We start from the raw sequence: 44,295 nt of genomic DNA, 5'->3' as shown, positions 1-44,295 counted from the left end.
CATGACCTCAACTTCTCGAACCGCCCGGTGCGGACCCGCATGCCGGGTGGTGTGGCAGGGGCGCAGCCTATAAGGGCTGCCCCCTATGCCGATGTAAGCGCACCGTTGCTTGAAAAATTCCCGAACGGGAAATATCTATTGCGCTCTTCTTCAAACTGGTCGATAATTTCCCGAACGGGAAACTTGACCAATGATCAGCTCCATACGAACCACGGAACAACTCGGTGACGCACTCCGTGCTGCACGCAAGCAACTGGGCCTGACGCAGCCCCAGTTGGCCTTGGCAGCCGGGGTCGGTGTGCGCTTCATCGTCGACCTTGAAGCGGGCAAGCCCACCCTGCGGCTGGAAAACGTGCTGCGCGTGATCGACGCCTTGGGTGGAACGCTCCAAATGATCGGCTTGCCATCCTCCGCCCCTGAAAATCACCCTGAGGGCCACGAGCATGGCGCGTGAGCTGGAAGTCTGGCTGTTCGCTGAGCGGGTTGGCTCCCTGGCCCTGGTCGATGGCCGGCTGAATTTCCGTTACGCCCCGGATTGGCTCTCACGCCCTGACGCCGTGACCCTGTCCAGCTCACTGCCTCTGCAAGCAGAACCATTCGACGATCACCACACTCGGCCCTTCTTTGCTGGACTGTTGCCAGAGGGACAACTCCGGCGCCTCATCGCACAGCAATTTCAGGTGTCGAGCCAGAATGATTTTGCGCTGCTCGATCACATCGGGGGTGAGTGTGCCGGGGCCGTGACCTTGCTGGAGCCAGGGCAGCCGATGCTCAGTCCTGAGCAAGCTGAAGACGTTCAGTGGCTGAGCGAAGAGGAAATCGTCGCCACCCTCGATGAACTGCCGCATCGGCCGATGTTGGCCGGCAAGGATGGCTTGCGCCTCTCACTGGCGGGCGCTCAAGACAAACTGCCGGTGGTCTTCGATGGCGCCCGGATTGGTCTGCCGAGAAATGGAACGCCCAGCTCACATATCTTGAAGCCCGCTATTCGTACCCTGGCGGACACAGTCACCAACGAAGGCTTTTGCTCGGCGCTGGCCGAGGCTATGCAGCTCAAGCCGGCCAAGTCACGGGTGCATTCTGTGCTGGGGCGACAGTTCCTGTTGGTCGAGCGTTATGACCGGGGGGCCGATGCGCAAGGCCGGCGGCAGCGCCTGCATCAAGAGGACTTTTGCCAGGCGCTGGGCGTGGTACCGGAAATGAAATACCAAAATGAAGGTGGCCCGGATCTGGCGCAATGTTTCGACCTGGTTCGGCGCATCACGCGCCCCAGTGCGCCGCAGGTCCTGCGCTTGCTCGACTACGTGATTTTCAATGCCCTGATCGGCAATCACGACGCGCACGCCAAGAACTTTTCGCTGCTGTACTCGAACAGGGCTCCCGTGCTGGCGCCGCTCTACGATGTACTGTCGACGGTGGTCTATCCGAATCTGACGCCCAAGATGGCGATGAAGATCGGCAGCAAGTACAAGTTCAGTGAAGTCCAGGCACGGCACTGGGAGCAGTTCGCTGAAGCAGTCGGCCTCGGCAAGGCTCAGGCCAGAAAACGGATTCTGGCCTTGGCGAAGTCGATGCCGTCTGCCGCGCGTGAACTGCAGTCAGACCCCAGGCGTGGCTTCGCCGGCTACGCCTTGGTTGAGCAGATCCTGACCTTGATTGAGCAACGCTGTGCACTGACTGTGCGAAGGCTCAGCGCCCCTGCAGCTGACATGGAGGATGAGACTGAGCCATCCGCGTGAGCTACGAGGGATTTACTGCGGAATAGACGTCCTTTCAGTGCAACACCCGCGGTATCGCCAGTGTAAACGCCGGAATCTCCGCCTCGAACGCCGTGCCGTCCTCGGCGACCATCTGGTAGCTGCCGCGCATCATCCCGACCGGCGTGTCGAGCTGGCAGCCGCTGGTGTATTCGTATTTCTCGCCCGGCTGAAGGAGGGGTTGCTCGCCCACCACGCCGAGGCCGCGGACCTCCTGCACGTTGGCGTTGCCGTCGGTGATCAGCCAGTGCCGCGAAATCAGTTGCGCGGTCACCGTGCCGACATTCTCCAGAGTGATCGTATAGGCGAACACGTAGCGCTCCGTGTCCGGGGCCGACTGGTCGGCGACGTATTGCGGTCGGGCGGTGACGGTGATCTGGTATTTCTTGCTGTTGGCCATAAGGGAATGTTTGAAGAGGGAACGTGTTGTATCCGTGCCTGAAAAACTGGCGCAAAGCGTGCCTTGGGTGACGTTTTTTGTCAGCGTCTGACGTATCGCGGCGCAATTATGTTCCCGAAGCCAGCCTTTTTGGGCGTTTCGCGGGGTTGCTCAGGCTGGCACGCAATTTGATTGTGTCTTGGCAACGGGCTTCCCGTTGTCCTCAACCAAAGGAGATGCAAATGAAAAAAGTCCAGCAAGGTTTTACCCTGATCGAACTCATGATCGTCGTGGCGATCATTGGTATTTTGGCGGCGGTGGCGATCCCCGCCTATCAGGATTACATCAAAAAAGCCGCTTACACCGAAGTGATCGGTGCAATGGCGCCTTACAAGCTTGCTGTTGAGGAAGGATTCCAAGGCGGAATCGCTTTGGCCGATATGGATGCTGCAACAAATGGTGGCGTGGCGACGAATCTGCCCGTTACTCCTACGGCGTCGACTACTAAAGCATTCAATAGCTTGGCTGTTGCGGATGGAGTAATTACCGCCACGCCAAATGCTTACAAGGGAATTCTGGCTGCAGATACATGCGTCCTTACACCGACAGCTGAAGGCGCGGCGGGTACGCAACGGCTTGTTTGGGCATACTCTGGTGCGTGCCTAACGAAATCATTCGTGAAGAATTGATCAGTAATAATAGGGGACAGACCCCGATTAACAGAACCCCGCCTCGGCGGGGTTCTTCTTTTTGTGTGCCCGGCAGGGCGGGGGGCGGTGTCGGAACGATTAGCCTGGTTGTTTCAAGCCAGCTGCGCGTGCCTGACTCCAACCACCGGTCTATGCTTCTCGGCCTGCCAGAGGTCATGGGCAAGCTGTCCCTTCAGCCAGCTCTCTGCTGTCGGGCCGTCCAGCCATGCTTCAAGGCGCAAGGCCAGGTCGATGCTGATGCCTGCTTTTCCATTCAGTACCCGTGACAGCGTTACCCGATTGATACCCAACTCCTTCGCGGCCTGTGTCACCGTCAAGCCGATCGCTGGCAGCACATCTTCCCTCAAGGTTTCGCCGGGGTGCGGCGGGTTGTACATACGTCCCATGCGATTCTCCTCGGGAAATGCAGAAGAATACGTGACCCCGGCGAAAGCTGGGGGCTATAGCGAGAGTTTTCCTTTGACGGTTCTGGCCAGTTCGGTAACCTTTTCGCCCAGTCTCCCGAGAACTGAGCGATAAACCACGCCGTCTTCGCGTTTGTCGACCGCCATGACCATTACGATGAGCTTGTCGTCTTCGACGCCATAGACCAGACGATACCCTTGTTTCCTGAGCTTGATTTTGTAGTATCCCGCAAGCTCGCCATGAAGCGCTCCGCCAGGAACGTGCGGATTGTCCAGCCGCTTGCGCAGCAGATTCCGTAGCGGTTCCTTTACCGAGCCGTCCAGGGCTTGCCACTCCTTCAGTGCCGACGGGACGAAAAAAAGCCGGAACTTGTACTTCCGTGTTGGCTCAGATTTCGTCAATGTCGACCTCGACTGCGCGCTCCTTCTCTGCCGCTCGCGCCAACACGTTGCGATAGAGATCCTGATCGGCCAGTTCCTCCAGCATTGCCTGGAACAGCTTGGGTTCAACCATGTAAAAGGCCGCCTTGTTGTGGTTAAGGACCGCCACCGGGCGGTTGTCCGCCTCGCGCAATACTGAAGCGGGGTTTTTCTTGAACTCGGACATACTGACTGCGATATCCGCAAGGATTGTTTGCATCGCTTGACTCCTGGCTCTGAAAATGGAGTCAAATTTAGATCTTAATATGGGGCCTGTCAATCGATTCGGAAGTGGAACGGAATGCTGCTTTGGGCTTGTTCATGCCAGTTCCGCCGGCACTACTGCCCGCAACACCGTCTGTGTTTCTCCGCCCCTCGCCCGGTTGGAGAACCACCACACCGATCCCTTCTTGATCGACCAGTCGGCTTCGCTGCCGGCGAGCAGCAAGGCGGCGGTGCGGCCGAGGGTAGGCTGGTGGCCGACGACGAGAATAGCGTGAGTGTTCGCGTCGGGACCGTCGGGCCAGTCGATCGCAGCGAGGAGGTCGGCGGCGCTGTGGCCGGGGGCGAGGTGCGGGTCGGTGTCGAACGGCCGGCTGAGCGCCTGCGCAGAGCTTGGCAGCCATTATTTTCATCACGCTTTTCCCGGTAAAGCGCGATGACCCCTTTATTTCGCGATGCCCAGAAACAGCGCCAGGCAGCGTTCAACTTCCACTATCACGTTTGCGTCAATGCGCCCGAAGGCCGGCCCGATTTTGTCGCGCTTGACGGTCAGTGCCTTGTCGACCATCACCTGAGAGGGTTTCTGCAAGCCGTTTTCCTCGCTAGGCTGAACGGTAATGCGTAGCAGAGGTGCGGCAATCAGGGCGCTGGTGACGGGCAATACCGTGATGGAGGCGTGTTCGTTGAATTGATCGGCCTGAATGACCAGAGCGGGGCGTGGTTTGCCGAAATCGCCTTGCATGGCGATCGTCACGAATTCACCGCGCATCATTCCGCCCAGCCGTCAGCGTCAGCGAGGGCCGCGTCCATGAGTTGCTGAATGTCCTTGTCGATTGTGTCTGCCTGGGCGGCAATACGGCACTGGCGGCGGCATTCCTCGGCGAAGTCGGGCCGCCGGGTGTCAGGTACCCAGATTTGCACCGGGCGCAGACCTGCCATTCGCAATGCGTTGCGGTGCTTTTGAACGCGCGTATTTACGTGTGTGCCGGGCATGTGAAGACTCCTGTTGTCTTGTTACATGCAACATCATAGCCTTGGCTTTCGTTACATGCAACGGGGCGTCGGTTGCCCCCGCCTTTTCTGCACGAATACGAATAACCGGAATAACCGGGGACCCCGGTTTTCGCTTGACTTCCGTGTCACTGCGACGAGCGGGTTGTCGTCCTGGTGGCGATGTATGTTCTCGACTCCGAAAAGCATCATCATCCACATTTCACATTCGCTATAACGACTTCAAGGCCGTGCTGAAAATTCCGGATGGCGAGTTGCTGGAGGGGGATCTGCCAAAGCGGCAAATGAAGCTGGTTGAAGCGTGGGTTGAACTGCATCAGGATGAACTGATGGCCGATTGGCATTTGGCAAGTACCGGTCAAACGCCATTCAAGATTGATCCATTGCGTTGAGGAGTTGGCAATGACCCCTGACGTTGTCAAGGTTGTGGCAGCGCCTGACTATTCTATCGTGGCCGAATTTGATACAGGGGAGGTGCGCCGTTTCGACATGCGTCCCTATCTTGACTTTCCCGCATATGCGGCGCTCAAGGAGCCTGGGTTGTTCATGCGTGCCCATGTCGAGTACGGGACGGTGGTCTGGAGTGATGAAATTGACCTCTCGCCCGATACCCTCTATCTGCGTGGGCAGGCAGATTGTTGATTCGGCGAGGTAGTGTCTGAACTCGTCACCCCGGCGAAGGCCGGAGTCCAGTCGGTGATTGCTCTTCGATACTGGAAAAGCACGGCGTTTCCTTTGAGGAGGCGCAGAGCGTCTTCTACGATGAGTTTGCCGTTCAGTTCTTTGACGAGGGGCATTCCGGAGATGAGGATCGCTTCTTGTTGCTAGACATGAGCACTGGCACTCAACTTCTCCTTGTGTGCCATTGCGAGCGAGATTCAGGACACGTTATCCGGATCATTTCCGCTCGGAATGCGACGTACCAGAGCCTGACAAATCTTTATCTCCCCGACTGTGTCACGCAACACCGGCAGATTCAGATTGCCTGGCCGTCTAAGTCGCAAGGGGCAGAATAAGCGGGGGCTGGCTTAAGCCAGCTCTACCGGCACCACGGCCCGCAAGATCGTCTGCGTTTCTTCCCCGCGTGTCCGGTTGGAGAACCACCACACCGAGCCCTTCTTGATCGACCAGTCGGCTTCGCTGCCGGCGAGCAGCAGGGCGGCGGTTTGGCCGAGCGTGGGCTGGTGGCCGACGACGAGGATCGCGTGACTGTTCGCGTCGGGGCCGTCCGGCCAGTCGATGGCGGCGAGGAGGTCGGCGGCGCTGTGGCCGGGAGCGAGGCGCGGCTCGGTGTCGAACGGCCGGCCGAGTGCCTGGGCGGTTTGCTGGCAGCGCTTGGCGGGGCTGGCGATGATGCGCAGGTTCTCCGGTGCGTGGGTGGCGAGCCAGGCGGCCATTTGCTGTGCCTGCTTTTCGCCACGCGGAGTGAGCTTGCGCTTCATGTCAGGGATGCCGTCTTCGGCTTCGGCGTGGCGCCAGAGGATGAGGTCCATGAGGTGGATCCCTGGTGAAGGGGGGGCTTTCATTCTAGTAGGCAGTCACGATGAATCAAACAAACCTTCCAGAATCGGTCATTCCGGGCTTTGCCCGGGATCCAGTGGTGCACTTCTGGATCCCGGCCTTCGCCGGGATGACGTGGCTGTTTATGAACTGACGAAAATTCGGTCTTCGCCGGGATGACGTGGTTATTTATGAATTGACGAAAATTCGTGCACTGGTTATTGAGCATCGTGCGCTGTTTCTGGAGAAATGGAATGAACACTTTGGCGGTTAAGCTGGATTCTCACGCCGTCGATGTATCTGTCGATGAGTCGGCTTTGCATTTTGTGCTAGCCGACGGCCGCGAGATTTCCGCGCCTCTTGAATGGTTTCCGCGTTTGCGCGATGCCTCGCCGATCCAGCGGGCTAACTGGCGCCTGATCGGCAAAGGCATCGGGGTGCATTGGCCTGATGTTGACGAGGATATTGCTGTCAAGACGCTCATGACGAGCCAGTAGTCTTTTGTAGGTGTCGGATTCCGGCGTTGGCCGGGACGACCGATCGTTGTTGAATCAGGTGCCTCTGGCTGCGTTCACAAGTCGTAGCCGCGCAGCTTCTCCACGTCGGTGATGGTGATCTTCCTTCCTTCGACGACGATCAGGCCGGCCTCGGAGAGTTCGTGCAGGATGCGCGAGAAGTGTTCCTGGGTGAGGTTGAGGCGCGAGGCGATGGTGCCTTTGCTGGTCGGCAGGGTGATGGTGACGGAGCGCGCTTCGCTGTCGTTGTTGTCGCGCAGCAGGTAGCCGATGATGCGCTGCCGGCCGGAGTGCAGGGAATAGGCCTCGACGTCGGTGATCAGGTGATGCAGGCGGACGGAGAGCGAGGCGATCATCTTGCGGGCGAAGTGCGGGTCGCGTTCGAGCTCGGCGAGGATCGTCTGCTTGGCGACGTGCAGCAGGCGCGCGTCGGTGAGCGCCTGGGCGAATACGGGGTAGGGCTTGTCCATGAACATCACGGCTTCGCCGAAGGTCTGCCCTTGCCCCATGATGTCGATGACTTTTTCCGTTCCTTGCGCGGAGGTGAAGCCGAGCTTGACCTGGCCGCTGGCGATCAGGTGGAACCCGGTCGGCTGGTCGCCCTTGTGGAACAGCATCTCGCCCTTGGCGGCGTTGATCTCGCGGGTGTTGCGCGCGATGCGGGCGATTTCCTCCTCGGTCAGGCTGCTGAACAGGGGGATGCGGGCGAGGAGGACGTTGATCGCGGTTTCGGGGGCGGTTGGCATGGCGGGGTGGTCGATGAAGGTGTGTTGGACGCTACGAAGGTGTTGATTTATTGAAAATTCGTCATTCCGGCGAAGGCCGGAATCCAGAAATTCGACGCACTGGGCCCTGGCCTTCGCCGGGGTGACGACCATTTCAGCGGTTCCCTGAATGATATAGCAGCCTGTTCGCTGGGCGTTCAGTCGGTCTTTTGCCTTGCGGGCGCAGGCGGATGCCCGAAGGTGACGGTGTAGAAGAAATCGAGGGCGTTGTCGCTGCCGGCGCGGCCGATGAGGGCGAGTCGGCGGCTGAGGTTGACGGTCAGCTTGACGACGTTTTCGGCGGTGCCGAGCGATTGTTCGTACGAGAGTACGGCGTTGGACGAGAGGCGCTTGCCGACGCTGAGGATCTGGCTGCCGGTGGTGGCCGAGGTGTCGAGGCTGCTGCCGGCGCTGGTGCTAGCGATCCGGCTGGTGGGGCGGTACGCCGTGTCGCTGCCGATGTCGCCCCGGCGGACGCCGAATTCGTCGATGCCGAAGGCGGTCTTCAGTTGCTGCACGACGCCGCCGGACGAGTTGCCGAGCAGGCCGCCGGCCGCGCCGATGAGCACGGTGGCGTCGGCGGCGCTCATCGTCTCCGGGCCGTGCCCGAGGACCAGCCAGGCCAGCTTGTCGGCATCAGGCAGTTCGGGATCGGAGACGAGGCGGACGACGGGGCGCTGGGCGGTGCCGCCGACCTGTACGCCGGGCTCGACCGCAAGTCCCTTGCGCACGGCGAGCACGTCGAGCGCCGGATTGTCGAGCAGCCCCTGGAAGCTCAGGATGCCGCGCTCGATGGCCAGTTGCTGCCCGTAGGCGTCGAAGCGGCCGTCGCGGGTCTGGATCACGCCGCTGGCGCGTGGCAGGTCACGGCCTTTGGCGGTCAGACGGACGTCGCCGGCGAGGCGGGCGGTCAGGCCGGCGCCGTTGAACAGGAAGCGGCGGCCGAGGTCGGCGGTGACGTCGAGGTCGAGGTTCGGCCGCGGCGTGGCGCGCGCGGTGACGCCCGGGCGGACGACGACCACGTCGTCGGACAGGCGCGGCATGCCGGCCGGGGCGAGTTGCCAGTAGCCGGCGTCGACGGCGAGCTTGCCCTGCACGCCCAGGCGCCCGGTTTGCCAGGTCAGTCGGCTCGCGCCGGAGACAGCGATCCATTGGTCCGGCAGCTGCCAGACGCCGACGCGGTCGAGGCGGACGTCGAGCGCGGCGCTGCCGGCCAGTTCATTGCGGTCGATCTGCAGGTCGCCGGCAATGTCGAGGCGGCCGGGCGTCTCGAAGCGCTGCGCGTCCTCGCCCAAGGCGACGCGCAGCGGGCGGGGCGGTGTGGTCAGTTCGCTGGCGAAGGCGAGTTTGTCGATGCGCAGGTGGTTCGCGTCGAGTGTCGCGGCGAGTTCGCCGTCACGCAGATCCAGCCCCTGTTCGGACTGGCGCAGGAGCAGGCGGTCGCCCCGGAAGCGGCCGCTGGCCAGTGGGCGGGATGGCGTTCCCGACAGTGCGAGGTTGCCGGCGAAGCGGCCGCCGGTGCGCCAGCCGTCGCCGAGGAGACTACCCAGCCAGGCAAGGTCGTCTGCGTCGAGGCGCAGTTCGCCGAGCCAGGGCGCGGTGCGGGCGAGGGCCCACGGGCTGTCCATGCCGGCGTCGAGATTGCCGCCGAACTGGACGCCGAAATGGCCGACGTAGGTGCCGCTTCCCGTCAGGTCGACGCGCAGTCGGCGGGTGTCGGCGCTGGCGCGCAGTTCCGCCTGCCAGTCCGGGGCGCTGCCCGCCAGGCGGACCGGGCCGACGGACCAGCCGTTTGCGGCGGCGTCGAGCGGCGTCGGCTCGCTCAGCGCGAGGCGTGGGCCGTCGGTGATGTCGACGCGCAGTTCGCGCAGGGTGCCGCGCCAGTGCCGGTCGGCGCTCATGCCTCCGCTTGCGGCGAGGCGCAGCGTTCGCTCACCGAGTTTTGCGTCGAACGCCAGTCGATGGTCCTGCCGGCTTCCGTCGAGTTGTACGTGCAGGCCGGTTGCCGGTTCGGGCAACGCGGGGCTGGTGAGGCGGCCGACGTTAAGGTTCAGTGCAAGCAGCGCATCGGCCGCCTCGCTCAGACGGGCGCGGAGAGACAGGCCGTCGATGCGGCCCAGGGCGGCATGGCCGAGCCGCGGCGCAGCGAGGTCGAGCGCCAACGTGGGCTGCTCGAACGTGCCGCCGAGGTCGATGTTGCCGCTGAGACTGCCGTCGATTCCGAAGGGTGCCAGGCGCGGGGCGTCGATGCGCAGGGCGAGGTTGTCTTGCGGCCGGCCGAAATTTCCTTTGGCCGCGAGGCGATTCTCGCCGGCGCTGAGCGTCAGGTCGACGCGCGAGAGCACCGGCCAGGCGAGCGTCAGGCGACCTTCTCCGGCAAGGGGTTGGCCCGCGTAGCGGCTGTCGCCCAGTGAAAAATGTCCGTCGATCACGGGGGCCGGGGCGAGTCGTCCCTTGGCGTCGAAGCTGGCATTGAGCCGGGTTGTTTCCTTCGGGGGGCGCTGATTTATTGAAGAGTCGTCATTCCGGCGAAGGCCGGAGTCCAGAAAATTCGACGCGCTGGACCCCGGGCTTCGCCGGGGGGACGAAGATTTCAGTGCCTCCTGCGTTAGCGGCACATCGATGAATCGGGCCGGGTCGAACTGACGCAGTTCGCCGTGGACGGAAAATGGGCGTTCCCGCTGCAGGCCGAGCGTGCCGGCGGCGTGCAGGCGCGCGTCGCCCGAAGAGAGATCGAGGCGGTCGATGGTGAGTGTCCCGCCGGCGTGCTGGATCTGTGCGGCGAGGGCGAGGCGTGTGTCTCGCAAGGCGAGTTCGCCGCGTTGCCGGTTTGCGCTGAGGGCGAACTTGAGCGTTCCGTCCAGCCGCGTCGGAACGGCGGCCGAGGCGATGCGCGCGGCGTCGAGGCGGCGTGCTTCCAGGTCGAGCGTCAGGGTGTCTTCGGCGAAGCGGCCGCTGCCGCGTAGCGCGCCGCCGCCGGGAAGCGTCAGCGCGATGGCGTCGATGCGCAGGGTGTCTTTTTCGGGCGTGAGGCGGAAGCGGGCGTTTTCCAGAGGGAGTCGATTTTTGTCGATGGGGCCGGGCGTGCTGTTGGCAACGGAAACGTCGCCGGACAGTGCGTCTTTTGTCTGTGAGAGCTCGGCGTCGATGGCCAGTCGAGCGTGCGGTCCATCGGCCTGCCACGCGGCCGGGTCGATCTCGCGCAGCGCGATGCGGGCTTCGACGAGCGGTGCGGTGGCGAAGGGGGCGATCACCGCGTGGGCCTCGCCGGCGATGCCTTCCTGCGCAGCGATGGCGACGGCCAGGCGTTCGAGCGCGCCTTGCGCGTCGAGTGTTACAGCGAGCGGGTGCTCGGCGACGAGGCCGCGTACCCGCGCCTGCGCCGAGACAGGGAAGGGGGCTTGCCCGTCGAGCGCGAGGTGGCCCGACAGGGCGGTTGTCGCGACCTGCGCGGCGAACTCGGTGAGCCGGTGCTGGCGGCCGTCGCTATTCAGACGGGCCGAAATGTCGGTGACACTGATGCTGTCGTCCCAGTGCAGCGTTGCCACGGCGAGATGCTCGATGTCGATCGCCAGCGGCAGCGTGAGGTCGTCAGGCAACGCGGCCGGCTCAGGCGACGAAGCCGACGTGATGCGCAGCGTGTCGATACGTAAGGCAGCAACTTGCAGCCGGCGAGAGATGATTGCCGCTGGCGACCAGTCCAGTTCGACGCGGGTGGCGGAAATCTGCAGGTCCGGCGCGCTCCAGCGCACTTCGCCGAATGTCAGTGGTCCGAGCAGGCGGCCTTGCGGGGAGGCGATGTGCAACTGCTCGCCAGCGATCGCGCCGGCCAGTCGGGCCGCCGTGCGCAGGCCGCTCTCCGTCGTCAGCAGCCAGGCTGTTCCGGCGCACAGGGCGACCAGGATCAGGGCGACGGCGGCGAGCAGGCGGCGGGCGGTCATCTTGAAAACGACAAAACAACGGTTAGCCACGTCATCCCGGCGAAGGCCGGGATCCAGCGGAGCACCACTGGATTCCGGGTCAAGCCCGGAATGACGGATGTTTGGGAGTCTTCTCTGCGGTCGCCTGGCGAAAAAACGCTTGTTACGCGCTGGCCTTCGGCTTGTGCGACAGCTTTTCCTTGATGCGCGCCGACTTGCCGGAACGCTCGCGCAGATAGTACAGCTTGGCGCGACGCACATCACCGCGACGCTTCACCTCGATCGAGGCGACCAGCGGCGAGTAAGTCTGGAACGTCCGCTCAACGCCTTCACCAGACGAAATCTTGCGCACGATGAAGCTCGAATTGAGACCACGGTTGCGCTTGGCGATCACCACGCCCTCGTAGGCCTGGAGACGCTCGCGCGAGCCTTCCTTGACCTTCACCTGAACGATGACCGTATCACCCGGGGCGAATTCCGGGATGGTTTTGCCTAGACGGGCAATTTCTTCCTGCTCGAGTTGCGCTATCAGATTCATTGTGAAACTCCTTTTTAGTTTACTGACCGCATTGCTCCTGATACTGCGCCAGGAGTTGCGTTTCCTCTTTCGACAGCTGCCGTCCGTCCAACAGCTCCGGACGCCGCTGCCTCGTCCGCCCCAGCGCCTGCATCAGGCGCCAACGGCGGATTGCTTCGTGATGCCCGGACATCAACACGTCCGGCACCCGCTGGCCTTCGTAAACCTCCGGCCGCGTATAGTGCGGGCAATCCAGCAACCCCGCAACAAACGAATCCTGTGTTGCCGATTCGGCGTCGTTAAGCACGCCGGGCAACTGCCTGACAATGGCGTCCAGCAATGCCATCGCCGGGATTTCACCGCCCGAGAGCACGAAATCCCCGATCGCTATTTCCTCATCGACGCAGCGTTCGATCAACCGCTCGTCAACTCCCTCGTAACGACCGCAGAGAAGCACCAACCCCCAGCCACTCATCACGTCGTCCACCAGCTCCATGACGCGCTCGTGGGTCAGTGGCTTTCCTTGTGGAGAAAGATATACCACCCAACTCCCTGCCACACCATCCGACAACTGACGCGCCTTGGCCGCTTGAATCGCTGCCTCCAGCGGCCCGGGCATCATCACCATTCCCGGTCCGCCACCATAGGGCCGATCGTCGACCGTCCGGTGGTTATCCGTCGAAAAATCGCGCGGATTGGTACAGGCCAGATTCCAGCGACCTTCCTGCTGCGCCCGCCGCGTCACACCCGATTGAGTCAACGCAACGAACATTTCGGGAAACAACGTTACGACATCGGCGACGAAGGCCCTTCCCGCAACGCCGGGCACCTCGCGCCCCTTTACCAATCCTTTTCCCAATCAACACGCATGCGACCGGCCTGAAAATCGACGTCCAGAACAACCGCGGCAACAAACGGAAGAAGTTGCTCCCGTTCCCCTGCCACACCGACACGCACCACATCGTTCGCTGGCGTCTCGATCAGGCCAAGAACCCGTCCCAACACCGTTCCCTGCGTATTGACCACTTCAAGCCCGACCAGATCCACCCAGTAATACTCATCCGGATCCGTTGCAGGCAACTCCGAGCGCGGCGCCCCGACAAACTTCCCGCAAGCGGCTTCGGCTGCGGTGCGGTCGGAATATCCTTCGAGCGAAGCCTGCAAAACGCCGGACTGCACCTTGCATCTGCGGACGTTGACACGCGTCCAGCTTTCCGATGGATCGCTTTCGGCGCCAATCCACCATTGCCGCATTTTTGCGATCCGCGCGGGATCGTCCGCGAAGAGATGAACCTTGACTGCCCCGTGAAGCCCGTACGCATCCACGATTTTTCCGAGAACGATGAACTCGTCCCCGTGCGGCGAAACGACAGGAGCTTCGGTCAACAGATCAGGCAGCAGCTTTGACAGCGGAGGCTTGCTTGACCAGACGGGCAACGGTCGGCGACAGTTGCGCGCCTTGCTGCTGCCAATAGCTCAAACGGTCAGCCGCCACACGCAGCCCCTCTTCGTTGGCGGCAGCCATCGGGTTATAGAAGCCGATGCGCTCGATGAAGCGCCCGTCACGACGCGTACGAGAGTCAGCCACGACCAGGTTGTAGAACGGGCGCTTCTTAGCGCCACCACGAGCAAGACGAATGACTACCATAGGTTTTCTTCCGAATTCAGAAAAAGAGCGAGATTATAACCAGAAAGCAAGAAAAAACAAGCCGATATTCAACAAGACCACCCATCGAATGGCTCCTCCGCCCCTAGCAAATCCCGAAGGACAAACACTTCACGATATACTTTTGCCGCCCTGTCACTCATCGTCACCCCACCCCATGAATGCGTCGGCTCTCGAAACGAACAACGCAAGCCCGGGAACGGCAACCCCTGCCAGGGGCTCTGTTTTTGACAGCATCGCGGCCGAGGTCCTTTCACTGCAACACGACCTGCAGTCGCAGGAAAATCGAAAAGGTGAGTTCACGCAACAACTCACTGCGGCAGAATCGATTTACGCGCGCTGCCGTTCGATTGCCGAGACATCCATTCCGTTGCTGATTTCTCCCTCAACGGCCACGCCGGCCGCGGCCGGTCAATTTACAAGACATCTCCAGTCGCTTCTGGACTCCCTGACTGCCGCTTTTCTCCGGCTTCTCGCTGAGGCGCCTATTGACAATGACACCCCATCGAACTCCCGGAAGCGCATTTTGCTCGGCGTTCTCGACACGACGGCTCAACGTATCCTGGTCGCTTCTTTGACATCAAGCCGCGCCGCAAAAGGACTGTGGAGGCAACTTCATCAAACACACGTATCAATCCGGAACGACACGTCGCCGAAAGACAACCCTGTAGCTCAGGAATCCTCACCTGACACGATTTACGTCAGCACCGTTCTACTGGGTTACGCTCTCTCGGCCAGTTTCTCTCCTGCGGAAATCGCATTTCTCCACGCGTACTTCCGGCGCAATTCCAGCGCAATCGACATTAGCGGTCAAGGGCGCCCACCTGGCACCAGTTGCTTGTGGGCTTCGCCGGAAAGCGATATGCCGGCCAGGTCATGCACCCGCACGCCTCCTCCACCAGGGGCCATTGTTCAGTATTTCTCCGGCAGCGGCCTCGCTGACTTGATCCGACAGCAACTTGCTCGACTTGAGACAGGCACGCTGTCTGGCGAGATGGAACTCCCCGACTTCGCCAACACTCCTGCGGGAAAAAGCGTCCTGAGGCGAACGGCCAACCTCCTGGACACGCATATGAAACGCCGATTCCCCCGGCGACGACAGAACTACCGTGGGGAAATGTGCTTCGGAATAGACAACGTTCACCAGGCCTTCTCAGCACCAGCGGAACACGTCCCGTCATCCCGCTGGATGATCACCAACGAAAGTCCGGACGGCTATGCAGCAATGCACATTTCGGGGAAAACTGCCACAGTTCTCGCTGGCGACGTTGCCGCTTTGCGCATCGAGGGCACCGGGAACTGGCAGCTTTGCATGATCCGCTGGAAGCACTCAGCCAACCCGGAGCACCTCGAACTCGGGCTCCAGATACTCGCCACACACATCATCCCGGCGAGAGTAGCCGCGCCCCGTTCGTGTAACGATCACGCCTTTCAAGAAGCTGCGCTGTATCTCCCGCCGACAGCATCGGTGCAAGAGCACGAAGCTCTAGTGCTGCCTAGCAGCACGCCCGTAGACACGGGAAACACGCTCATCCTGATCGTTGAGCGCGACAATATCTCGCTACGCGACATCCGCATCGGCCAACGTGACGAACAAACAGCCAGGATAGAAGTATTCCGAATCGGCCCGGCATAGACAGACAGCAGATCTGAAAATCCGGACTACGGCGAATATTTTCCGGTGCTCCGGAATTCTGCAAGCGTCGCGGCGACCAATGCACCGACCAGAACCATCGACCACGACAGATACAGCCACAGGAGAAATATCGGCACCGTGGCGAAGGCGCCATAAACCAGGGTGATCGAGGGGAAATAGGACAAGTACAACTCGAACCCCTTTTGCATCAGCAGAAACCCTAGTGAAGCAAACAAGCCCCCCGCAACCGCGTCGACCAGGCGAACACGCCTCGCTGGCACCACGAGATAGAGTCCGGCAAAAAATACCGCTGCAACGAACACTCCTGTTGCTTTCGACAGGAGTTTGTGTAGCCACTGCTGCTCCACAATCAGACCAGACGAGAGGGACACCGCGAGCGAAATGGCGGCGACGACATACGCCACAGCCAGGGGCCACAGGACAATCAACGCGCCATACAAGCCGATGCGGCGCCACCAGGAGCGTTTCTTCGGGGCACGCCAGACGTGATTGAATGCCCGCTCGACAGTCTGCAAGAGCAGGAATGCGGACAACACGAGCACGACAAGACCGGCAACAGTCACGTTCAACGCCTTCTGCGAGAACGCGAGAATGTGCTGGATGATCAGCCCGGCACTGCGCTCCGGCAGCATGTTGCGAACAATGCCTTCCAGCTCATCGACCATCACCAGGAAGGACGGCATCGCCGACATCGCACCGAGCAACACGGCGACGAGCGGAACGAGCGACAAAAGAGTCGTAAAAGCAAGACTGCCACAGACCTGATCAAAGTCCTCGGCAACGAATCGATGCCAGATCCGTGAAACAAAACATCTGAAGCGGGAGACTTGGCGCCTCATGTCCAAAGCGAATTCCCTTGGCCTGCGCCGCCAGCCATTTGCGCTTTGACGCTGGGGATCAAGCCAGCTCGGCGAGGATACTGCTCGACGCGTAAACCTTCTCGCCGATCACCACCTTGACCTGTGAGTCCAGCGGAAGATAGAGATCAACGCGCGAGCCGAAGCGGATAAAGCCAAAACGCTCACCTGCCTCCAGACTCTTCCCCGGGGCGACGTAATTGAGAATACGGCGGGCAATCAGGCCAGCGATCTGTACGCAAGTCACGTCCTGACCACCAGGCGTTTTCAGATGCAGGGCGCAACGCTCGTTTTCCAGAGACGCCTTGTCGAGATCCGCATTCAAAAAACGCCCGGGGTTATACCACTTGTTCTCGACGACACTACTGAGTGGAGCGCGGTTCGAATGGACATTGAAGACGTTCATGAACACGCTGACTTTCAGCGCACGGCGATTCAGATAAGGATCCTGAGTCTCCTCGACGACCACGATCCGGCCATCGGCAGGCGCAAGGACGCTTTTGTCGCCACCGGCAATCACCCGCGCAGGATCACGGAAAAACTGCAGACAGAAAATGAAGATCAACCAGAACGGCATCGACCAAAATCCGGCAGCGGAAGCGATCAATGCAAGGACCAACGAGCCGGCGATGAACGGCCAGCCTTCTCTAGCGATAAACGGATGCGGATAGTTCATTTAAGGCAGCAGGAAGTTGCGGGGATAGACTGAGCCGGACGGGGCCCGGACGGCGTTTGCAAACACCGCCCGCCCCGCAGACTCCTGACTTGACCTGAATCAGTTCTTGGTCTGGTCAACCAATTTGTTTTTCTTGATCCACGGCATCATGTCGCGCAGCTTCTCGCCGACCGTTTCGATCTGGTGAGCAGCCATCAGACGCCGGCGGGCCGTCATCGACGGGTAATTGGTCTTGCCTTCCTCGATGAACATCTTGGCGTAGTCACCGTTCTGAATACGCTTGAGCGCCGCGCGCATGGCCTGACGCGAAGCATCATTGATGACTTCGGGACCGCTCACATACTCACCGTACTCGGCGTTATTCGAGATCGAGTAGTTCATGTTGGCTATGCCGCCCTCGTACATCAGGTCGACAATCAGTTTCAGTTCGTGCAGGCACTCGAAATAGGCCATTTCGGGCGCATAACCGGCTTCCGTCAGCGTTTCGAAGCCCACCTTGACCAGTTCGACGGCGCCACCGCACAGAACGCACTGCTCACCGAACAGGTCGGTTTCGGTCTCCTCGCGGAAGGACGTTTCGATCACGCCGCCCTTCGTTCCGCCATTGGCTGCAGCGTACGACAGCGCGATGTCTCGCGCCTTTTTCGACGTATCCTGATGCACGGCGATCAACGACGGAACGCCGCCACCCTTGAGGTATTCGGAACGAACGGTATGACCAGGCCCTTTCGGAGCGACCATGATCACGTCCAGATCGGCGCGCGGCACGACCTGGTTGTAGTGGATATTGAAACCGTGGGCAAATGCCAGCGCAGCGCCCTTCTTGATGTTCGGCTCGACGTCGTTGTAGTACACGGCCGGGATATTTTCATCCGGCAAGAGCATCATCACGACATCCGCACCCTGCACCGCTTGGGCCACTTCCTCGACCTGCAACCCGGCCTTCTCGACCTTGCTCCACGAGGCGCCGCCCTTGCGCAAACCGACCGTCACCTTGACGCCCGAATCGCTGAGATTCTGGGCGTGCGCGTGGCCTTGCGAGCCGTAACCGATGATGGCGACTTTCTTGCCCTTGATCAGGGAAAGATCCGCATCCTTGTCGTAATAAACCTTCATGCTATTCCTCTCGAGTTAAGAACTTGGTGAATCAGACTTTCAGAACCCGGTCGCCACGGCCGATGCCGCTGACGCCCGTGCGCACTGTCTCAAGGATCAGACCTTCATCGATGGCCTGAATGAAAGAGTCCAGCTTCGAACCGCTCCCCGTCAATTCAATAACGTATGTGGCATCGGTCACGTCGATAATGCGACCGCGGTATATATCCGCCATACGCTTCATCTCCTCGCGATCCTTGCCGGTGGCACGCACTTTGATCAACATCAACTCCCGCTCGATGTGCGCCGCTTCGGAAAGATCCACAACCTTGATGACATCGATCAATTTGTTGAGTTGCTTGGTAATCTGCTCGATGATTTCGTCGCTGCCTGACGTCACGATCGTCAGCCGGGACAGGGACGCGTCCTCGGTCGGCGCCACCGTCAACGTTTCGATATTATAACCGCGCGCCGAAAAAAGCCCGGCGACCCGCGAGAGCGCCCCCGCTTCGTTCTCCAGCAGGATGGAAATGATGTGTCGCATATTGTCGCTCCCTCTTACAGATTCTCGTCAGCCAGGACCATTTCGGCCAACCCCTTGCCGGCAGCCACCATCGGGAAGACATTCGCCTCCCGGGCCGTGCGGATATCGAGGAAAACCAGATCGTCCTTGTGATCAACAAATGCCCGCCTCAGCGCCGACTCCACGTCTTCCGGTTTTTCAACACGGATCCCGACGTGACCATAGGCCTCGGCGAGTTTCACGAAATCCGGGATCGAATCCATGTAAGTCTGCGAGTAGCGCCGGCTGTAGAACATTTCCTGCCACTGGCGAACCATGCCGAGATAGCGGTTGTTCAGGTTGATGATCTTGATCGGCAAGCCGAACTGCTTGGCGGTCGACAATTCCTGAATGCACATCTGGATCGAACCATCGCCGGTCACGCACGCCACCTGCTTGTCCGGGTTGGCAAACGCGGCACCAATCGCGTAAGGCAACCCGACGCCCATCGTCCCGAGCCCGCCGGAGTTCAGCCAGCGGCGCGGCTTGTCGAACTTGTAGTACTGCGCGGCCCACATCTGGTGCTGGCCGACGTCGGAGGTAACGATCGCATCCCCCTTGGTAACCTCCCAGAGCTTCTCGATGACGTACTGCGGCATGATCGCATCCTTCATCCCGTACTTCATGCACTGCCGCGCGCGCCAGCTTTCGATCTCGGCCCACCAGTCGGAAATATCCTTTCGTTCCTGTTCCGCTTCAAGCAGACGAATCATCTCGTCGAGCACGTCGGACACGTTGCCGACGATCGGAACATCAACGCGTACGCGCTTCGAGATCGACGAGGGGTCGATATCGACGTGGATGATCTTGCGCGGGACAGTTGCAAAATTCTCTGGGCTGCCGATTACGCGATCATCAAAACGTGCCCCGATGGCCAGCAGAACGTCACAGTGCTGCATCGCCATATTGGCCTCCAGCGTACCGTGCATTCCAGGCATGCCGAGAAACTGTCGATCGGTTCCCGGGAATCCGCCCAGGCCCATCAAGGTATTGGTGATCGGAAAACCGAGCAGGCGGGTCAGACGGGTCAAATGCTCAGCCGCATTCGCCAGGATCACGCCGCCGCCGGTATAGATCATCGGCCGCTTCGCTCCGAGCAGCAGTTGCACGGCCTTCTTGATCTGCCCGGAATGCCCTTTGATTACCGGGTTATAGGAACGCAGTTTGATTTCCGCCGGATACTCGAATTTGCACTTCGCGGCAGTGATGTCCTTTGGCACGTCGACAACCACCGGCCCGGGGCGTCCGGTATTGGCAATATAGAACGCCTTCTTGATGGTAACTGCCAGATCGCGGACGTCCTTGACCAGAAAGTTATGCTTCACGCACGGGCGCGTAACCCCGATGGTATCGCACTCCTGAAAGGCGTCCTGACCGATATAGGTCGTCGGCACCTGGCCGGAGATGACGACCATCGGAATCGAATCCATGTAGGCGGTGGCGATTCCGGTAACCGCGTTCGTCGCACCCGGCCCGGACGTTACCATCGCCACGCCGACCCGCTGCGTCGAACGGGAATAGGCGTCAGCCGCATGCACCGCGGCCTGCTCGTGCCGGACGAGGATATGCTTGACCTTGTCCTGCTTGAACAGCTCGTCATATATATGCAGAACCGATCCGCCCGGATAACCGAAAACGTAGTCGACCTTTTGTTCCTGGAGGCACCTGATTACAATCTCCGCACCGGTCATCATGGTCATGTTTTTTGCCTTACAAAGAAAACGCTGGAAAAAGCTGGTAACGTTAAGGCCTAGACCTGTTTTGGTCAAGACTCGCGTCATCGACGCCTGCGCTCCAGCGCGCATTTCCTCTCGATCTCCCCTGGGACTCTGATTCTGGCCAGCCAACGCGAATTGTCGGATTTTCTCGTCGCTTCCGAACGGCGCGCCTTCAAGCAGGCCATGTTCGCCGTGCGCAACGAGGAGACGGCGCTCGACCTCGTGCAGGATTCCATGCTGAAACTTGCCGAGAAGTACGGTAACCGCCCGGCAGAGGAACTACCGCTGCTGTTCCAGCGCATCATGCAGAACACCATCCGGGACCACTACCGCCGCAGCAAGATCCGGTCGCTCTGGACAACCCTGCTCTCAGCCTTCAGTTCGGACGAGGAAGACGATCACGATCCGCTGGAAACCATTGAAGTCGAGGCCGGGTCTTTTACCCAGGACACCCCGGACGGCAGATTCCAACAAGCTCAACTTCTTGATATAATTGAAAAAGAAATAAAACAACTACCCGCTCGTCAACGCGAAGCCTTTCTCATGCGTTACTGGGAAGACATGGACGTTGCAGAGACTGCCACGGCAATGGGCTGCTCGGAAGGCAGCGTCAAGACACACTGCTCGCGTGCCACTCACACGCTGGCGAGAGCACTGAAGGCAAAGGGAATCACGCTATGAACGAGCAACATTTCGGCTACAAGGTCAGGCAACACCTGAATCGCGGGGTGCATGACCTTCGTCCGGACACACTGGACCGGCTCGCCGCCGCTCGTGCCATTGCGCTCACCCACCAGAAACACGTCGCAACCTCACCGGTTCTAGCTGCGGTTGGCAATCTTTTCTCGCTCGATGCATTCGGCTCGCGGCTCAGCCAGGTTCTTGTCGGACTGGCCCTTTTGTTGTGCGCTTCCTATTCGACCTACTGGGTTGCCGATCAGCAGGTCAAGGAACTCGGCGACATCGATTCAGCAATCCTTTCAGACGAATTGCCCATTGGCGCATTCACCGACAAAGGCTTTGCCGCATGGCTCAGAAGCACCTCGTCGGAATAATACTGGGCGTCCTCATATCGTTGAATGGCTGGTCGCAAACGACCGGCCCGTCTGTCATTGCCACACCGCCGCAACCCACCTGGAGCGAGTTGTCCGTCCCCCAGAAAGTCGTGCTCGCGCCACTCAGCGATGAATGGGACTCGCTTGAAGCGTTTCGCCAAAAAAAGTGGCTTGGCATCGCCGCCCGCTTCGCATCCATGTCTCCGGACGAGCAGCGCCGAACCCAGAGCCAGATGCAGGAATGGCGAAAGATGACCCCGGAACAGCGGCGCCAGGCCCGAGAGAACTTCAAGAGCACCAGCCAGCTGACGGCGCAGCAACGGCAGGAACTGAAGAAAAAATGGGAGGAGTACTCCAGCCTGCCGGAAGAGGAAAAAGCGAGGCTCAAACAACTGGCTGCCGGCAAAGCCGCGCCAAAACCCTTGCAGCCGCTCGTACCTACCAGAATCGCCCCCGCCACCTCCCCCATCAGGTTGCCAACGCTCAATCTATCGCCCCGGTCTCCGCTTCCTGTTTCCAGCAAAACACAGGAAAAGTGGAAATGAGCGAAAACCAGACAAACAATGGTTCTTTTCCGGGAATCATCCGGCGGCTGGCGTGCATGGCCTACGACGGAATGCTTCTGCTCGGGATACTTGCCGTCGCACTGCTGCTCCCCCACGTTTTGATCGGCCATTGGCTGCATCGCGTGGCAACGCCGTTGCTGCTTTGGGCGCACCTGTTTCTCGTTTTGCTCGTCTATTTCTGCTGGTTCTGGACCCACAACGGGCAGACGCTGGCCATGAAAACGTGGCGGATCCGCATCATCGAACGCGATGGGCGACCGCTCCAGCCACTGCGGGCGCTTTTACGATTCCTTCTTTGCTGGCCGAGCATCGGCCTCTTCGGCATGGGGCTGCTCTGGGCGCTCTTCGACCGGGACGGGCAGTTTCTTCACGACCGCCTTGCCGGCACACGCGTTATCTCCGCCTGAGTTTCTGCCTGACCGCCAGCCCTAACGTCGCTCGAACCACCAGATCATTCCGACGGCCGCGAGCATGAACAGGGCCGACGGCGCGATCGCACTGAGTAACGGCGACCAACTGTTGATCGCCCCCAGGTTCGAGAACAAGCCGTTGAGCATGTGGAAAAGCACGCCGAGCATCACGCCGGTGAATATCTTCAGGCTGACCCCGCTCACGCGGTCGTGCGTGTATCCGAAAGGCAGCGCCAAGGCCACCATGACAAGCGCCGCCAGCGGGTAGATCAACTTCTTCCACATGGCAATGTCGTAACGCTGCGTCTTCTGCTTGTTCTCGGAGAGGTGCCGGGTATACGCCGTGAGGTGCAGCAACGACATCCTCTCCGGCGAAACCATTAGTACAGACAAGATGTCCGGGTTGAGCGCCGAGCGCCATTCCAGATCCGGCAGGCGCACCAGTTCGGCCCGCTCGTCCATGATATTGGTGCGGACGACATTGGACAGCCGCCAACTTGCCGGCGGGATATAGACGCCTTCCTCGGCCTCCGTCACCGAACGCAGCTTGGCGTCCTTGTCAAAATCGTAAATGCGAATGCCCTTGAGCCGCGTATCCGGCAAAACGGTTCGCACGTTGATGAAACTGCGTTCGTCGCGCACCCACAATCCACTGCGCAACTCCTGGCCGACAGCCTTGCCCCGCTCCTGCAGGCGCATCTGCTGCGCCGCGCGCTCCGATGGCGGAGCGACGACTTCTCCGATGATGAAGGTCCCCAGAGCAAACACCGCCGCCACCATCATCAGGCTGGACAGCAGGCTCCGTGTCGACATGCCCGAGGCACGCAGTACGGTGATCTCGGAATGCCGGGCCAACGTCGATAGCGCATACAGTGTGCCGATCAGTACCGCCACCGGCATCAGCTCATAGACCCGGCCGGGCATGCGCAACAGGACGAAGGCAACGGCGTGATGCAACTGGTAGGCGCCCTTGCCGACGCTCTTGACCTCGTTGATCATGTCGAAGAAGCCAAACAGCGCAAGAAACGCCACGAGGACCAGCAGAATCGCCGCGGAAACTTCGCGCGCCAGATAACGGCGGTAAATCTTCATCGGAAGAACCTGGCAAAAGAAAGCACGGCAATGCGCCGGAAAAACAGCAACGGCAACAGGCAGACCATGAAGAGATGGATGCCGACAAGGCCGGCCTCGAACGAGACCCGGCCACTGGCGACCCAAGCCTGCCCGACGGTCATCAGGTTGTTGTAAACGAGATAGGTGAAGAGCGCGAGCAGCATGTTGGCGGAGCGGCCGGCGCGCGGGTTGACGAACGAGAGCGGAATCGCCAGCAATGCCAGGATGATCGCCGACACCGGCATCCCGATGCGCCACAGCAATTCGGCACGATACCGAGGCTCGTCATTGCCCAGCAACTCCAGCGTCGGCGTACTCTTCGGCGTTTTTTCGATCCCGCGCGCTTCCTTGGTCTCCACGCGCACGGCATAACGCCCGTACTCCATGATCCGGAACTCGGCCGATCCCGGTTGCATCTCGTATCGCCGCCCGTTCTCCAGCACGATGAACCGGTCGCCGTTCTCGGCGAACTCCTGATGCCCCCTGGCGGCCATCGTCACCCCGAGTCGCTGGTTCTGCACCGAACTGACGAACACGTTATTGACATGACTCTCGTCGTCGGCGACGCCCTCGACGAAGATCACGCGATCCCCGGATGACGACTCCTGAAAGGCACCCGGTGTCGCCTGGCTGGCATCGCGCCGTGTTTCCAGGTTGCCCCGATACTCGGCGCTTTTCGACAACGCCCAGGGCGACGCGAAGAAGGACAGCGCGCCAATCGCCATAACCAGCGGGAAAACGAACACCATCACCGGCCGTACCCAGGCGGTCAGCGAAACACCGCAGGAAAACCACACGACCATTTCCGAATCGCGGTAGCTGCGGGACAACGCAAGCAGAATGGCGATGAACGTCGACAACGAAAGCAAGGTCGGGATGTAGTTCAGGGCCGAGAACCCGAGCAGGGCCACCACCGCTTCCGGCGCGATCGATCCCTCGGCGGCATCGCCCAGCAAACGGATCAGTTGCGTCGTCAGGAGAATGGCGAACAGCGCGATGAAGACGCCAGCGGCCGATTGGGTGAATTCGCGCCGGATGGCGCGCTGGAAGATCATGTTTTGACTTGGGAGAAATACTGCAGTGATAATCGGCGTCTTCAATCCCGTGCAGGAGAAGCCGGTGGAATTTAGCATAAAACGCCTGGACCCGGCGGAACACAGCGGTTGTTTCGTCGTGGGAGTCTTTGAACCCCGCAAGCTTGCCACCGTTGAAGGTTTCGGCATTGACACCCGCCGTTTTCTCGATGAGGTTCTCGCCACAGGCGACATGGAAGGCAAGGCGGGAACAACGCTGCTGTTGCGCAACATTCCCTCGCTCCCGGGCGAACGCTTGCTTCTCGTCGGCCTCGGCAAGGAAAAGGAATTCCGCGAAAAGGAGTACGGCGCCGCTCTCCGCACCGCCATCAAGGCCCTCCGGGACACCGGGACATCCGACGCAGCCATTCACCTGACCCGGATCTCGGTGAAGAAGCGCAGCGCTGCCTGGCGCATCCGGCAGGCAGCCACCATCGCCAGCGAGACGCTCTACCGTTTCGACCAATTCAAGAGCAAGAAGGAAGAAAAGCGCTCGCTCGCCAGACTGGCTTTCATCGTCGATGACAAGACCAAGGACACCCAGGCCGCGCAGGCTCTTGCCCAAGGGCGTGCCATTGGCGAAGGAGTCGCCCTCGCCCGCACGCTGGGCAACTTGCCCGGCAACATCTGCACACCCGCCTATATAGCCGATTCGGCGCAAAAGATTGCTGAAGAGCACCTGCTGGACTGCCAGATCCTTGAACGGACCGAGATGGAATCTCTCGGTATGCATTCGCTGCTTTCGGTCGCCAAGGGATCGCACCAGCCGCCCAAGTTCATCGTCGTGCATTACCGTGGCGGCAAGGCAGCAGAGAAGCCGGTTGCCCTTGTCGGCAAGGGAATCACCTTCGACACCGGCGGTATTTCGCTCAAGCCCGGCGAAGGCATGGACGAAATGAAGTTCGACATGTGCGGTGCAGCAAGCGTACTCGGGGCGCTCAAGGCCGTAGCCCTGCTGCAACTGCCGATCAATCTGACCGTGATCGTTCCGAGCGTCGAAAACATGCCCGGCGGCGCGGCGAGCAAGCCCGGCGACATCGTCACCTCGCTCTCGGGGCAGACCATCGAGATTCTCAACACCGACGCCGAAGGCCGTCTCATCCTCTGCGATGCGCTAACATACGCCGAACGTTTCCACCCGCAGACGGTCATCGACGTCGCAACGTTGACCGGCGCCTGTGTCATCGCGCTGGGCAACGTCGCCACCGGACTGTTCGCCAACGACAATGCACTGGCGGTCGAGTTGCTGGACGCCGGCACCACCGCCGGCGACCGTGCCTGGCAGTTGCCGTTGTGGGACGACTACCAGGAACAGCTCAAGAGCAATTTCGCCGACATGGCGAACATCGGCGGCCGCCCGGCCGGCAGCGTCACGGCGGCGTGCTTCCTGTCGCGCTTTGCCAAGAAGTTCGCCTGGGCGCATCTCGACATTGCCGGAACGGCATGGAAATCGGGCGCCGAGAAAGGGGCGACCGGCCGTCCGGTGTCGCTGCTCGTTCATTTCCTGCTCGAACGCGCCGGGAAGCTGCATTGACGCAGATTTTCTTCTATCACAACGCCGCGGACCGCATTGCGGCCATCGCGGCGCTGATCGGCAAGGCCTTCCGGCAACGCAAGCCCGTGCTGGTATATGCCCCGGAAGCCCACGTTGCCGGCGCACTCGACCGCCAGTTATGGCTCCAGCCGCCGACGGGGTTCATTCCGCACGTCAGCAACTCATCGCCTCTGGCCAGCGAAACGCCGGTGATCATTACCGGCGCCCCGGACTCGGCGCTGCAGCACGAGCGCCTGATCAACCTGTCCGAGGACGTCCCCCCCGGATTTTCCCGGTTCACCAGCGTCATCGAGGTCGTCGGGCAAGACGAAAGCGAACGTCAGTCGGCACGCGCCCGGGTCAAGTTCTACAAGGACCGCGGCTACGCCATCCAGTATTTCGACCTCGCGGAGAAGACCGCATGAGCGATCAGGACGAATTTTCCGAGAACCCCGTAATCCACGCAGTGCACGGTCGTCGCAGAAGGAGCTTCCTGGCGGTAAAACCCGAAGCGCCGCTCGACATCGATACCGTGCCGGCTGCCCTGGATCTCGAAGAAGACGACATTCCGGTCCTCACCGAGGTGGTTCCACCGGACGCCCCGGTCGAAGCGGAAGCGACCGAACCGGTCGAACCGGTCGAACCGGTCGAACCGGACGAGCCCGCCAGTGTCGACCCGATGATCGCCGTGGAAGCACGCATCGAGGAACTGGCCGCCGACATGGCCCGCGCCATCGCCGAGCAGATGGCCTACGACTTGCCGACCCTGATCGAGGCAACGCTGCTGAATGCCGGAGCCGAACTGCGCAGCGGCATCACCGCGACGATGGAAACCGCGCTGCGCGAATACATCGCGCAGCGCAAACAGCTGAACCTTCCGCTCGAAGACGCCAAAGGCGCCGAAGACATCAAAGACCCCGCCAACGACTGGCGCTGAGTTCGTCGGCACGCAAGTCCGTCCAATCGCGGAAGCGGTCAACGCCATCCGGTATAATCGCGCGTTTTCTCTCACCATCACCGCCTCCGTTGCGCACCGATCCTATGGAACTCGCCAAGAGCTTTGAGCCGGCCGACATCGAACGTCGCTGGTACCCTGACTGGGAGGCCAAGGGCTATTTTGCCGCCGGCCTCGACGCCAACAAATCCGACGCCTTCTGCATCCTGCTGCCACCGCCGAACGTCACCGGCACGCTGCACATGGGGCACGGCTTCAACCAGGCGATCATGGACGCCCTGACGCGCTACCACCGCATGCGCGGCGACAACACGCTATGGCAACCGGGCACCGACCACGCCGGCATCGCCACGCAGATCGTCGTCGAACGGCAACTCGATGGACAGGGCATTTCGCGCCACGACCTCGGTCGCGAGAAGTTCCTCGAAAAGGTCTGGGAGTGGAAGGAGTTCTCCGGCAACACCATCACCCGTCAGATGCGCCGCCTCGGCACTTCGCCGGACTGGACGCGCGAACGCTTCACGATGGATGCGGGACTGTCGAAGATCGTCACGGAAACCTTCGTGCGCCTTTACAACGAAGGCCTGATCTACCGCGGCAAGCGACTGGTGAACTGGGACCCGGTGCTGCACACCGCCGTCTCCGACCTCGAGGTGGTGAGCGAGGAAGAAGACGGCTTCATGTGGCACATCCGCTACCCGCTGGCGGATGGCTCGGGCGAACTGACGGTGGCCACCACGCGTCCGGAAACCATGCTCGGCGATACCGCGGTGATGGTGCACCCGGAAGATGAGCGCTACAAGCACCTGATCGGCAAGATGGTGAAACTGCCGCTCACCGACCGCGAAATCCCGATCATCGCCGACGCCTACGTCGACCTTGAATTCGGCACCGGCTGCGTCAAGGTCACGCCGGCGCACGACTTCAACGACTACGCCGTCGGCCAGCGCCACAAGCTGCCGATCATCTCGATCCTGACGCTCGACGCCAGGATCAACGACAACGCCCCGGAAAAATACCGCGGCATGGACCGCTTCGACGCACGCAAGGCCGTCGTCGCCGACCTCGAAGCGCTCGGCATTCTGGTCAAGACCGACAAGCACAAGCTGAAGGTGCCGCGTGGCGACCGCACCGGCGTCGTTATCGAACCGATGCTCACCGACCAGTGGTTCGTCGCCATGAGCAAGCCGGGTGCCGACGGCACCAGCATCGTCGGCAAGGCGCTTGAATGCGTCGCCTCGGGTGAAATAAAGTTTGTCCCGGAAAACTGGGTCAATACCTACAACCAGTGGCTGAACAACATTCAGGACTGGTGCATCTCGCGGCAACTCTGGTGGGGCCACCAGATTCCGGCCTGGTACGGCGAAAACGGCGAAGTCTTCGTCGCCCACAACGAGCAAGAAGCGCGTGCCCAAGCCGACAAGATCGGCTACGCCGGCCCGCTGATGCGCGACCCGGACGTGCTCGACACCTGGTACTCCTCAGCCCTGTGGCCGTTCTCGACGCTGGACTGGACGCCCGAGTGGCCCGCCCAGTCGAATCCGGCGCTCGACCTGTACCTGCCGTCGACCGTGCTTGTCACCGGCTTCGACATCATCTTCTTCTGGGTGGCGCGCATGGTCATGATGACCAAGCACATCACCGGCAAGATCCCGTTCAAGCACGTCTATGTGCATGGCCTGATCCGCGACGCGGAAGGCCAGAAGATGAGCAAGTCCAAGGGCAACGTGCTCGACCCGATCGACCTGATCGACGGCATCGGCATTGAGGATCTGGTCAAGAAACGCACCACCGGCCTGATGAACCCGAAGCAGGCCGAGCAGATCGAGAAGCGCACGCGCAAGGAGTTCCCGGAAGGCATCCCGTCCTTCGGCACCGACGCGCTGCGTTTCACCTTCCTCTCGCTCGCCAGCCCCGGCCGCGACATCAAGTTCGACCTGCACCGCTGCGAGGGCTACCGCAACTTCTGCAACAAGCTGTGGAACGCCACGCGCTTCGTGCTGATGAACACCGAAGGTCAGGACTGCGGTTTCGATCCGGTCACGCCCGACATCTGCCCCGAAGGCCTGCGCTTCTCGTTCGCCGATCGCTGGATCGTCAGCAAGCTGCAGCGCACCGAAGCGGAAATCGCCCAGCACTTCGCCGATTACCGCTTCGACCTGCTCTCGCGTGCCATCTACGAATTCGTCTGGGACGAATTCTGTGACTGGTATCTGGAACTGGCCAAGGTGCAGATTCAATCCGGCGACGAGGGCGCAGCCCGCGCTACCCGCCGCACGCTGCTACGCGTGCTGGAAACCGTGCTGCGCCTCGCGCATCCGCTGATCCCGTTCATCACCGAGGAACTGTGGCAGGCCGTCGCCCCGCTCGCGTATCGCAAGACGCACGAGTCGATCATGCTCGCCGCCTATCCGAAGGCCGACCCGCTGAAATTCAACGAAGCCAGCGAGACCAAGGTACAGCAACTCAAGGATTTGGCCTACGCCTGCCGCAACCTGCGTGGCGAGATGAACATTTCGCCGGCGCAGAAGGTGCCATTGGTCGCCAGCGGCGATGCCGAGCTACTGAATCGCTGCGTGACTTATCTCAAGGCGCTAGCCAAGCTCTCTGACGTGCAGATTGTCGAACAGATGCCCGAGGACGCCAACGCACCGATCGCGGTCGTCGGCGAAGTCCGCCTGATGCTGAAGATCGAGATCGACGTCGCCGCCGAGATCGAGCGCTTGACCAAGGAAATCGCCCGCCTCGAGGGCGAGATCGCCAAGGCCACGGCGAAGCTCGCCAACGAGGGCTTCGTCGCCCGCGCGCCGGCGCAGGTCGTCGAGCAGGAAAAGAAGCGCCTCGCCGACTTCTCGGCAACGGTCGAGAAGCTCAAACCGCAACTGGCGCGGCTGAAACGCTGACCGGCGACAACTTGCCAAGCCAACGCCCCGGCCGAATCCCGGGGCGTTTTTGTTTCTTCCAGCCAGACAATCCGTCGACTATCCTCAAGTCCATACCGATGACGCGAGGCTCGCCATGTCAGCAGACCCTTTCGATCTCGCACGCTTTGTCGAAGCCCAGGCCCCGATCTACGAAAATGCGCTGGCGGAATTGCGCGCCGGACGCAAACGCGCGCACTGGATGTGGTTCATCTTTCCGCAGATTCGCGGCCTGGGAATCAGCCCGACCGCGCAGTACTTCGCCCTCGGCGGACTGGACGAAGCATGCGCCTACCTCGCGCATCCGTTGCTCGGACCGCGACTGCTGGCCTGCACGGCGGCAGTCAATGCGCATCATGGAAGCACCCTCAGCCGCATTTTCGGCGCGCCGGACGACCTGAAATTCCGCTCCTCGATGACCCTGTTCGAACTCGCCGCGGAAGACCCGTCGGAATTCACCCGGGCGCTTGATACGCTGTGCGCCGGCGAGCGCGACGAAATCACCCGCGCCATCGTTCGCGGCCATCGCTGATCTGGTAGATTGACCGGCTTTCAACGACCGACCAACGCCATGACCACCTCCGCACCCCGCGACGATTTCGACCGGCGCGCCGCCACCTGGGACGACGACCCGATGAAAACCGCGCGTGCGCGCGCCGTCGCCGACGCCATCCGCGCCCACCTTCCCGATCTTTCTTCGATGAGCGGCTTCGAATATGGCTGCGGCACCGGCCTGCTCAGCTTCGCGCTGCAATCGTCGCTATGCGAGATCGTGCTCGCCGACAACTCCGAGGGCATGCTCGACGTGCTGCGGCGCAAGATCGAGAGCGCAGAAATTGCCAACATGACGCCGATCCGCCTCGACCTGTCGACCGACCCGCTCCCGGCACGGCAATTCGACCTTGCCTACTCGCTGATGACCCTGCACCACATCCCGGACAACGACGACACTCTGCGGAAACTGCACGCCATACTGACCGATTCCGGCCACTTGTGCATCGCCGACCTCGACCGAGAGGACGGATCGTTCCACGGCGCGGGATTCGACGGGCACAATGGTTTCGACCGGACAGATCTAACCCGCCGGGCTGAACAAGCCGGGTTCACCAATATCGTGTTCTCGACCGTATTCAGCATTTACAAGGGCACACCGCAACGGGAATACCCCGTTTTCTTGATGACGGCGGAGAAAGTCAGCGGGTAACGCCGAACCCTCAGAGCGTCAAGAATCGTAGCGGCGGGGCTTGCTCTGTCCCCCCCCCGCTCAACAATCGAATCCGTTGTAGCGCCGAAAATATTCGACGTCGGCCGGGTGCATGTACTTGAACAGCACGCAGACGGTGAAGCTGCCGACCTGGCGCCCGTTCCGGACGTAACCCCAGTCGACGATGTCGTCGCCCGAGAAGGCCACCGTCTCGCCGAGGCTGACATTGCTCACGACTTCCGGCGTGTTGGCGATCGTCCCCTCGAAGCCCTCGTCGAGAATCCAGAACGGCTTGACCCAGAAAGTTTCCATGGCTTTGCCGTCACGCACCAAGATCTTGAGCTTGAAGGTCGACGTCTCGAGTTCCGGGTGACGAACGAGTTCGAGAAAACCGTCTAGGCTCGCCCTCGCCTGCTCGATCGCAGCCAGCATCTCGGGATTGGACGTACCGAATTTCGGAGGCGCATCTCTCGTATCTCCTGTTTCTTCCGCCAGCGTCGCGGTCGAAAGGAAAAAACTCGCGGCACACAGGCAGGCGGCAAGCAGGCGCGGCAAAAACATGGAGAGCCTCCGTTCGTTGGGAGGACGAATGGTAAGTCCTTCGTTGCGGATCGCCCAGTCCCGCCTTCGGCATTCCGCAGCGCGCTCCACAGGGGGGCGCTCTTTCGATAAAATGCAACGTTTTCCGCATTCGATTCGCTGCATTTCCATTCCACCCCGTTTCGCACTCCTCATTTTCCGAACGAAAGGATTCCATCATGGATCGCGTATTCAATTTCAGCGCCGGCCCGGCCGCGCTTCCGCTGGACGTGTTGCAACTGGCGCAGCAGGAACTGGTCAACTGGCATGGCAGCGGCATGTCGGTGATGGAGATGTCGCACCGTGGCAAGGAGTACATGAGCATCCAGGCCGAAGCCGAAGCCGACCTGCGCGAGCTGATGGGCATCCCGGCCAACTACAAGGTGCTGTTCCTGCAGGGCGGCGCTTCGCTGCAATTCGCCGCGGTGCCGATGAACCTGCTGCGCGGCAAGGCTTCCGCCGACTACCTGAACACCGGCGAATGGTCGAAGAAGGCGATCAAGGAAGCCAGGAAGTACGGTGCCGTCAATGTCGTCGCCTCGTCCGAGGACAAGAATTTCTCCTACGCTCCGGCCCAGTCGACCTGGACGCTCGACCCGAACGCGGCCTACGTGCACATCACCCAGAACGAGACAATCGGTGGCGTGGAAATCTTCGACGCGATTGATACCGGCGCCGTGCCGCTCGTCTCGGACATGTCCTCGAACATTCTGTCCCGCCCGATCGACGTGTCGAAATGCGGACTGATCTACGCCGGCGCGCAGAAGAACATCGGCCCGGCCGGCCTGACGATCGTCATCGTGCGCGAGGATCTGCTCGGCCAGACCGTCGCCGGCACGCCGACGATGCTCGACTACAAGGTCCAGGCGGACAACGATTCGATGTACAACACGCCGCCGACCTACGCCATCTACATCGCCGGGCTGGTCTTCAAGATGCTCAAGGCCAAGGGCGGCCTCACCGCGATGGAGCAGGTCAACCGCGCCAAGGCCCAGATCCTTTACGACGTGCTTGACGCCTCCAGCTTCTTCCACTCGCCGGTCGCGCGGGAAAACCGCTCGCTGATGAACATCCCGTTCACCCTGAAGAATGCCGAACTCGACGAGGAATTCCTCAAGGGCGCCAAGGCCCGCGGCATGATCCAGCTGAAGGGCCACCGTTCGGTCGGCGGCATGCGCGCCTCGATCTACAACGCGATGCCGGTCGAGGGTGTGCAGGCGCTGGCCGACTACATGAAGGAATTCGAGAAGACCAAGGCCTGAGCCAAAGGACAGCCATGAAACGCACCATCAAGACGCTCAACGCCATCTCGAAACAGGGCCTGTCGCGCCTGCCGGACACGTACACGGTCGCCAACGATGCCGCCAACCCGGACGCCATCCTGGTCCGCTCGTCGGACATGCACAAGCTGGACGTCCCGGAAAGCCTGCTCGCCGTCGGGCGGGCCGGCGCGGGCACCAACAACATCCCGGTCAAGGCGATGAGCGAAAAGGGCATCGTCGTGTTCAACACGCCGGGCGCCAACGCCAACGCGGTCAAGGAGCTGGTCATCGCCGGCATGCTGATCGGCGTGCGCAACATTGTCCCGGCGCTCAACTTCGCCAACGGCCTGCAGGGTGACGACGAGTTCCTGCACAAGGCCGTCGAAGCCGAGAAGAAGCAGTTCGTCGGCCGCGAACTGCGCGGCAGCACGCTGGGCATCGTCGGCCTCGGCGCAATCGGTTCGCTGCTCGCCGAATCGGCGCTGCAACTGGGCATGAAGGTCATCGGCATCGACCCGGAAATCACCGTCGAAGCCGCCTGGCGGCTGCCCTCGCAGGTCCGCAAGGCGACCAGCATCGAGGAGCTGCTCAAGCATTCCGACTTCGTCAGCCTGCACGTGCCGCTACTGCCTGCGACGAAAAACCTGATCAACGCCGAACGGGTCAAGGGCATGAAGAAGGGCTGCGTGCTGCTCAACTTCTCGCGCGACGGCATCGTCGACACGCAGGCGGTCATCGACGGGCTCAACGCCAACCGGCTGCAGGCCTACGTCAGCGACTTCCCCAGCAACCTGATGCGCCAGCATCCGCGCGCCGTGGCCATCCCGCACCTGGGCGCGTCGACGGAGGAGGCCGAGGAAAACTGCGCGGTGATGGTCGCCGAGCAGGTCGCCGACTACCTGACCAACGGCAACATCCTCAATTCGGTCAACTTCCCGAACATCTCGATGCCGCGGGGGTCGCGCTTCCGGCTGGCAATCGCCAACGCCAACGTGCCCAACATGCTCGGGCAGATCTCGACCGCGCTGGCCGGCGCCGGCCTGAACATCAACAACATGATGAACAAGTCGCGCGGCGAACTGGCCTTCACCCTGGTCGATATCGAGACCGAAATTCCCCAGGCGGTCATCGACCAGCTCGCCGCCATCCAGGGCGTTCTGCGCGTGCGCTACCTGCCGAGCTGATTTCGCTCAGACTTCGCTTCGCCCCAAAGCCCCTGCCGGAGAATTCCGCCAGGGGCTTTTCTCATCCGGGAAGGGACTACAATCGACAAGCTCCACCTCACCGAGAGGCTGCCATGACCCGCTTCAACGTTCTCTGCGCCGCGCTGCTGCTCGGCTGCTCGCACGCCGGATTGGCACAACCCAAGGTCGCTTTGCCGGAATCTCCGGATTACAAGGGAGAAATCCGGCGCGGCCCCGACGGAAAACTGATTGTCGTAGCCAAGCCCCTTCCTTCACTCGCTGCTCCCCACGCGGCCACGCTGGTCGTCGGACCGAACGAAGCGATCCGGACAATCACCGAGGCAGCGAAACTTGCCCGCGACGGTGACATCGTCGAGATCCGCCCCGGCGAATATCGCGGCCAGACGGCAATCTGGACGCAGAACGACCTCACCATCCGCGGCGGGGACAGCAGCAACGGCACGCGCCCCGTACTGCTCGCAGACGGCAAGAGCGCCGAAGGCAAGGGGCTGTGGGTCATCCGTGGCGGCCAGGTGCGCGTCGAGAACCTCGAATTCCGCGGCGTCCGCGTGCGCGACGGCAACGGTGCGGGCATCCGCTTCGAGCGCGGGCAGCTGGTCATCCACCGTTGCGCCTTCATCGACAACGAGATGGGCATCCTCACCGGCAACTCGCCGGATCTCACCCTGGAAATTAGCGACAGCGAATTCGCCGATGCCGCTCGGCATCAGGTCGACCTGCACCATCTGCTCTACGTCGGCGCGATCGGTCGCTTCGTGCTGACCGGCAGCCGCTTCTCCAACGGCTATCGCGGACATCTGGTTAAATCACGTGCGCGGGAAAACCACGTGCGCTACAACCTGCTCGCCGACGGTACCGGCGGCCGTGCCTCGTACGAACTCGAATTCCCCAACGGCGGCGTCGCCTACGTCGTCGGCAATGTGTTCCAGAAAAGCGACACAGCCGACAACGCCGTGCTCGTCTCCTACGGCGCGGAAGGACCGCGCTGGCCGGACAACGCGCTCTATTTCGCGCACAACACGCTGATCAACGACCGCCACGCCGGCACCTTCCTCCGCATCCCGGCCGAGAAATTCCCGGGCGGTGTGGAAAGCTGGGTACTCAACAACCTGACGGTGGGGCACGGAGAACTCGCCGCACCGGCAAACGGCCGCTTCGAAGGCAATCTGACGGTCCAGCGGGGCGAACTGATCGACTACGCAGGCATCCCCTTACGCCTGAAAACGAACTCGCCCTTGCGCGGGCAGGTGCGCATCCCCGGCAAAGCGCGGGACATCGATCTGCTTCCCGACGCTGAATTCACACTTCCTGCAGGAAAACGCCCAGTCATCCCGGGAAGCTCCCTAGCCCCCGGCGCCTTTCAGCGGGCGAACTGACAGCCACGAAAAACGCCTCTGGCTGCTTATTCCGCTTCCGTGGCGGCTGGCTTCGGCGCCTTCGCGACTTTTGGACTCCGCGGCCTTCGCCCGCGTGGCGTTTTCGGCTTCGCCGCCGGCGTTTCCGTTTCACCAGCGACTTCCGCAACATCGCTCACGGCTTCAACGACAGCGACTGACGGCGAGATCGCCTCGGCATCGGGGACGACGGGCGGTTGTTCGTTCTTCGCCGCTTCCTTTGCCGCCCCCTTGCCCCGAGCACGACCACGTCGCCGGGGAGACGCGTGAACAGGAGCCGACTCGGCCGATTCAACCGGCACCGGAGCCGCCCCCGCATCCTTCGTTTCCGGTACTGGCTCGGCAACCACTTCGGGCACAACGGTTTCCGGTTCGGGGCGAGCCACTGGCACTACCGGCGCCACGCTGCGCGACACGTACGCCCCCGATTTTTCGTCCCGCCCGACATCCAGCAACCCGCGCGCCTGCGCTTCTTCGAGCAGGTTGCCAAAGCTGCGGAAGCCGAAGTGTCCTTCATGGAAATCCGGCTTGCGCCGCTTCATCGCCTCCTTGAGCATCGAGGCCCAGATCTTCCCGCTCTCGCCGCGTTCGACGATCAGCGCGTCGAAGGTCGCAATGGCCAGCTCGATGGCCTCGGCCTTGCGTGCCGCGTATTCTTCCGGTGACAGGCGTGGCATCGTCTGCACCGCTTTCGGGTCACGGCGCCCCACGGCGCGCTGGCTCTCGCGCACCAGATCGTCGTAGAAGATGAACTCGTCGCAGTTGGCGATCAGCAAATCCGACGTCGATTGCCGGATGCCAACGCCGATCACGTACTTGGCGTTCTCACGCAGCTTCGAAACCAGCGGGGAAAAGTCCGAATCGCCGCTGACGATGACGAAGGTATTGACGTGCGACTTGGTGTAGCACAGGTCGAGCGCATCGACGACCATGCGAATATCCGCCGAGTTCTTTCCTGACTGGCGCACGTGCGGAATCTCGATCAGCTCGAAGTTGGCCTCGTGCATCACCGCCTTGAAGCCCTTGTAGCGCTCCCAGTCGCAATACGCCTTCTTGACCACGATGCTGCCCTTGAGCAGCAGGCGTTCGAGTACCGGCTTGATGTCGAACTTGTCGTACTTGGCGTCGCGCACGCCAAGCGCGACGTTTTCGAAGTCGCAGAACATTGCCATGCTGACCGTTTCGGGGGATGCCGCCATGTTTTCTCCTTGCTGATTTGAGCCGAGTATAGCCGGCTAGCGGTGTCTTTCCGGAGCGAACTCCAGCCCGAGTCCCGCGAGGTAGGTATCGATGAGTGCCGGGCCGTAGCTGGCCAGCGGGAACAGCGCCTTGTCCAGCGTCCAGTTGAGCACCAGTCCGTCGATCACGGACATCAGGCCGACCGCCGCGAAGTGCGGATCGATCGTCGCCGGCAGGAACCCGCGTTTCCTGGCAAGGCGGAAGGACTCTTCGCTCAGCGACAGATAGCGATTGCCGCATTCGAGATGGCTGTCGCGAATCGCGGCCATCTCGCCGACGTATTCGCACTTGTGCCAGGAAATCTCGACCATGCGGAAATAGCTCGGATCGTTGACCACGCGTTCGAGAAAATGAAACGCCAGCTTGCGCAACAGATCGACCGGGTTCTCGTCCGGCGTTTCCTGGAATTCCGCGAGTTTGGCTTCGAGTTGCCCGAATACCCGATCGACCATGGCGTCGAACAGATCGGCCTTGTTGGCGAAATGCCAGTAGATCGCCCCGCGCGTCACCCCGGCCGCCGCGGCGATCTCGGCCAGCGAGGTGCGGCTGACGCCGTGCTCCTGGAACACCAGTTCCGCCGCGTCGAGTATCGCGTTGCGGGTTTCTTGCGCTTCTTCCTTGGTTTTTCTGGCCATGAGCTTTTCTGCAGGGATTGCCGTCCCGGCGCCTGTTCCATTGTTGGCGCGATTTTAGCTCACTCCGTGACATACATACCCGCATGTATGTCACGCAACGACGAGGGCCTCCGTGAGAAGGAGGCCTATCTTCACGGAGAAGGAGGCTGGTCTGGAAACCTGATCAGCCTCCTTCGGCTGTTTTCGTCAGATCGGCTCTGCCGGCTCCTGGGCGCCTTTCGTTTCGACAATCAACCGGTAATGCTGCGGTTCGCGATGCAGTGCGAAATTGAAGACGTTGTCCTTGAGTTCCTTGCAGCGATCGAGATCACACGACGCCGTCGCCAGTTCGTCGCCGATCGTCGAGCACATGGCCACGATTTCTCCCGTCGGCGCAATGATGCAGCTCTGCCCCAGCAAGTCGCAGTTTTCCTCCTTGCCCGCCTTGGCCACACCGACGATCCACATGCCATTCTGGTAGGCCCCCGCCTGCATCGGCAACAGGTTGTGGAAAGCCTGAAGGTAATCATGCTCCGGCACCTGCGGGTAATGAATAGGCGTGTTGTAGCCGATGAAGCTCATCTCCACGCCCTGCAGTCCCAGGACACGATGCGTTTCGGGCCAGCGACGGTCATTGCACAGCGCCATGCCGAAGATGCCTTTGTGCCCGGCAACCTGCATGCGATACGCGGGGAAACCCAAGTTGCCGCACTCGAAATACCGTTTTTCCAGATGCTGGAAGGCACGCCACGGTTCGTTCTCCCGATGCCCCGGCAAATGGACCTTGCGGTACTTGCCGACGATCGTTCCTTTCGGATCGACCATGATCGCCGTGTTGTAGTGATGCGTTCCGTCGGCCTCCTCGGCGATTTCGGCATAGCCGATATAGAAGCCGATTTCGAGGCGTTTGGCCTCATCGAACAACGGCTGCGTTTCCGGCCCCGGCATTTCCCGTTCAAACCAGAAATCGACTTCCGGCTGGGTCGGAAAATACCAGCGCGGAAAAAACGTTGTCAGCGCCAGTTCGGGATAGACAACGAAGTTGCATCCGCGCGACTTCGCCTCGCGCATCAGTTCGAGAAGACGCGTGACTACTGCGTTGCGACTTTCGTTTCGGGATATCGGGCCGAGTTGGGCGGCACCGACGACGATCTTGCGGCTCATGAAGAAACTCCTGCCGGTCGTGTTGCGCCTGCCAGTTCGCAAAGAACCGAGAGCAGGACGTTGGCGCCGGCTTCTATGTGATGGGGATGGGTGAATTCCACAACGTTATGGCTCACGCCATCAACGCTCGGGACGAAAATCATGCCGGTCGGACAGACGGCCGCCAGCATCTGCGCATCGTGGCCAGCGCCGCTCGGCAGGCGATGCGTCGACAAGCCTTGGGCCTGTGCATGCTGCTCGATCAATGCCGCCATCTTCGGCGCGAAAGGAACGGGTTCGAATCGCGCCAGACGGCGCATGGCAATCTGAACCTTTTCCGCATCACGCAGCGCTTCGAGATGGGCAAGCAAACGCGCCTCGGCCGTACGCAGCGTCTCTTCCGACGTATTGCGCAAATCCACGGTAAGCACGGCCCGGTTGGGCACGACGTTGATCAGATTGGGGAAAAACTCGACTCGGCCGACCGTAGCCACCTGGCTCCCGCCCAACTCGTTGGCAAGTTCGCGAACAAAAGCGATGATCGACCCGGCCACCCAGCCGGCATCGCAACGCAACGACATCGGCGTGGTTCCCGCATGGTTGGAAATGCCGGTGATTTCGATCTCGGTCCAGGAAATCCCCTGTACCGACTCGACGACACCGATCTCGGCTCCGACATGATCCAGCACCGGCCCCTGCTCGATATGAAGTTCCACGTAAGCGCGGGGGTATGATGCCGGAACGGGTGACTCTCCGACGTAGCCGATCCGGAGCAGGTTTTCACCGACGCTGCTGCCATCGATTCCCCTCGTCTCGAGCACAGTCGAAAGCGGCAGCTTCCCGGTGAACACCAGACTGCCCATCATGTCCGGCGCAAACCGCGCGCCTTCCTCGTTGGTGAAGAAGGCCACGGCCAGCGGATGTTCGGTCGCGATACCGAACTCGTTGAGCGTTTCGACGACCTCCAGTCCGGCCAGCACGCCCAGGTTGCCGTCGTAGCGGCCGCCTGTGCGCACCGTATCGATGTGCGACCCGGTCATGACGGAAGCTCCACCAGCACGGCCGGCGCGCACGCCAACGACGTTGCCGATGCCGTCCACGGTCACGCTCAATCCGAGCTCGCGCATCCAGCGACACACCAGATCGCGGCCTGCCTTGTCCTCATCTGACAAGGCGAGGCGCGCACACCCGCCGCCCTCGATCGCTCCGATTGCGGCCAGCTCTGCCAGGCGGCCTTGCAACCGCCCGGCGTTGATTTTCAAGTCGGGAATCGAGGAGGGCATGGACGTTCCTTAGTTCTTGGCTGCCTTGATTAGGCCACTAAGGAAGTGCTGATTTATTGAAGATTCGTCATTCCGGCGAAGGCCGGAATCCAGAAAATTCAACGAACTGGACCCCGGCCTTCGCCGGGGTGACGAATAATTCAGCGTTTCCCTAATAGATAAAAATCAAGGAACCAAAGAAATAATATTTCACGCACCAGCGCTTCCTCAAGGATTACTCCCATCACGCTGAAAGACGAATCAGAGCGATCCGCCCCGGTGAGTTTCAAGGCACTCGGAGCGCCCAATGGGCTGATCCAGCTAACAGATGGCGACGAACACATATCGCACTGACGATGACTTTGCGCTTCTAGGCGCTTCAAGGCAAAGGGGTAATGCTGCGCAAATTGCCGCGCCAGTCATGGGCAAAGTCCACCGCGTCAGGCAGAAACGCCCGGAAATCAGCCGCAAAGCCGTCGGGATCGGCGAGAAACTCCTCGATACCGCCGCCGAGCGGGTTGGCGCGGCGGAGGCGGTGGATGGCCATGCGGTCGATCGCCCGGCCGACCGCGGCGACGTTCCGATAGGAGCCAAGCCAGTCGTGCCGGTGCATCAGGTCGGCGATCTCACGCGCCCTCTCCGGCAGCAGTGCCGCGTGGGCGTCCAGCGCGGCGTAGAGGCGGGCGGCATAGCCGTCGAGCGGCTCCGCACAGTGGTCAGCCCAGTCACGGGCGAGCAGGTGGTCGTAGAAGAGATCGACAAGCACGCCGCCGAGGCGTCGCCGTAACGGGCTGATCCGCGCGCGGCTGGCGATAAAGGCCGGGTGCCGGTCGGCGAAGCTGTCGATCGCCCGGTGCAGCGCAACACCGGAGGCCAGCGCCGGCGGCAGCCCGGCCGGCAGCGGCCCCTTGACGAAATCGCCGATCAGGCCGCCGATGCGGTCGGTTTCGGCCTCTCCGGCCAGGAAGGCATGGGCGAGGAAGTTCATGCTACATCGAGATGTCGAGGCGTGGCGGCACGGTCTGGTCGATGAAGGAAACAAGGGGAAAAAACAGTGGGTTCATGGTTGCCGGATCGCCACAAGCCAAGCGCTTGAAAATACCTGAAGGGCATCCCGACTAACCGGCCCGGCAGAACTCGCCCAGCAAAGCCGAACGTGTCACCGGCGCCTGCAACTGGTCGAGCCACCATTGCAGCGCCTTGCCCGGCCCGGCCTTGCCGCTCTTGCGCCAGGCGTAGCTGGCCTGAACATGCTGCTCCGCGCGCTCGACTTTTTGACCACGAGTCGTCCCGAGTCGATATAGGGATGCGCGAGACAGGTTGGCAGAAACCCTACCCCCAGCCCCCGCAACTGTGCATCAAGTTTTGCGGGCATGTCTGCCACGGTGAAGACGTCCTGTCCTGTCAGCAGGCCAATCGTCAGGCTCGCCCCGCTCTGGTTGGAATCGGCGATCGCGACGGCGCGATGCTGGCGAATATCCTGATCGGACAAGGGCTCAGGCAGGCGCGCCAAGGGATGATGCGGCGCCATGGCAAAGACAAAATTTACCGTACCCAGGGATTCTCGTTGCAGACCCGTCTGCGTGTTGCCATCCATCACCACCCCCACGGCCAGATCGGCCTGTCCCGAGGTAAGGGCTTCGAGTGTTCCAGAGAGCGTTTCGCTACGCAGCCGCAGCCTTGTCGGCGGGTTCAGGCGAAAAAAAGTCGAACACAACTCCATGATCGTTGCCCGATGGATGATGCTGTCGACAGCTATCGTGAACTGAGGCTCCCACCCCGTGGCCACGCGCTTGACGCGACTGGCGACGGCGTCGATTTCCGACAACAACCGCGCCCCTTCGCTCAGCAGTTCCGCGCCGGCTTCGGTCAATTGAGCATGACGAGCACTCCGGTCGAACAGTAAAACATCAAGGGCTTCTTCAATCTGACGGACTCGATAGGTGAGCGCACTGGGCACCATATTGGCGGATCGCGCCGCGGCGGCGAAACTGCCGGTATCGGCGATCAGTTGCAGCAGAGCAAGTGAGTTCGGGGTGAGCACATCGCGATAGGTCGACATGGCAGCCATTCAGGTTCAATCAGGGAGCGGACAGCACCTATCCGCTTGAAAAAGGACAACGCTAATTGTCGTCCACAAACCCGGTTTCGCGATCCTGGCCGACGAGCAGGTGCCCAAGCTTTCTTTTCTTGGTCGCAAGGTAGTGGCGATTTGACGGATTGTGTCCCGCGATCAGGGGAATGCGCGCCTCGACGACAAGCCCGGCGTTTTCCAGGGCTGACACTTTGCGCGGATTGTTGGTCATGAGGCGCAGGGTGCTGACACCCAGCGCGTCGAGAATCGGCTTGCAGATTTCGTACCCTCGCAGATCGGCCGGGAAACCCAAAAGTTCATTGGCCTCGACCGTATCGGCCCCCTTGTCCTGCAGCTGATAGGCGCGAATCTTGTTGATGAGTCCGATGCCGCGCCCTTCCTGCCGCAGGTAAATCAGGAGGCCTCGTCCCTCGGCGGCGATCTTTTGCAGGGCGGCTTCCAGCTGCGCTCCGCAGTCGCAACGCTGACTGAACAACCCATCGCCGGTCAGGCATTCCGAATGCACGCGCGCCAGCACGGGAGCGCCGTCGGCGACCTCACCGAGCACCATCGCCACATGTTCCTTGCCGGTCTGGCAATCGACAAAGCCGTGCAAACGGAAAACGGCCCACTGGGTCGGCAGATTGCACGCGCCGACATAATCCAACTGGGGAACGGCCTCCCCCTCTTCCGAGCCATGAGGCGCAGATGGGTGAGATTTCGTGCTCAAAGGCGTCTCCAACGATCCTGTTCGCCCGATCTGACTATGCATTTCAAACAACGGTTCTCCTCCAAACGCGTTCCCGGCAAGGGATGGATCATGTCATCCAACTGCCGGGTGCGCGGACTTCATAAGGACAATGGTCCCCATCCTTGCGGATGGCGGCCTACAGTTTACGTCCCGAACAGCTTGTTCGCGGTTTCCGCGATGAGCTTGCCCTGGAAGCGGGCGCCGTCGAGCTCGATGGCACTCGGTTGGCGCTGGCCCTGGCCACCGGCAATCGTCGTCGCACCGTAGGGACTCCCGCCGACGACTTCATCCAGCGCCATCTGGCCCTGGAAACTGTAGGGGAGCCCGACAATGGTCATCCCGAAATGCAGGAGGTTGGTGATGACCGAAAACAGCGTGACCTCCTGGCCGCCATGCTGGGTTGCCGTTGAGGTGAACGCCCCGCCCACCTTGCCATTCAATTCGCCACGCGCCCACAGCCCGCCGGCCTGGTCCAGAAAACTGGCCATCTGCGAGGGCATGCGACCGAAGCGGGTCGGACAGCCGACGATGATGGCATCGTAATTGGCCAGCTCATTGACGGAGGCGACGGGGGCAGCCTGCTCCAGCTTGAAATGCGCCGATTTGGCAATTTCCTCAGGGACCGTTTCGGGAACGCGTTTGACATCAACGCTGGCGCCACCCGAACGTGCACCTTCCGCAACGGCCTGTGCCATGGTTTCGATGTGACCGTAGGTCGAGTAATAGAGAACGAGGACTTTAGACATACGTTTTCTCCAGGATGAGCCCCAAGGGAGCAGGTTTGTTACGGTTGAACAATCGGTTCGGGTAATTCAAGCAGGCCGTGAAATATCGGTCGCCGGAACACTATTCCTTGCCGCCTCGGGCATCGACACTCCATGCGCCAGCCCCCCAAGCCGCCAGTGACAGCAAGCCACCGACGACAGCGATGTTCTTGAAGAATAGCAACTGCGAGACGAATTGCTGCTCCGCCGGCGCCGACCAATAGGCGTGGAAAAAGAACGACGCCACCAGGGTGAATGCGGCCAAGACGATGGCGGCCAGGCGGGTACGGTAGCCAATGATCAGCGCCACGCCACCGAGAACCTCGACGATGATGGCCAAGACCGCACCTGCCGCGGGGAGGGGTAATCCGACCGAAGCGATGTAGCCGACGGTGCCGGCAAAGCCGGTGATTTTGCCGATGCCTGCCGGCAAGAACAGAAGCGCAAGCAGCAAGCGGCCAAGCAGGGCGAGGGAATTCTGGAAAGAATTTTGGACAGTATGGGACATGCGGATTCCTTGTTATTAACCCGGCCCTTAAATAGGCTGTTTGCGGTATGATTTCCGCATGGAAAAGATTGATGCGCGCAAGCTGGGTTATGAGGGGCGAGATACGCTGCGGAAGATGGTGCTTCGACTGCGGAAGCAGTCGGGCCTGAGTGGCGTTGAACTGGCGAAGGTGGCAGGAGTTCATGTCCGGACGGTTCAGGCGTGGTTGCGAAAGGCACAGACCGCCGGCGAGGGTTCCCTGACAGAAAGGCTGCGTGGACGTCCCCCCGGCGCGTGCCGAAAACTGTCGATGGTGCAGGAAGTCTGGATTCGACAACGC

The 44,295-nt window shown here is 61.3% G+C and carries 54 protein-coding genes; 23 read left to right on the top strand and 31 right to left on the bottom strand.

What is annotated here, in order from left to right; all coding sequences use genetic code 11:
- The 3 genes from BO74_RS13180 to BO74_RS13170 all read left to right on the top strand — a co-directional run.
- Positions 1-228: hypothetical protein (locus tag BO74_RS13180; protein ID WP_496442830.1), on the top strand; the 228-nt coding region annotated here is incomplete at its 5' end.
- Complete coding sequence (locus BO74_RS13175) at positions 191-454, top strand: helix-turn-helix transcriptional regulator (RefSeq protein WP_496442829.1); 264 nt, start codon at positions 191-193, stop codon at positions 452-454. The genes BO74_RS13180 and BO74_RS13175, both read left to right, overlap by 38 nt.
- Complete coding sequence (locus tag BO74_RS13170; RefSeq protein ID WP_496442828.1) at positions 444-1,739, top strand: type II toxin-antitoxin system HipA family toxin; 1,296 nt, start codon at positions 444-446, stop codon at positions 1,737-1,739. The genes BO74_RS13175 and BO74_RS13170 overlap by 11 nt, the downstream gene beginning before the upstream one ends.
- Positions 1,740-1,773: 34 nt before the next feature.
- Here the strand turns inward: BO74_RS13170 and apaG are convergent, their stop codons facing one another.
- Entirely contained in the window at positions 1,774-2,157 is a 384-nt protein-coding gene (gene apaG / locus BO74_RS13165; protein WP_496442827.1) for a Co2+/Mg2+ efflux facilitator ApaG/CorD, read from the bottom strand.
- 221 nt (positions 2,158-2,378) lie between these two features.
- On the opposite strand from apaG, the gene BO74_RS13160 reads away from it, so the two are divergent.
- A complete protein-coding gene (locus BO74_RS13160) occupies positions 2,379-2,825 on the top strand; it encodes a pilin (protein WP_496442826.1) in 447 nt (148 codons plus the stop codon).
- A gap of 113 nt (positions 2,826-2,938) precedes the next feature.
- Here the strand turns inward: BO74_RS13160 and BO74_RS13155 are convergent, their stop codons facing one another.
- The 6 genes from BO74_RS13155 to BO74_RS13130 form a co-directional block, all read right to left on the bottom strand.
- Positions 2,939-3,232: a HigA family addiction module antitoxin gene (locus tag BO74_RS13155; protein ID WP_496442825.1), complete on the bottom strand. Its 294-nt coding sequence runs from the start codon at positions 3,230-3,232 to the stop codon at positions 2,939-2,941.
- Between the two features lie 54 nt (positions 3,233-3,286).
- Complete coding sequence (locus tag BO74_RS13150; protein WP_496442824.1) at positions 3,287-3,652, bottom strand: type II toxin-antitoxin system RelE family toxin; 366 nt, start codon at positions 3,650-3,652, stop codon at positions 3,287-3,289.
- Positions 3,639-3,890: a type II toxin-antitoxin system Phd/YefM family antitoxin gene (locus tag BO74_RS13145; RefSeq protein WP_496442823.1), complete on the bottom strand. Its 252-nt coding sequence runs from the start codon at positions 3,888-3,890 to the stop codon at positions 3,639-3,641. Before BO74_RS13145 ends, BO74_RS13150 begins: the two co-directional genes overlap by 14 nt.
- A gap of 99 nt (positions 3,891-3,989) precedes the next feature.
- Positions 3,990-4,118, bottom strand: a complete 129-nt coding sequence (locus BO74_RS13140) for a hypothetical protein (protein WP_496442822.1) — start codon at positions 4,116-4,118, stop codon at positions 3,990-3,992.
- A 219-nt stretch (positions 4,119-4,337) separates the two neighbouring features.
- Positions 4,338-4,664 carry a type II toxin-antitoxin system PemK/MazF family toxin gene (locus BO74_RS13135; protein WP_496442821.1) on the bottom strand — a complete coding sequence of 109 codons (327 nt, stop codon included), beginning with the start codon at positions 4,662-4,664 and terminating at the stop codon, positions 4,338-4,340.
- The gene (locus BO74_RS13130) at positions 4,661-4,885 is read right to left on the bottom strand and encodes an antitoxin MazE family protein (protein ID WP_496442820.1); all 225 of its coding nucleotides are present in this window, start codon (positions 4,883-4,885) and stop codon (positions 4,661-4,663) included. Before BO74_RS13130 ends, BO74_RS13135 begins: the two co-directional genes overlap by 4 nt.
- Here BO74_RS13130 and BO74_RS13125 point away from each other — a divergent pair.
- The 3 genes from BO74_RS13125 (at position 4,837) to BO74_RS13115 (ending at position 5,919) form a co-directional block, all read left to right on the top strand.
- Positions 4,837-5,295 (top strand): DUF4160 domain-containing protein, encoded by a 459-nt coding sequence (locus tag BO74_RS13125; RefSeq protein WP_496442819.1) that lies wholly within the window; start codon positions 4,837-4,839, stop codon positions 5,293-5,295. The genes BO74_RS13130 and BO74_RS13125 overlap by 49 nt on opposite strands.
- Positions 5,296-5,305: 10 nt before the next feature.
- Entirely contained in the window at positions 5,306-5,545 is a 240-nt protein-coding gene (locus BO74_RS13120; protein ID WP_496442818.1) for a DUF2442 domain-containing protein, read from the top strand.
- Between the two features lie 68 nt (positions 5,546-5,613).
- Positions 5,614-5,919 (top strand): BrnT family toxin, encoded by a 306-nt coding sequence (locus BO74_RS13115; RefSeq protein WP_496442833.1) that lies wholly within the window; start codon positions 5,614-5,616, stop codon positions 5,917-5,919.
- A gap of 12 nt (positions 5,920-5,931) precedes the next feature.
- On the opposite strand, the gene BO74_RS13110 is transcribed toward BO74_RS13115, so the two are convergent.
- Positions 5,932-6,396, bottom strand: coding sequence for a SixA phosphatase family protein (locus BO74_RS13110; protein ID WP_496442832.1), 465 nt, complete (start codon positions 6,394-6,396; stop codon positions 5,932-5,934).
- Between the two features lie 261 nt (positions 6,397-6,657).
- Between BO74_RS13110 and BO74_RS13105 the strand changes: the two genes are divergently transcribed.
- Entirely contained in the window at positions 6,658-6,900 is a 243-nt protein-coding gene (locus tag BO74_RS13105) for a DUF2442 domain-containing protein (protein ID WP_496442817.1), read from the top strand.
- 74 nt (positions 6,901-6,974) lie between these two features.
- Here the strand turns inward: BO74_RS13105 and BO74_RS13100 are convergent, their stop codons facing one another.
- The 6 genes from BO74_RS13100 to rpsP form a co-directional block, all read right to left on the bottom strand.
- Entirely contained in the window at positions 6,975-7,664 is a 690-nt protein-coding gene (locus BO74_RS13100; RefSeq protein WP_496442816.1) for a Crp/Fnr family transcriptional regulator, read from the bottom strand.
- A gap of 176 nt (positions 7,665-7,840) precedes the next feature.
- Positions 7,841-11,653 (bottom strand): translocation/assembly module TamB domain-containing protein, encoded by a 3,813-nt coding sequence (locus BO74_RS13095; RefSeq protein ID WP_496442815.1) that lies wholly within the window; start codon positions 11,651-11,653, stop codon positions 7,841-7,843.
- A gap of 112 nt (positions 11,654-11,765) precedes the next feature.
- Complete coding sequence (gene rplS, locus BO74_RS13090) at positions 11,766-12,140, bottom strand: 50S ribosomal protein L19 (RefSeq protein WP_496442814.1); 375 nt, start codon at positions 12,138-12,140, stop codon at positions 11,766-11,768.
- A gap of 19 nt (positions 12,141-12,159) precedes the next feature.
- Entirely contained in the window at positions 12,160-12,966 is an 807-nt protein-coding gene (gene trmD, locus BO74_RS13085; RefSeq protein ID WP_496442813.1) for a tRNA (guanosine(37)-N1)-methyltransferase TrmD, read from the bottom strand.
- The gene (gene rimM / locus BO74_RS13080) at positions 12,960-13,505 is read right to left on the bottom strand and encodes a ribosome maturation factor RimM (protein ID WP_496442812.1); all 546 of its coding nucleotides are present in this window, start codon (positions 13,503-13,505) and stop codon (positions 12,960-12,962) included. Before rimM ends, trmD begins: the two co-directional genes overlap by 7 nt.
- 4 nt (positions 13,506-13,509) lie before the next feature.
- Positions 13,510-13,767 carry a 30S ribosomal protein S16 gene (gene rpsP / locus BO74_RS13075; RefSeq protein WP_496442811.1) on the bottom strand — a complete coding sequence of 86 codons (258 nt, stop codon included), beginning with the start codon at positions 13,765-13,767 and terminating at the stop codon, positions 13,510-13,512.
- On the opposite strand from rpsP, the gene BO74_RS13070 reads away from it, so the two are divergent.
- Positions 13,757-15,421 (top strand): cyclic-di-GMP receptor FimW-related protein, encoded by a 1,665-nt coding sequence (locus tag BO74_RS13070; protein WP_496442810.1) that lies wholly within the window; start codon positions 13,757-13,759, stop codon positions 15,419-15,421. The two genes, rpsP and BO74_RS13070, sit on opposite strands and share 11 nt — an antisense overlap.
- Before the next feature lie 26 nt (positions 15,422-15,447).
- Here BO74_RS13070 and BO74_RS13065 read toward each other — a convergent pair whose 3' ends face one another.
- The 5 genes from BO74_RS13065 to ilvB all read right to left on the bottom strand — a co-directional run bounded on the left by BO74_RS13065 (position 15,448) and on the right by ilvB (position 20,332).
- A complete protein-coding gene (locus BO74_RS13065; RefSeq protein WP_496442809.1) occupies positions 15,448-16,281 on the bottom strand; it encodes a YihY family inner membrane protein in 834 nt (277 codons plus the stop codon).
- 58 nt (positions 16,282-16,339) lie between these two features.
- On the bottom strand, positions 16,340-16,975 hold the full coding sequence (locus BO74_RS13060; RefSeq protein WP_496442808.1) for a phosphatidylserine decarboxylase: 636 nt from the start codon (positions 16,973-16,975) through the stop codon (positions 16,340-16,342).
- Between the two features lie 99 nt (positions 16,976-17,074).
- Positions 17,075-18,091, bottom strand: coding sequence for a ketol-acid reductoisomerase (gene ilvC, locus BO74_RS13055; RefSeq protein ID WP_496442807.1), 1,017 nt, complete (start codon positions 18,089-18,091; stop codon positions 17,075-17,077).
- A 31-nt stretch (positions 18,092-18,122) separates the two neighbouring features.
- Complete coding sequence (gene ilvN, locus BO74_RS13050) at positions 18,123-18,614, bottom strand: acetolactate synthase small subunit (protein ID WP_496442806.1); 492 nt, start codon at positions 18,612-18,614, stop codon at positions 18,123-18,125.
- Positions 18,615-18,628: 14 nt separating this feature from the next.
- On the bottom strand, positions 18,629-20,332 hold the full coding sequence (gene ilvB / locus BO74_RS13045) for a biosynthetic-type acetolactate synthase large subunit (RefSeq protein ID WP_496442805.1): 1,704 nt from the start codon (positions 20,330-20,332) through the stop codon (positions 18,629-18,631).
- Between the two features lie 87 nt (positions 20,333-20,419).
- Between ilvB and BO74_RS13040 the strand changes: the two genes are divergently transcribed.
- Genes BO74_RS13040 through BO74_RS13025 form a run of 4 tightly spaced genes read left to right on the top strand, consistent with a single transcriptional unit; the run spans position 20,420 to position 22,378 of the window.
- Positions 20,420-21,031 carry an RNA polymerase sigma factor gene (locus BO74_RS13040; RefSeq protein ID WP_496442831.1) on the top strand — a complete coding sequence of 204 codons (612 nt, stop codon included), beginning with the start codon at positions 20,420-20,422 and terminating at the stop codon, positions 21,029-21,031.
- A complete protein-coding gene (locus tag BO74_RS13035; protein WP_496442804.1) occupies positions 21,028-21,405 on the top strand; it encodes a DUF3619 family protein in 378 nt (125 codons plus the stop codon). The genes BO74_RS13040 and BO74_RS13035 overlap by 4 nt, the downstream gene beginning before the upstream one ends.
- On the top strand, positions 21,378-21,950 hold the full coding sequence (locus BO74_RS13030; RefSeq protein WP_496442803.1) for a DUF3106 domain-containing protein: 573 nt from the start codon (positions 21,378-21,380) through the stop codon (positions 21,948-21,950). The genes BO74_RS13035 and BO74_RS13030 overlap by 28 nt, the downstream gene beginning before the upstream one ends.
- Positions 21,947-22,378 carry an RDD family protein gene (locus BO74_RS13025; protein WP_496442802.1) on the top strand — a complete coding sequence of 144 codons (432 nt, stop codon included), beginning with the start codon at positions 21,947-21,949 and terminating at the stop codon, positions 22,376-22,378. The genes BO74_RS13030 and BO74_RS13025 overlap by 4 nt, the downstream gene beginning before the upstream one ends.
- A gap of 21 nt (positions 22,379-22,399) precedes the next feature.
- On the opposite strand, the gene lptG is transcribed toward BO74_RS13025, so the two are convergent.
- Positions 22,400-23,473 carry an LPS export ABC transporter permease LptG gene (lptG, locus tag BO74_RS13020; RefSeq protein ID WP_496442801.1) on the bottom strand — a complete coding sequence of 358 codons (1,074 nt, stop codon included), beginning with the start codon at positions 23,471-23,473 and terminating at the stop codon, positions 22,400-22,402.
- Entirely contained in the window at positions 23,470-24,549 is a 1,080-nt protein-coding gene (gene lptF / locus BO74_RS13015) for an LPS export ABC transporter permease LptF (RefSeq protein ID WP_496442800.1), read from the bottom strand. The genes lptG and lptF overlap by 4 nt, the downstream gene beginning before the upstream one ends.
- A gap of 64 nt (positions 24,550-24,613) precedes the next feature.
- Here lptF and BO74_RS13010 point away from each other — a divergent pair, with 64 nt between their 5' ends.
- From BO74_RS13010 to BO74_RS12985, 6 genes are all read left to right on the top strand, one after another.
- On the top strand, positions 24,614-26,101 hold the full coding sequence (locus BO74_RS13010) for a leucyl aminopeptidase (RefSeq protein ID WP_496442799.1): 1,488 nt from the start codon (positions 24,614-24,616) through the stop codon (positions 26,099-26,101).
- Positions 26,098-26,526, top strand: a complete 429-nt coding sequence (locus tag BO74_RS13005) for a DNA polymerase III subunit chi (protein ID WP_496442798.1) — start codon at positions 26,098-26,100, stop codon at positions 26,524-26,526. Before BO74_RS13010 ends, BO74_RS13005 begins: the two co-directional genes overlap by 4 nt.
- On the top strand, positions 26,523-27,038 hold the full coding sequence (locus BO74_RS13000) for a hypothetical protein (protein ID WP_496442797.1): 516 nt from the start codon (positions 26,523-26,525) through the stop codon (positions 27,036-27,038). The genes BO74_RS13005 and BO74_RS13000 overlap by 4 nt, the downstream gene beginning before the upstream one ends.
- Positions 27,039-27,142: 104 nt before the next feature.
- Positions 27,143-29,959 (top strand): valine--tRNA ligase, encoded by a 2,817-nt coding sequence (locus BO74_RS12995; protein ID WP_496442796.1) that lies wholly within the window; start codon positions 27,143-27,145, stop codon positions 29,957-29,959.
- A gap of 115 nt (positions 29,960-30,074) precedes the next feature.
- Positions 30,075-30,509 carry a DUF1810 domain-containing protein gene (locus BO74_RS12990; RefSeq protein WP_496442795.1) on the top strand — a complete coding sequence of 145 codons (435 nt, stop codon included), beginning with the start codon at positions 30,075-30,077 and terminating at the stop codon, positions 30,507-30,509.
- A gap of 39 nt (positions 30,510-30,548) precedes the next feature.
- A complete protein-coding gene (locus BO74_RS12985; RefSeq protein WP_496442794.1) occupies positions 30,549-31,181 on the top strand; it encodes a class I SAM-dependent methyltransferase in 633 nt (210 codons plus the stop codon).
- A 60-nt stretch (positions 31,182-31,241) separates the two neighbouring features.
- Here BO74_RS12985 and BO74_RS12980 read toward each other — a convergent pair whose 3' ends face one another.
- On the bottom strand, positions 31,242-31,742 hold the full coding sequence (locus BO74_RS12980) for a YegJ family protein (RefSeq protein WP_496442793.1): 501 nt from the start codon (positions 31,740-31,742) through the stop codon (positions 31,242-31,244).
- 197 nt (positions 31,743-31,939) lie between these two features.
- Between BO74_RS12980 and serC the strand changes: the two genes are divergently transcribed.
- The 3 genes from serC (at position 31,940) to BO74_RS12965 (ending at position 35,603) form a co-directional block, all read left to right on the top strand.
- Complete coding sequence (gene serC, locus BO74_RS12975; protein ID WP_496442792.1) at positions 31,940-33,022, top strand: 3-phosphoserine/phosphohydroxythreonine transaminase; 1,083 nt, start codon at positions 31,940-31,942, stop codon at positions 33,020-33,022.
- 14 nt (positions 33,023-33,036) lie between these two features.
- Positions 33,037-34,206, top strand: a complete 1,170-nt coding sequence (locus tag BO74_RS12970) for a phosphoglycerate dehydrogenase (RefSeq protein ID WP_496442791.1) — start codon at positions 33,037-33,039, stop codon at positions 34,204-34,206.
- A 113-nt stretch (positions 34,207-34,319) separates the two neighbouring features.
- Positions 34,320-35,603: a right-handed parallel beta-helix repeat-containing protein gene (locus BO74_RS12965; RefSeq protein ID WP_496442790.1), complete on the top strand. Its 1,284-nt coding sequence runs from the start codon at positions 34,320-34,322 to the stop codon at positions 35,601-35,603.
- A 26-nt stretch (positions 35,604-35,629) separates the two neighbouring features.
- On the opposite strand, the gene BO74_RS12960 is transcribed toward BO74_RS12965, so the two are convergent.
- The 9 genes from BO74_RS12960 to BO74_RS12920 form a co-directional block, all read right to left on the bottom strand.
- Positions 35,630-36,820, bottom strand: coding sequence for an NYN domain-containing protein (locus BO74_RS12960; RefSeq protein ID WP_496442789.1), 1,191 nt, complete (start codon positions 36,818-36,820; stop codon positions 35,630-35,632).
- Positions 36,821-36,856: 36 nt separating this feature from the next.
- Positions 36,857-37,495 carry a TetR family transcriptional regulator gene (locus tag BO74_RS12955; protein ID WP_496442788.1) on the bottom strand — a complete coding sequence of 213 codons (639 nt, stop codon included), beginning with the start codon at positions 37,493-37,495 and terminating at the stop codon, positions 36,857-36,859.
- Between the two features lie 186 nt (positions 37,496-37,681).
- The gene (locus tag BO74_RS12950; RefSeq protein WP_496442787.1) at positions 37,682-38,638 is read right to left on the bottom strand and encodes an N-carbamoyl-D-amino-acid hydrolase; all 957 of its coding nucleotides are present in this window, start codon (positions 38,636-38,638) and stop codon (positions 37,682-37,684) included.
- On the bottom strand, positions 38,635-39,900 hold the full coding sequence (locus tag BO74_RS12945) for a Zn-dependent hydrolase (protein ID WP_496442786.1): 1,266 nt from the start codon (positions 39,898-39,900) through the stop codon (positions 38,635-38,637). The genes BO74_RS12950 and BO74_RS12945 overlap by 4 nt, the downstream gene beginning before the upstream one ends.
- A 358-nt stretch (positions 39,901-40,258) precedes the next feature.
- Positions 40,259-40,867 (bottom strand): acyl carrier protein phosphodiesterase, encoded by a 609-nt coding sequence (locus tag BO74_RS12940; RefSeq protein ID WP_496442785.1) that lies wholly within the window; start codon positions 40,865-40,867, stop codon positions 40,259-40,261.
- A gap of 171 nt (positions 40,868-41,038) precedes the next feature.
- On the bottom strand, positions 41,039-41,941 hold the full coding sequence (locus BO74_RS12935) for a LysR family transcriptional regulator (protein ID WP_496442784.1): 903 nt from the start codon (positions 41,939-41,941) through the stop codon (positions 41,039-41,041).
- Between the two features lie 61 nt (positions 41,942-42,002).
- Positions 42,003-42,683, bottom strand: a complete 681-nt coding sequence (ribA, locus tag BO74_RS12930) for a GTP cyclohydrolase II (protein ID WP_496442783.1) — start codon at positions 42,681-42,683, stop codon at positions 42,003-42,005.
- A gap of 164 nt (positions 42,684-42,847) precedes the next feature.
- Positions 42,848-43,450, bottom strand: a complete 603-nt coding sequence (gene wrbA, locus BO74_RS12925) for an NAD(P)H:quinone oxidoreductase (RefSeq protein ID WP_496442782.1) — start codon at positions 43,448-43,450, stop codon at positions 42,848-42,850.
- Positions 43,451-43,550: 100 nt separating this feature from the next.
- Positions 43,551-43,976 carry a DoxX family protein gene (locus BO74_RS12920; protein WP_496442781.1) on the bottom strand — a complete coding sequence of 142 codons (426 nt, stop codon included), beginning with the start codon at positions 43,974-43,976 and terminating at the stop codon, positions 43,551-43,553.
- A gap of 58 nt (positions 43,977-44,034) precedes the next feature.
- Between BO74_RS12920 and BO74_RS12915 the strand changes: the two genes are divergently transcribed.
- On the top strand, positions 44,035-44,295 hold a 261-nt coding region (locus BO74_RS12915), incomplete at its 3' end, for a helix-turn-helix domain-containing protein (RefSeq protein ID WP_496442733.1).

Source organism: Propionivibrio pelophilus DSM 12018 (assembly GCF_059569095.1).
The sequence above is the reverse complement of the archived record's forward strand: the minus strand, read 5'-3'. Positions and strand labels throughout refer to the sequence as shown.

Bases quoted from the DNA above. Each gene is read 5' to 3' on its own strand.
- BO74_RS13175 (WP_496442829.1), top strand. From the start codon at position 191: ATGATCAGCTCCATACGAACCACGGAACAACTCGGTGACGCACTCCGT.
- BO74_RS13170 (WP_496442828.1), top strand. From the start codon at position 444: ATGGCGCGTGAGCTGGAAGTCTGGCTGTTCGCTGAGCGGGTTGGCTCC.
- apaG (WP_496442827.1), bottom strand. From the start codon at position 2,157: ATGGCCAACAGCAAGAAATACCAGATCACCGTCACCGCCCGACCGCAA.
- BO74_RS13160 (WP_496442826.1), top strand. From the start codon at position 2,379: ATGAAAAAAGTCCAGCAAGGTTTTACCCTGATCGAACTCATGATCGTC.
- BO74_RS13155 (WP_496442825.1), bottom strand. From the start codon at position 3,232: ATGGGACGTATGTACAACCCGCCGCACCCCGGCGAAACCTTGAGGGAA.
- BO74_RS13145 (WP_496442823.1), bottom strand. From the start codon at position 3,890: ATGCAAACAATCCTTGCGGATATCGCAGTCAGTATGTCCGAGTTCAAG.
- BO74_RS13135 (WP_496442821.1), bottom strand. From the start codon at position 4,664: ATGATGCGCGGTGAATTCGTGACGATCGCCATGCAAGGCGATTTCGGC.
- BO74_RS13125 (WP_496442819.1), top strand. From the start codon at position 4,837: ATGCGTTGCGGTGCTTTTGAACGCGCGTATTTACGTGTGTGCCGGGCA.
- BO74_RS13130 (WP_496442820.1), bottom strand. From the start codon at position 4,885: ATGCCCGGCACACACGTAAATACGCGCGTTCAAAAGCACCGCAACGCA.
- BO74_RS13120 (WP_496442818.1), top strand. From the start codon at position 5,306: ATGACCCCTGACGTTGTCAAGGTTGTGGCAGCGCCTGACTATTCTATC.
- BO74_RS13110 (WP_496442832.1), bottom strand. From the start codon at position 6,396: ATGGACCTCATCCTCTGGCGCCACGCCGAAGCCGAAGACGGCATCCCT.
- BO74_RS13105 (WP_496442817.1), top strand. From the start codon at position 6,658: ATGAACACTTTGGCGGTTAAGCTGGATTCTCACGCCGTCGATGTATCT.
- BO74_RS13100 (WP_496442816.1), bottom strand. From the start codon at position 7,664: ATGCCAACCGCCCCCGAAACCGCGATCAACGTCCTCCTCGCCCGCATC.
- rplS (WP_496442814.1), bottom strand. From the start codon at position 12,140: ATGAATCTGATAGCGCAACTCGAGCAGGAAGAAATTGCCCGTCTAGGC.
- BO74_RS13070 (WP_496442810.1), top strand. From the start codon at position 13,757: ATGACTACCATAGGTTTTCTTCCGAATTCAGAAAAAGAGCGAGATTAT.
- rpsP (WP_496442811.1), bottom strand. From the start codon at position 13,767: ATGGTAGTCATTCGTCTTGCTCGTGGTGGCGCTAAGAAGCGCCCGTTC.
- BO74_RS13065 (WP_496442809.1), bottom strand. From the start codon at position 16,281: ATGAGGCGCCAAGTCTCCCGCTTCAGATGTTTTGTTTCACGGATCTGG.
- BO74_RS13060 (WP_496442808.1), bottom strand. From the start codon at position 16,975: ATGAACTATCCGCATCCGTTTATCGCTAGAGAAGGCTGGCCGTTCATC.
- ilvC (WP_496442807.1), bottom strand. From the start codon at position 18,091: ATGAAGGTTTATTACGACAAGGATGCGGATCTTTCCCTGATCAAGGGC.
- ilvN (WP_496442806.1), bottom strand. From the start codon at position 18,614: ATGCGACACATCATTTCCATCCTGCTGGAGAACGAAGCGGGGGCGCTC.
- ilvB (WP_496442805.1), bottom strand. From the start codon at position 20,332: ATGACCATGATGACCGGTGCGGAGATTGTAATCAGGTGCCTCCAGGAA.
- BO74_RS13035 (WP_496442804.1), top strand. From the start codon at position 21,028: ATGAACGAGCAACATTTCGGCTACAAGGTCAGGCAACACCTGAATCGC.
- BO74_RS13030 (WP_496442803.1), top strand. From the start codon at position 21,378: ATGGCTCAGAAGCACCTCGTCGGAATAATACTGGGCGTCCTCATATCG.
- BO74_RS13025 (WP_496442802.1), top strand. From the start codon at position 21,947: ATGAGCGAAAACCAGACAAACAATGGTTCTTTTCCGGGAATCATCCGG.
- lptG (WP_496442801.1), bottom strand. From the start codon at position 23,473: ATGAAGATTTACCGCCGTTATCTGGCGCGCGAAGTTTCCGCGGCGATT.
- lptF (WP_496442800.1), bottom strand. From the start codon at position 24,549: ATGATCTTCCAGCGCGCCATCCGGCGCGAATTCACCCAATCGGCCGCT.
- BO74_RS13000 (WP_496442797.1), top strand. From the start codon at position 26,523: ATGAGCGATCAGGACGAATTTTCCGAGAACCCCGTAATCCACGCAGTG.
- BO74_RS12995 (WP_496442796.1), top strand. From the start codon at position 27,143: ATGGAACTCGCCAAGAGCTTTGAGCCGGCCGACATCGAACGTCGCTGG.
- BO74_RS12990 (WP_496442795.1), top strand. From the start codon at position 30,075: ATGTCAGCAGACCCTTTCGATCTCGCACGCTTTGTCGAAGCCCAGGCC.
- BO74_RS12985 (WP_496442794.1), top strand. From the start codon at position 30,549: ATGACCACCTCCGCACCCCGCGACGATTTCGACCGGCGCGCCGCCACC.
- BO74_RS12980 (WP_496442793.1), bottom strand. From the start codon at position 31,742: ATGTTTTTGCCGCGCCTGCTTGCCGCCTGCCTGTGTGCCGCGAGTTTT.
- serC (WP_496442792.1), top strand. From the start codon at position 31,940: ATGGATCGCGTATTCAATTTCAGCGCCGGCCCGGCCGCGCTTCCGCTG.
- BO74_RS12970 (WP_496442791.1), top strand. From the start codon at position 33,037: ATGAAACGCACCATCAAGACGCTCAACGCCATCTCGAAACAGGGCCTG.
- BO74_RS12965 (WP_496442790.1), top strand. From the start codon at position 34,320: ATGACCCGCTTCAACGTTCTCTGCGCCGCGCTGCTGCTCGGCTGCTCG.
- BO74_RS12960 (WP_496442789.1), bottom strand. From the start codon at position 36,820: ATGGCGGCATCCCCCGAAACGGTCAGCATGGCAATGTTCTGCGACTTC.
- BO74_RS12955 (WP_496442788.1), bottom strand. From the start codon at position 37,495: ATGGCCAGAAAAACCAAGGAAGAAGCGCAAGAAACCCGCAACGCGATA.
- BO74_RS12950 (WP_496442787.1), bottom strand. From the start codon at position 38,638: ATGAGCCGCAAGATCGTCGTCGGTGCCGCCCAACTCGGCCCGATATCC.
- BO74_RS12945 (WP_496442786.1), bottom strand. From the start codon at position 39,900: ATGCCCTCCTCGATTCCCGACTTGAAAATCAACGCCGGGCGGTTGCAA.
- BO74_RS12940 (WP_496442785.1), bottom strand. From the start codon at position 40,867: ATGAACTTCCTCGCCCATGCCTTCCTGGCCGGAGAGGCCGAAACCGAC.
- BO74_RS12935 (WP_496442784.1), bottom strand. From the start codon at position 41,941: ATGTCGACCTATCGCGATGTGCTCACCCCGAACTCACTTGCTCTGCTG.
- wrbA (WP_496442782.1), bottom strand. From the start codon at position 43,450: ATGTCTAAAGTCCTCGTTCTCTATTACTCGACCTACGGTCACATCGAA.
- BO74_RS12920 (WP_496442781.1), bottom strand. From the start codon at position 43,976: ATGTCCCATACTGTCCAAAATTCTTTCCAGAATTCCCTCGCCCTGCTT.